Source organism: Micromonospora sp. NPDC049004 (assembly GCF_040649315.1).
In the GTDB taxonomy this organism is placed as follows: domain Bacteria; phylum Actinomycetota; class Actinomycetes; order Mycobacteriales; family Micromonosporaceae; genus Micromonospora.
In genome coordinates this window covers 57672-115342 of the sequence record NZ_JBEZFG010000006.1, presented here as the reverse complement: position 1 = coordinate 115342, position 57671 = coordinate 57672, and the positions used below count along the sequence as shown (strand labels likewise).

The window sequence follows — 57671 nt, the reverse complement described above, 5'->3', positions numbered from 1 at the left end:
GCACCTGCTCGGGCCGCTCATGGGTCGCTGGCTGGACCGGGCGCCGGACGGCCGGGGCCGGTTGGCGGCCGGCTTCGTCACGTACGCCGTAGCGGTCTCGACGGCCGCGCTGCTGCTCGGCCGGGTGCCGGTGGGTGTGCCGGCCGCGTTGCTGGTCGTTGCCGGGGCCTGCGGGCCGCTGCTGACCGGCGGACTGAGCAGCCGGCTCGCCGGACTGCTCGACCCGGACGAGCGCGCGCAACGTCGCGGTCAGGGGTGGGACACGGTGACGTACGGGGTCGGTGGCAGCGCCGGTCCGGCCGCCGTGGCTGCCCTCGCCGCCCTGGCCGGGCCTCGGCCGGCCCTGGTCGGGTTGGGTGCCGCCACCCTGCTCGCGGCAGCCCTGGTGGGGACGCTGCCGGCACGCGCACCCGCCCGGCGGGGGCCGGCGCGGACGACGCCCGCCGCCCGTGGCGCGCTGCGGGCGCTGCTCGGTCCCGGACCGCTGCGCCGGGTCACCGGGGTCACCTCGCTCGCCGCGCTCACCGGCGGAGCGGTGTCGGTGCTCGCCGTCGCGCTCGCGGCGGACCTCGACCGGGAGGCGGTCTCCGGCGCGCTGCTGGCCGCCGCGTACGGCGGTGGAAACCTCGCCGGCGCGCTCCTGGTCACCGCGTTTCCGCTGACCGGTGACCCGGAACGACTCACCGTCCGGTGGGCGGCGCTCGGCGCGGTGGGGATCGGGCTCTGCGCGGCAGTGCCCAGCTTCGGGCTCGCGGTCGTCGCGTTCGCCCTGGCCGGGGCGGCGACCGCGCCGCTCTTCGCGGCAACCCTGGCCGCCCGTTCGGCGTACGCGCCGGACGCCGTGCGGACGCAGGTGTTCGTGTCGACGGCGGCCCTGAAGGTGGCCGCCGGCTCGCTCGGGACCGGGCTGGCCGGTGCGCTCGCCCCACTCGGTCCGCGCCTGCTGCTGGTGGCCGGAGCATCCATCGCGCTCGCGGCGGCGGTGGCGGCGACGGTGTCCGCGCGCCGGAGCGTCGACCGCAAGGACGGCCAGGACGGCTAGGACAGCGGGTGGGCGATGCCGCGGGCGTGGTCGGTGAGGGCCGCGCCGACCACTGTCGCCGCCAGCGGCAGCACCTCCAGGCAGCGACGCACCGCGGCGGCCATCAGCGAGTTCGGCACCCGCATGGACAGCGTGCAGTGCGGCACCCAGCGCCCGGGCTGGTAGTGCTCGACCAGGGTGATGCCGGCGGCGGCGAGCCGGCCGTGCACCAACCGGTGGTGCGCCAGCAGCTCCGGCGTGGGCGCCGGGCCGAGCCAGAGCACCCGCCCGACGAACTGCCCCGCGTGTTGGAAGTCGAGTCGTAGGGGAGCCGCCACGACGGTGCCGCGCAGCGCCTCCGCGACCTGGTCGGGATCGAAGCGGGGCGCGACCGCGAGCGAGACGTGCGGGCGGTGCCGCTGCTCCAGCAGCGAGCGCATGCTCTGCACGCCCTCGGCCTCCAACGCGTCCCACAGCACCCGGATCCGCCGGGTGGCATCCGGGTCCAGATACAGCTCCAGCGCCGCGACCACGTGATCACCGTAGCGGCCGAGGTCCGGCTGTCGGTGTCCGGCGGTACCGTGATCGGAAACCGACCAGGAGGCGTGCCCAGTGGACGTGAGTGACCTGCTGACCGAGACGTACGACCGGCTGCCCGACCTCGTCCGCGCGGCGGTCGACGGCCTCTCCCCGGAGCAGCTGCGCCGGGCGCCCGGCGAGGGCGCCAACCCGGTCGGGTGGCTGGTCTGGCACCTGACCCGCGTCCAGGACCACCACGTCGCCGACCTGCTCGACGCCGAGCAGATCTGGGAGAGCGGGGACTGGGCGGGGCGGTTCGGGCTCGCCGCCGACCCGCACAACACCGGCTACGGCCACACGCCCGCGCAGGTGGCTAAGGTGCGGCCGGAGAGCGCCCAGGCGCTGATCGACTACTACGGGGCGGTTGCGGCGCGTACCGGAACGTTCCTGGCCGGGCTGCGCCCGGCGGACCTGGACCGCGTCGTCGACGAGTCGTGGGACCCGCCGGTCACTCTCGGCGTGCGGCTGGTCAGCATCGCCGACGACGACCTGCAACACGCCGGGCAGGCCGCCTACGTCCGCGGCCTCGTCGAGGCCGACTGACCCGCGTCCCCCGGTTCACCCGCTTCGGGTGACTCCCGCTCACCCCGCGCCGGGTGATCCTGACCGGATGCGAGAGGTGACCTGATGGACACGACGGCGGCGCGGTTCCTGCAGGACCTGGACGGCAGCCGGCGCCCCGACCTGGCCGAGACCACCGCCGGGACGCTGCGGCTCGACATGCGCGGCGAGGGCTGCACCGATCACTGGTACCTGACCGTCGCCGACCAGCACGTCCAGGTGACCCGGTCGGCCGACGACGCCGACCTGCTGGTCCGCGCCGACCGGGCGGTCTTCGACCAGCTGGCCAGCGGTCAGCTGCACCTCGCCGAGGCGCTGCTGCGCAACGAGCTGACCGTGCGCGGCGACATGGCGCTGCTGATGCTGCTGCGGCGGATCTTCCCCGGCCCGGCCGACGCGCGGCATCCCCGTGCGCTGGGCCGGGCGGCCCTCGCGGGACAGGACAAGGCGCGATGAGGCAGGAGCAGGTTCATGTGATCGCCGGCAACGTGTTCGCCATCAGCGACGCCCAGGGCGACATGGAGGTCGATCCGCAGGCGCCGGTCGGGCTCTTCTCGTTCGACACCCGTTTCCTGTCCCGCTGGGTGCTCACGGTCGACGGGGAACGCCTCAACGCGCTCTCCCGCGACGACATGACGTACTTCGAGACCCGGTTCTTCCTGGTGCCCGGCGCGGCGAGCCACTACGTGGACGCCGACGTGTCGATCATCCGGCACCGCTCGGTGCACGACTGCTTCCACGAGCAGATCACCGTGCTCAACCACTCGCCGAAGCCCGCCGACTTCACCGTGCGGATGGAGGTCGGCGCCGACTTCACCGACATCGCCGAGATCGCCGACGTCGCACAGCCCCGACCGCGCGCCGTCCGGATCGCGGCCGACACCGACCGTGCGGCGCTCGTGCTGCGCTACGAGCGGGAGCGGTTCGGCCGCGTCACCACCGTGCGCAGCACCGCCCCCGCCGAGGTCGACGAGGGGGGATTCACCTTCCGGATCAGCGTCCCGCCCGAGGGGGCGTGGGAGACCACCCTGCACGCCAGCATGACGATGCAGGGCGAGGGCGACCGGGACATGCGCGCCGACCTGGAGTCGCACCAGCAGGTCCTGCGGCGGGGAATGGGTGACGACCTGACCGCGTGGCTGGCCCGGGCCCCGCAGTTGGTGGCCGAACGGGCCGGCCTGGAGGAGACGTACCAGGGCGCCCTGGCCGCCCTGGCGGCGCTGCGGTACGAGCCGCTCGCGTACACCGACCCGGTGCCGGTCGGCGGCCTGCCGTGGGCGATGGGACTGTGCGGGCGGGACAGCATCATCACCTGCCTGCAGAGCCTGGCGTTCACCCCCGAGCTGGCCCGCGCGACGCTGCGAATGCTGGCGCTGTTGCAGGGTGGCCAACTCGACGACGACCACGACGAGGAGCCGGGCAAGATCCTGGTCCAGCTGCGCTACGGCGAGTTGGCCGCGTTCGGCGAGCGGCGCAGCGCGCTGGACTACGGCGCGGCCGACACCACCCCGCTGTTCGTGGTCCTGCTCGACGAGTACGAGCGCTGGTCCGGCGACGCGGAGCTGGTGCGCGAGCTGCGCCACCCGGCCCGGCGGGCGTTGGACTGGATCGACGAGTACGGCGACATGACAGGTGACGGCTACGTGCGCTACCAGAGCCGTAACGAGCGGCACGGCGTGGTGAACCAGTCCTGGAAGGACTCCCCGGACGCGATCGCCGACGCGCACGGGCGGTTGCCCGCCTTTCCCCGCGCCACCTGTGAGGTGCAGGGCTACGCGTACGACGCGAAGCGGCGCGGCGCCCGGCTGGCCCGCACGTTCTGGGGCGACCCCGAGTACGCCGACCGGCTCGATCGGGAGGCGACGGCGCTCAAGGAGCGGTTCAACAGGGACTTCTGGCTGCCGCACCGGGAGTACTACGCGTTGGCGCTGGACCCGTACGGCGAGCAGGTCGACGCGCTGGCGTCCAACATGGGGCACCTGCTGTGGAGCGGGATCGTCGCGGACGATCGCGCCGAGGCTATCGCCGAGCACCTGCTCGGGCCTCGGCTGTTCAACGGCTGGGGGGTGCGGACGTTCGCCACCGGCCAGCGGCCGTACAACCCGGTGGGCTCGCACCTGGGGGCGGTCTGGCCGTCGGACAACGCCCTGATCGCCGCCGGCCTGCGGCACTACCGCTTCGACACGCACGCGGCCCGCATCGCGGCCGGCATCTTCGACATGGCGCAGACGCTGGGCGGAGCGGTGCCGGAGCTGATCGCCGGTTACGAGCGGAGCCTGACGAAGTATCCGGTCCAGTTGCCCTCGGCCGGTCGTCCCCAGTCGTGGTCCTCCGGCGCGCTGCTGATGTTGCTGGGCACCCTGTTGGGCCTGCGGCCCACCGGGGAGGACCTGCTGGTGAATCCCGCCCTGCCCACCGGCTTCGGCGGTGTCGAGCTGCTCGACATTCCCGGCCGGTGGGGGCACACCGACGCGTACGCCGGTGACCGTTCCACCCACCCGGGGGCCCGCCCGCGGACCCGACGGCGATCGTGACTCAGCGACCGTCGCTCCGGCCTGTCGCACCGTCGGCGTCCTGATCGGGCGACGGGGACACATGGGCCGGGGCGGGGCGCCGGTGGTGTGCCTGGGCGTTGCGGAAAGCCTGCACGGCGAGGCTCAGTCCGGCCAGCTCGTCGGGACGCGGCGCGGCGCGCACCGCCGTCAGGAGCAGCACGACCGGACGCGTGCCGGTCGACGGGTCGACGGGGAAACCGCCGAGCAGCCGCTCGGCGGTTTCCTGGTCCATCCGGTCCGCGTTCATCTCGTGTCCCTCAGCGCCGACCCCGCGGGCGATGTCACATCCGCGCCCGGAGCAGGGGACCGGTGGTGACGGCACGAGGCGAGGCGCCGAGGGCCGGGGCGGGGCTCAGCCCATGGTCTTCGACCCGTCGATCGCCTCACGCAGGATGTCGGCGTGACCCGCGTGCTGCGACGTCTCGGCGATGAGGTGCAGCAGCACCCGCCGGACCGTCCAGCTCGCACCCGGCTCGAACCAGGGCGCCTGCGGCAGCGGGTGGGCCGCGTCCAGATCGAGGGTGGCGATCAGCTCGTCGGTGTGGGCGGCCACCGCCTGGAACCGCTCGACCAGCCCGGCCAGGGTCTCGCCCGGCGCCATCCGGAACTGGCCGACCCAGTCGATCTCCTCGCGCTGCATGGCCTCCGCGCCACCCACGGCGAACCGCATCCACCGCTCCTCGGTGCCGGCGACGTGCTTGATGAGCCCGCCCGGGCAGAGCTCGCTCACGGTGCTGCGCGCGGCGGCCTGCTCGTCGGTCAGACCGTCGACGGTGTGCAGGAGGAAGCCCCGGTGCCGGCGCAGCGTCTGCAGCAGGTCGGCCCGTTCCCCGGTGAGCTGCGCGGTGCTGGTCATGGTGTGCCCTTTCCGTCGAGGTCGGTCGGGCGCCAGCCTAGGAGCGGGTACCGACACTTCGGGGTCGGACACGACGAGAGCGCCGGCCGTCAGCGGTTGCCGATCGGGCCGCGGGACTGTCCACTGAACGACATGGGTGTGATCAAGGTGGGCACGTCGTCCTGGGCGGACCAGACGTTGCTGCGCTCCGGCTGGTATCCGCGCTCGGCCAACACGCCGGCCAGCCGGCTGGCCTTCTACGCGGGGCGGTTCCCGCTGGTCGAAGTGGACACGTCCTACTACGCCGTTCCGGCGCCGGAGACGACACAGGGCTGGGTCGACGCGACGCCCGACGACTTCACCTTCAACGTCAAGGCGTTCAGCCTCTTCACCGGCCACCCGACGCCGGTCGCCGTACTGCCCCGGGATCTGCGGCCGGCCGCCGGCCCGAGCCGGGTCCGCCGTCGCGATCTGCCCGAGCAGACGTACGACGAGCTGTGGGCCCGTTTCCGGGCGGCGCTGGACCCGATCGCGGCGGCCGGCAAGCTGGGCGTGGTGTTGCTGCAGTTCCCGCCGTGGTTGGCGCGCGGGGCGGCCGCCGAGCGTCGCATCGTGGAGCTGGCGCAGCGGTGCCGGCCGTGGCGGGTGGCGGTGGAGCTGCGGCACGCCTCCTGGTTCGACGGCGACGCCGCCGCCGCGACCCTGGACCTGCTGCGCGCGTACGACCTGTCCCTGGTCTGCGTCGACATGCCGCAGGGGCATCCGTCGTCGGTGCCGCCGATCCTGACGCGCACGGCGGAGCCCGCGATCGTCCGCTTCCACGGCCACAGCGACGCGTGGGGCGACGGTGACAAGCAGGACAAGTTCCGCTACGCGTACGACGAGTCGGAGCTGCGGGACTGGGCCGTGCGGCTGGCCGAGCTGGCCAGCGACGTCGACGACCTGCACGTGCTGTTCAACAACTGCTGCGCCGGGCAGGCCCAGCGCGACGCCACCCGGCTGGCGCAGCTGCTCGCCGAGACCATGCTGGCCGATCCGCGGGTGCCGCCCGGGCCCCGTGGACCGGCCGACGGTCACCCCGTCGCGGCACGGGCCACGTCGACCGGCTGACGCCACTGCTGCCCGCGTGCACCCCGTTCGGAGCGGGCACGCGGGCAGCGTCGGTTGATCAGGAGCGTCGGCCCCGGCTGCGCAGCGCGTCCTCGGACCGCTCGTTGATGTCCGCGTCGTCGGGGAAGCTCCGACCGCTGGGCGCCGGATCCGGCGGCGCACCCGGCCCGGCCATCGTCGTACGGGTGGGTTCGACCGAACCGAAGCCGTGCCGACCGGCCGGACCGCTACGGCCAGCCGGGGCGCCCGCGCGCCGCTCACCGCGCCGTCCCTCGGGCACCGCTGTCTCCTCGCTGCCCTCGTCCATCGGCGAGTCGTCGTCGGTGCCCCACGGCGCGTCGGCGTCGAAGCCGTCGCCGGTGCCCCACGGGTTGACCGCCTCCGGTTCCGGCCGATCGCCACCGCCACTGCTGCGTCCCTCGTGTGCCGTCATGGCCACCTCGCTCGTCGGTCCGCCGCTACTACCGACGGACGGAATGCCCGTCTCCGGGCCGGTCCTGCCCGCTCGGCACGCCGTGGAGCGTGGCGGGCGCGCAGGGCCGGCCGGCGTCCCGCCGTCGACGGTCCGGCGGGAAGCCGGCCGGCCCGACGCTCAGCGTCCGGACATGGCCATCTGTCGCTTGCCCATGCCCATGCCCATCTTGGCCATGCTCATCGGCGCACTGCGGATCCCGCCGGTGCGGTTGAGGATCCCGCGCAGCACCTGACCGGGCTTCTGCTGCTCACCCATGTACGCGGTGACGACGACAAGTGATCCCGTCAGCGCCGGAATCGCCCACTGGAGCAGCTTCATCTGCCGCTGCGAGGAGGCGACGCTGGCCGGCGTCTGGTGGTTGGGCTCCGTGGCGCCGCTCACCGGCGGACCGCCCGCCTTCTCCAACCGCATGCCGACCAACCGGCTGTAGCCGGTGACCGCGAGCGCGCCGATCGTCAGCGCCGTCTTGATGGCGCTGGCCCGGCCGACCCCGCGTTGGGCCGCCACCCGTGGGCTCTCCGTGACCAGTTCGCCGACCGCGCCGGCCAGGTGCGCGCCGATCGCGGCCGCGTTGACCGGCGTCCACTTCGACCAGCCGGCCGAGGCGACCGGCAGTCGCTGGGTCGAGTCGTTGATTTTCGCCGCTGCGCCGTTGACGCCGAAGGCACCCATGAGGGAGCCGCCGAACCAGGCCGCCAGACCCAGATCGTGCATCGAGCGCAGTGCGGTGTGTCGTTCGGACATGTGATCCCCTTCCGCCGTGTCGGGCGATGCGGCTTACCCGCCGCCCGGGCGGCTAACCCCGTCGCCTGTCGGCCGATCCCCGTCGCCTCGACACGACGGGGACGTACGGGCGTCGCGGTCGGAGATCGCCTCCGGGAGGAGTCGTCCGCGTGGTGGCGGGTAGATCCGTCCGACGCCGACGAAGGAGGGGAACGCGATGTCGCAGCCGGATGAGGTCCGCGAGAAGACCCCCAAGACCGACGCGGTGCTCATGCACCCGGACAACGATCCGCACCGGAACACCGCGGAGGTCGCGCCGCGCAAGGACCACGCGCAGATCCAGGTGGAACGCGACGACGAGCTGGTGCCGCTGGACCCGCAGGAGTGAGCGGGGCGGGCCGCCCCGAGCAGCCGGTACGGCTCAGCGGGGCGGCAGGTCCGCGGCGAAACGGGCGATCCGCCCGGCCAGTGGTGTGCCGGCGCGGACCCAGGTGAAGTGGTCCAGCGGCGCCCCGGCGTCCGCCACCGTGTACCGCTCGCGGGTCACCGGTGCGGCCGTGAGCTTCGCGCAGAGGTGGTCCATCGTCTCGTGCGGGGTGTACTGGTCGTCGTCCACGCTGATCGCCAGCACGGGTGTGCGTACCGCGCGTACCGCCGCTTCGGTGTCCGTGCCGTCGAGGCGGGGAAAAAGGCCGGTTCGCGCGGTGTGTGCCCAGTCGCGGATCACGCCGCGCGCCTGCCGACCGCCGAAGCCCCACCCGGGCCAGACGCCGAGCAGCGCCGCGGTGGCGGCGATGCCCTGCGTGTACGGCAGAACGCCGAGCCCTCGGCGACCCGGATAGGTGCGCCAGTACGGGATGCCCACCGCGACCAGGGCCAGAGCGTCCACCGCGTCGCCGCCGTGGCGGGCGAGGTGCAGCAGGGCGGCCTGCCCGCCGAGGGAGTGGCCGAGCAGCACCCGGGTACGCCCGTCGAGCCGCGGCTTGAGGGCGGCCAGGACGGCGCCGATGTCGCTGGCCAGCTCGGTGTAGCCGTGCCGGTCGGCGCGGCTCGGCGCGGGCGTGCTCGCTCCGGTGCCCCGCAGATCCGCGACGATCACGGCCAGGCCGGCGGAGCGCAGCGCGGCGGCGAACGGCCGGTAGTAGCGGGCGCGGACCCCCATCGCGGGCCAGATCACCACCACGGGAGCGCCGGGCGGGCCGGCCGGCTCGGGATAGACCTGCACACCGAGCCGAGCGCCGTCGACGTCGACGAACTCCTGCACGTACTCCGGGTCCCCGTTCACCGGCTCAGCGTACGGCCCGGCGTTACCGGCGGGTAGCCGAGGCGGTTCGGACGCGACGGAGGCCCCGCCGGGTGGCGGGGCCTCCGGTGGCGCGACAGGTCAGGAGACGGAGATCGTCCCGTCTCCGGCGCGGACACACGACACCGCGCGGGCGGCGGTGACGGCCGCGCCGGCGAGGCACCGGCCGAGCACCTGGTGCCCGGTGGCGTTCGGGTGCCACGACTCCTGGCAGGTCTGGAAGTAGCTGACGCAGGTGTTGGCGATCCGCTGAATGGCGATCTTGTCCTTGCCGGCGAGGCTGGTCACGAACGTGCCGGTCGCGCCGTCCTGGAGCCGGATGGGCGTGGCCAGCGCGCCGGTCGGGCTGGACGCCGACTCGCACAGCCGCGCGCCGTCGAAGGCCCGCTGCACGTTGAGGTAGACCAGGTCGTCGCCCGGGAACTCGGCGGCCAGGGTGTCCCGGGTGGACTTCACGATGCCGCCCAGGCCCTGCGAGAAGCGGTGCCCGGGGGCGAGGCTGGCCCGGTGGATCGGGCAGCCGGCCGCGTACCGCTCGGCGCCGAGGTCACGGAACTTGTCCCGGGTGTCGTCCCGGCCGTCCTCCTCGTAGTACACCGGGTTCAGGTCCAGCGGCAGCGGGTTGGTGTAGTCCTGGAACACCACCCGGTGCTGGCCGTCCGCGTCCACCTGGTCGAGGGTGGTCAGGATCTGGCGTACGGCTGCTGTCGTCTCCGCGGTCGCGGCGCTGAGCTGCGCGGCGGTGGCCAGGTCGGCGTCGCTGCACGGCTTCTGCTCCACCGGCCCGTTCAGGTAGGCCCAGAACTCCCACCAGCCGGTCCAGGCGTCGGCGATGAACCGGTTGGCGCACGTCTCGGCGACGCTGCCGAAGGTGAACGAGCTGTTGTTGGAACCCAGACCGATCAGCACGAGGTCGATGTCCTGGGTCTGCGCGACGGCGCGCAGCTGGTCGAGCTGGGCGGCCACGGTCCGGCCGTTGGCCCGCGCGCCGGAGGCGGTGGCGATGTCGTGTGGCTGGCCGCCGGAGCAGGCCAGGTTGAACCGGTTCTGGATGCCCGGCAGGTTCGCCTGGTGGAGCGAGGCGTTCGCCGACCGGTGGCAGAAGTACGCGTTGTTGTTGGGCGCGGTCCAGCCGGGGAAGCCCTGCGCGACCCCGTTGGCGTCGACCACCGGGGTGTACGCCCCCGCGCCCTCGCCGCTGATGAAGCTGTCGCCGAGCGCCACGGCGGCGGTGGGCAGCGCGGCGGTCGCGGGGGCGGGCAGCGCGACAGCGGTCGACAGTGCGGCCGTGACGATCGTGAGTGCCGCGGCGAGCGCGGTACGGCGGAATCTGGGCATGGGGCTCCCATCCATCGAAAGATGAAAGATTCTCTGAGAGCGCGATCAGATCACCCATGTGCAACGGGCGTCAATGGCCCGTAACGGAACCGTTCGATGAAAGACACACACGCCCGGTACGCGCGGGGCTGCGCCGGGCCCAACCCGGTGTCCACGTAGTCCCGTGATCACCGCCGTGCCGGGCCGTTCGCGGTGAGGGCTGACCTCGGCTGGTTCGTCGCGCTGTCACCGACAGTCCCGGTCGGGGCCCGCGCCGTTCGCGTATACGGCACCTCGTTCCTTTTGTGCTCACCGGATGTGACAGACGTGGACAGTGCCCGATACCGCTCTCTAAAGTTCCCCCCGTCTGGCTGTCTTACATCCACGGGGGTTGCGGTGGCCACTGGCCGCTCCATGCATGCTGTCCACATTCAGAACCCGTCCACTCATCACCGACCGTCCACGCGTCGCCTGCTCGCCGCCGGGATCGCGGCGTCCATCGGCGTCACCCTGCTCGCCGCACCCTCGTCGGCCGCGCCGGCGACGGTGACGACGGGCGTCGCCCCGGCCGGCCGGGAGGCCGCCCAGGCGACCACCACTGCCACGCGTACGGGCCAGCGGGTGGAGGTCCTCTCCGCTCGCACCGAGCTGACCCAGGTCTTCGCCAAGCCGGGCGGGGGCTTCGTGGCCGAGACCGCCGCCGTTCCACAGCGGGTCCGCCAGAGCGACGGATCCTGGTCCGACGTCGACCTGTCGCTGCAGCGTGCTGCCACGGGTCTCCGGCCGGCGGTCTCTCCGGCCGACCTGGTGTTCTCATCCGGCGGGCACGGTCCCGCGGCCACCCTGACCAACGGCGCGAAGTCCATGACGCTGGGCTGGCCGGGCGGGCTGCCCGCGCCGACCGTCTCCGGGGACGCCGCGACCTACGCCGAGGTGCTGCCCGGTGTGGACCTGGTGCTCACGGCCACCCACACCGGCTTCACCCACGTCCTGGTGGTGAAGACGCCGCAGGCCGCGGCGAACCCGGCGCTGCGGGAGATCCGTTTCGACCTCGGCGGTGACGCGCGGGTCCGGCGGGAGGCCGACGGCTCGCTGCGGGCCCTCGCCGGAGGTGCCGAGGTGGCCCGCGCCGCCACCGCCGAGATGTGGGACTCCTCCGGCTCCGCCGGTGCGGCTCGTGCGGCGGCCTCGTCTCCGGCCGGTCCCGGTGTGGCCGCCCGTACCGCCCCGGTAGCGACCGACGTCGACGCGGCGGGTGACCTCGTGCTGCGCCCGTCAGCGGGCCTGCTGGACCCGGCGAAGGTGACCTTCCCCGTGTTCATCGACCCTTCGTGGTCCGCCACCGCCTCCCGCTGGGCGTACGCGACGAGCAACAACTCGACCAACAGCGACACCACGTCCGCCCGGGTCGGGAAGGACTCCGCGTCCGGGGTCACCTACCGCTCCTACTTCGAGTTTCCGATCGGGAATCTCAGCGGCAAGATCATCCAATCGGCGTACGTGCAAATGAAACTGGACCACTCCTGGTCCTGCACCAACACTCCGACCTACCTCTACCAGTCGGGCGCGATCGCCAGCACCCCCCGCACCGCCTGGGCGCCGGCCCTGACCACGCTGCGGGCCTCTGCCAGCTCACATGCCAACGGGGGAACAGGCTGCGCCGACTCGCCGCAGCCGGACATGACCGTGAACTTCGCCGGCAGCGTCGCCGCCGGTCTCAGCAGCGCGGCGGCCGCCCACCAGACGTCGATCACCTATGGCCTCTGCGCGTGCAGCGACTCGTCCGGGACCGGCGAGAGCACGCTGGACCGGTGGAAGAAGTTCTACCCGAGCACGGCACGCCTGCTTGTCGACTACGACACGGCGCCCACCCAGCCCACCGCCCTCCAGGCGGGTGGCGCGGCCTGCGTCACGGGCGACCGGGTCACCCTGGCCACCCCGCCGGCCCTCTCCGCCGTCTTCCCCGACGCGGACTCCGGCCAGGTCCTCCAGACGGCGTACGAGCTGCTGGAGATTCCCGCCTCGGGCGTCTACGACAGCGCCACGCCCCGGATGACGCCGCCGACGGGCTCGACCGTCACGGCCGGCGGCCGGTCCACCACGGCAGCGGTGACCGGCACGGCCGATGGAAAGTCGTACGCCTTCCGGACCCGCAGCGACGACGGCTACGTGCTCAGCCCGTGGTCGGCGTGGTGCGAGTTCACCATCGACAACCAGCCGCCCACGGTGAGCGTCGACGCGGTCACCAACCCGGCCCCGCCCGGGCAGCTCTACACCTACAAGCTGCGCTCGCCGGACCTGGACGTGGTCAGTTTCCGCTACGGCTGGAGCGGTCCGCCCACCGAGGAGGCGGAGGCCGGCACCAGCCTCGGCTGGACGGGCAAGACCGTCTCGGTGACCCTGGCCACGCCGGCCTACGGCACCAACACGCTGTACGTCGCCGCGGTCGACAGCGTCGGGAACGTCGGCTACAGCTCGCTTGTTATCCAGGTGCCGGCGCCGTAGGGCGGCCGATCACCAACCGGTCACGGCGCGACTGAGGCGTCGAAACCGGACAACACCACACCGTGTCGAGGCCCGCATCCGGAACGAGGATGCGGGCCTCGACTGCGGGGTGCCGTCGTCGTGTCGCATCTGCCGGTTAGGCTCGCTGCGGCGCGCGCCGGCCGACTGACAGTTCGGACGCGGCACCACACCGCCGAGACCGGGGAGTACGACCAGTTGACCGCAGAGCCTGACACCCTGTACGGGGCCGATGACCTCACCCACCTTGAGGGGCTGGACGCCGTCCGCAAGCGGCCCGGCATGTACATCGGTTCCACCGACAGCCGTGGCGTGGGTCACCTCGTCAACGAGATCCTCGACAACTCCACCGACGAGGGTGTCGCCGGCCACGCCACCACCGTCGAGGTGATCCTGCACGCCGACGGCTCGGTGCAGGTCGACGACGACGGTCGCGGCATCCCCACCGACGTGCACGCGAAGTCCGGCATCTCCGGCGTCGAGCTGGTGCTGACCCGCCTGCACGCCGGCGGCAAGTTCGGCGGCTCCGGCTACAAGACCTCCGGCGGCCTGCACGGCGTCGGCGCCTCGGCGGTCAACGCGCTGTCCCGCCGCTTCGACGTGACCGTCCGCCGAGCCGGCAAGGTCCACGCGATGTCGTTCCGGCACGGCGTTCCGGGGATCTTCGACGGTGACGGGCCGGAGGCGCCCTTCACCGCCGGCCCCGGCCTGCAGGTGATCGGCGCGATGAAGCGTGGCCAGCGCACCGGCACCTCGATCCGCTGGTGGCACGACGCCCGCTACTTCGAGACCGGTGCGGCGCTCGACGTCGACGCCGTACGGATGAAGTTGCGCAACACCGCGTTCCTGGTCCCGGGCGTGACCTACCTGCTGCGTGACCTGACCGGGGAGGCTCCCGCCGAGGAGCGGTTCCACTACCCCAACGGGCTCAGCGACATGGTCGAGTTCCTCGCACCGGCCGGCGACCGGCCGGTGTCCGGCATGCTCCTGGTCAACGGCGAGGGGACGTACCGGGAGAACGCCGCCGACGCCAACGGCGTCATGCAGTCCAACGTGCAGCGTCGCGCCGAGGTCGAGGTGGCGTTCCGGTGGGGCACCGGCTACGAGCGCACCGTCGAGTGCTTCACCAACACCATCCGCAACGCCCACGGCGGCACCCACCGCAAGGGTTTCGAGCGGGCGCTCGTCCGCACCCTCGCCGACGCCGTCCGCAGCACCCGCGGCCTGCTCAAGGCCAAGGAGGAGCCGCCCACCCTGGACGACGTCCTGGAGGGGATGACCGCAGTGGTGCACGTGCGGATCCCCGAGCCGCAGTTCACCTCGCAGACCAAGGACGAGCTGTCCACCACCGGCATCACCAAGGTCATCCAGACCCTGGTCGACGCGCACATCAAGGCTTGGCTGGAGGACCGGCGCACCAAGGCCGAGGCGCGCGTCGTCCTGCAGAAGATCGTCGACGCGGCGCGGGTGCGGCTGACCCAGAAGCAGCAGAAGGACGCCGCCCGGCGCAAGACCGCCCTGGAGGGCGCGTCCATGCCGCCGAAGCTTGTCGACTGCCGCGCCACCGGGATCGACCGCAGCGAGTTGTTCATCGTGGAGGGTGACAGCGCCCTCGGCACGAGCCGCATGGCCCGCTCGTCGGAGTATCAGGCGCTGCTGCCGATCCGGGGCAAGATCCTCAACGTGCAGAAGGCCAACCTCCAGCAGGTTCTGGACAATGCCGAGTGCGCCGCCATCGTCCAGGTGCTCGGTGCCGGCTCGGGGCGGACGTTCGACCTCGCCGCGCTGCGCTACGGCCGGGTGCTGATCATGGCCGACGCCGACGTGGACGGCGCTCACATCCGGACGCTGCTGATCACCCTCTTCGCCCGGTACATGCGGCCGTTGATCGAGGCCGGTCGGCTCTACGCCGCCATGCCGCCCCTGCACAAGATCACTACCAAGGGGCGCAGTCCGCAGACGGTCTACACCTACACGCAGGCCGAGATGGAGGCGACGGTCCGCAAGCTGGAGAAGGCCGGCAAGCAGATCGTCACGCCCATCCCGCGTTTCAAGGGCCTCGGTGAGATGGACGCCGACGAGCTGTGGGACACCACGATGAACCCCGCCACCCGCGCCGTCCGCCGGATCACCCTGGACGACGTGGACGCCGCCGAGCGCATCCTCGAACTGCTGATGGGGGAGAAGGTCGAGCCGCGCCGAAACTGGCTCATCGACTCGGCCGACCGCGTCGACCGCGATGCGATCGACGCATGAGCGAGCGGCAGCGAGCGAATAATCGGAACAGCGCGATGGTGCCTCAGGGCGTCGCGCAGCGGAGCGGAGCGACGGCATGAGCACCGCTGCCGTCCGAGGGGAAAGCTGAGTCATGGCACGCCGTAAGGAAAACAAGGTCGACCTCTCCTCGTTCGACCAGGCCGGCGCACGGGTCTTCGACAACCCGCTGGTCACCGAGGTCTCCGACTCCTACCTGGAGTACGCGTTCTCGGTCATCCACTCCCGCGCCCTGCCGGACGCGCGCGACGGCCTCAAGCCCGTGCACCGGCGCATCCTCTGGTCGATGTACGAGCAGGGCTACCGCCCGGACCGCGGGCACGTGAAGTCTGCCCGAATTGTGGGCGACTGCTTCGTTGCCGGCACCCTTGTCTCTACGCCTGACGGATTGCGGGCCATCGAGGAGATCGAGGTCGGGGACCTCGTGCTGGACGGCGACGGAGCCTCCGTGCCGGTGACTGCCGTTTATCGGAACCCGACCTCCGAACTCGTGCGCGTGACCTGGAGCAACGGGCACACGATGCTCGTCACGCCGGGCCAGCGCTTCCGCGTGGTCGCCGATGACCTTTCGGTTCAATGGGCGGAGGCCCGGGATCTCCCGGGGCGACTGGCATTGGCGTACGGCAGTCGCCGCAATGCGGTGTCGACGCCTGCCGGTGACGTCTACGACTATGTGCGCGGGCTGCTGGTGGCTGAGGGCTTCCCTGCTCATCGGTCTCGTGAAGCGGACGGCCGGGTCCGCATCCACATGTGCGACGTCGAGCCGCTGGATGTCGCTCACGGCTGGGCGATCGCCAGTGGAGTGAACGTTTCCCGAGGTAAGCGCGAGGCGCGCAACCCTCTCCATCGCGACCAGCACATTCTGACCTTCAGCCGGCACGAGGGGCTGCTGGAGGCCACACGTCCGCTCAGCCGTGACAAGCACGTGCCGGGCGACATTATCGCGAGCCGGTCGGCGTGGGTGCCGTTCCTCGCCGGCTTCTTCGACGGGGACGGCTACGTCCGTAAGCGGTTCAGGGAGATCGTCTTCGTCAGCACGAGCGAGGTGCTGGTGCGGCAGATCTACGCCATGCTCGCCGACTTGGGGCTGCACGGACACCACTGGACGAGCGGTCGCTCCTCAGCGGGTAACCCGCTCTTTGGTCTCTCGGTCAGCGGTCGGGACGCCACTGACCTTGCCCGGTTGTTGCTGCCATGGGTGCGGACCGGATACAAGCACGACGGCTTGCAGCGGGTTGCCGAGATCGGCTACGGGTACAGCGGCAAGCAGGGCAACGACCGGTTGCCGTACGGTCCGGTCATCGCGGAGTTCACGGCAGCGCACCAGGGCGGCGGGTGGTTCCGGGACCAGGACGGGCAGGCGTTCCGTGACTCGCTCTCGGCGCGCGGTGGCCCGAAAGTGCGGTATGGCAAGGACCGCAATCGCGTTCCGCTCGCGGATCGGTCGTTCCAGTTGGAGCGTGCGGTACGAGACGGTTGGATCCACAAACTCCACCGCCTTGGCTCACCGCTCGCTGCTCGGCTCGACGCGTTGGTCGGCAGTTCGTTCCTGCGGGTCACGTCGGTTGAGGCGGTTTCGCCTGACGTCACGTACGACATCCAGGTCGACAGTGATGAGCACGCGTTCGTCGCCGAGGGCTATGTCGTTCACAACTGCATGGGTAAGTACCACCCGCACGGCGACACGGCGATCTACGACGCGATGGTCCGCCTCGCGCAGGACTTCTCGCTCAACGTGCCGCTCATCGACGGGCACGGCAACTTCGGCTCCCCCGACGACGGCCCGGCCGCCGCGCGCTACACCGAGGCCCGGATGTCGCGCGAGGCCATGCTGCTCGTCGGTGAGCTGGGCGAGGACACCGTCGACGTCGAGCCCAACTACGACGGCTCGCTGACCCAGCCGACAGTGCTGCCGGCGGCCTTTCCCAACCTGCTGGTCAACGGCGCGTCCGGGATCGCGGTCGGGATGGCCACCAACATGATCCCGCACAACCTGGCCGAGGTGGTCTCGGCGGCCCGCTGGCTGATCAACCACCCGGACGCCACCCTGGACAAGCTCATGGAGTTCGTTCCCGGCCCCGACCTGCCCACCGGTGGCGTGCTGCTCGGCCTCGACGAGGTGCGCCGGGCGTACGAGACGGGGCGCGGCGTGGTGCGCATGCGCGGCCGGGTGGAGATCGGCCCGCTCGAGGGCAGCCGGGGCCGCCAGGCGATCACCGTCGTCGAGCTGCCGTACGGCGTCGGCGCGGAAAAGGTCATCGCGGCGATCACCAACGAGGTGACCAAGACCAAGCGGCTGACCGGCATCGCGGACGTCAAGGACCTCACCGACCGGGAGAGCGGCACCCGGTTGGTCGTCGAGTGCAAGGTGGGGGTCAACCCGCAGGCGCTGCTCGCCGACCTCTACCGGTTGACCCCGCTGGAGCAGTCCTTCGGTGTCAACAACCTGGTGCTGGTCGACGGCCAGCCTCGTACCCTCGGGTTGAAGGCGCTGCTGGAGGTCTTCCTGGCCCACCGGTACGACGTGGTCACCCGGCGCAGCTCGTACCGCCGCCGTAAGCGCCAGGAGCGGCTGCACCTGGTCGACGGCCTGCTGATCGCTCTGTTGGACATCGACCGGGTGGTCCGGTTGATCCGGGGCAGCGACGACGCGCAGGCGGCCAAGGACGCTCTGATGAGTCAGTTCGGCCTCTCCGACATCCAGGCGACCTACATCCTGGACACTCCGCTGCGCCGCCTGACCAAGTTCGACCGGATCGAGCTGGAGGCCGAGCAGGAGCGGCTGCGAGCCGAGATCACCGAGCTGTCCACGATCCTCGACGACGAGCGGGTGCTCAAGAAGCTGGTCTCCGACGAGCTGGCGGCCGTGGTCAAGCAGTTCGGCACCGAACGGCGGACGACGCTCGTCGACGGTGACCTCAAGGAGGTGCTGGCCGCGTCCGCGCCGGCCGGTCCGCTGGAGGTCGCCGACGACCCGTGCCAGGTCATCCTCTCCGCGACCGGGCTGGTCGCCCGGACCGCGGCCGAGTCGGAGGAGAGCGCCGAGGGGCGCCGGCGCAACGGCCGGGTCAAGCACGACACGGTACGCGCGATCGTGCACTCCACCGCCCGTGGTCGGGTGCTGCTGGTCACCAGCGCGGGTCGCGCGTTCAAGATCGACGTACTGCCGCTGCCGGTGCTGCCCGAGCAGGCCGGCACCGTGTCGCTGCGGGGCGGCATGTCCGCCGCCGAGCTGGTGCCGCTGGAGGCGGGGGAGACCGTGGTCGGTCTGGCGCCGCTCGGCGGTGCGGCGGACACGTCACCCGGGCTGGCGCTGGGCACCCGCCACGGCGTGGTGAAGGTGTGCGCGCCGGAGTGGCCGGTGCGCTCCGACGAGTTCGACGTGATCGGCCTGCGCGACGGTGACGAGGTGGTCGGGGCGACCTGGCTGACCGACGGCGCCGAGACGCTGACCTTCGTCACCTCGGAGGCGTCGTTGCTGCGTTTCGCCGCCGGGCTGGTGCGCCCGCAGGGCCTCAAGGGCGGCGGGATGGCAGGCATCAACCTGCCGGCCGGGGCCCGGGTGGTGTTCTTCGGCGCGGTCCGCACCGACGACGCGGGGCACGGCGAGCCGATGGTCGTCACGTCCACCGGGGCGACGGTCAAGGTGACGCCGTTCAAGGCGTACCCCGCGAAGGGCCGGGCGACCGGCGGCGTCCGCGCGCACCGCTTCCTCAAGGACGAGACCGACGTGGCGGTCGCCTGGGTCGGACCGCGCCCGGTCGGCGCGACCGGCACCGGCGAACCGGTGGAACTGCCCGCAGCGGACCCACGCCGTGACGGCAGCGGCTTCGCGGTAATGCTCGGCCCAACGGTGGTGGGCCACCTCATCGAACGCGACTGATACTCCAACGTCACTTGGCTTCGGCGTTGGGCGTGGCGCGGGCATGAGTGCAGCAGACCGACCCCGACCCGGAGATCATCGCGTTGACCGTCGCCGAGATCCGCCGACTCCTCAACGCCTTCGTCCTCGGCCTGCCGCTACCCCCAGCGCACACCCTGCACTGGTCAACCTGGCGACGAACATCCCACGCCCGAGCCCGGCGATCCCACTACCAGCGCAGGCTCGGCCACTTAGCTTGAGACTTACTCGTCTAGGGCTCGAGCGTGGCGGGCATGCTGAAGGCGGCGACGTGACGGGCACCGATGAAGGCGTTGCTCTCTACGATCTTCCCGTTCTCGATCCGGAGTACGTCGACGACCAGCGCCTCGTAGTGCGGGCTGCCGGGCCGGCGGAGATAGTTGATCAGTGCCGGGCGCCCGTTGGCCGAGGTGGGGAAGGTGCGCCAGTCGAGCGGTCGGCCGAGGAACTCCGCGGCCGCGTCGATCCCGACGACCGGCGGCTCGGGCGGCATCGTGATCCGTACGTCCTCGGCGAGCAGTGCCCGGACCGTCTCCGGGTCCTTCGCGTCGGCGTAGCGGCGCAGGATCTCTTCGTCCTCGCTGGTGAGCTGCGGGCGGCGCCAGTCCTGTGGGTCCGACGGAGCGCGCCGCCGGAGGGTGTGGCGGGCCCGCTGGAGGAGGCTGTTGACGGCCGCTACGGCGGTGTCGAGCGCGCCGGCGATCTCCTGCGGCGTCCAGCCGTAGACGTCGCGCAGCACGAAGGCCGCCCGCTGCCGCGGCGGCAGGTACATGAGCGCTGCGATCAGGGCCAGCTCGACGGTCTCCCGGGCGGCGAGACCGGTCTGCGGATCGTCGGCCAACAGGGCGTCTGGATAGGGACCGAGCTCGGTGGACCACTCCAGCGGGTCACCATACGGAACGGTCCGGTGACCGGCCGCCTTGCGGCTGTCGAGGAAGACGTTCGTGGCGATCCGGTAGAACCAGGTGCGCGCCGACGCCCGACCCTCGAAGCGGTCGCGAGCCCGCCAGGCACGCAGGAAGGCCTCCTGCACCAGGTCGTCCGCGTCGGTGACGTTCCCTGCGAGGCGGTAGCAGTGCACGTGTAGCTCGCGCCGGTGCTCGTCGAAGGCGCGCTGCAGCCAGACCGCCTGCTCGTCAGGCGAGTCGGACATGTGATCTCCCCGGGGCTGATTGGTCCGCACAACCGTACTGACGACCGCGGACCCCATCCGTCATCGGTCACCGATGACGATCGCCGACTCGGTCGTCTGTACCTGTGACCAATCCCCACCCGCGAAGGAGACAGCCATGACGCCAACCCCCGCGTCCAGCGCAGCCACGCCCCCGGTCGTCGACCGGGAGACCTGGCTGCGCGAGCGCAACGAACTGCTGGTCCGGGAGAAGGCCCATACCCGCGAAGGAGACGCGATCGCAGCCGCTCGTCGTCAGCTGCCGATGACCTTGATGCCGACGGTGACGGTCCAGGGCCCCGGCGGGGACACCCCGCTGGTGGAGGTTTTCGAGGGCCGCCGGATGCTCATCGCCTACTTCCACATGTGGCACGACGGCAAACCGCACGGGGAGCAGTGTGAGGGGTGCACCTTCTCGACCTGTCACATGCAGACGCTGGACTACCTGCATGCCCGGGACGTCACCTACGCCGTGTTCTGCCAGGGCCCCTACGACGAAAGTGCCCCGTTCGCGGAGTTCATGGGCTACCCGTTCCCCTGGTATTCGGCGAAAGACTCCGACCCGGCTCTGGCCGACGGTCGCGAATTCGGGTTCATCGCCTGCTACCTGCGCGACGGCGACCAGGTCTACGAAACCTACTGGACCACCGGGCGGGGCGTGGAGGCGTTGACGACCAGCTACCACGCCTTGGACCTCACCGTCTACGGCCGGCAAGAGAACTGGGAAAACTCACCCCAAGGTTGGCCGCGGGTCAGTGGTCACCCGTGGCGGCTCGACGGCCGCCCCACCGCCCAATGGTCACGCCCCGGCGTTACGCCGGCGGTGACGTCCTGACGCTCGAGATGATCATGCTCGGGTCGGCCGCGGTATCGGCCTGCTGCTGCGTCGTGCCGCGGGCGGGCGCGTCCCGCAGGGCCCGGATGCTCGCGGGTGCGATGGTGGCTGTCATGGTCGCGGTGACCCTCGACGCCGCACCGGTTGTGCAGTACGCGGGCGCGCTGCTGCTCCTCGCCTTCGCGGTGGCACTCGTCACCAGCGGTCCGACCGAGCGCGGCCTGGAGGTGGAGTGGCACCGTACGGCCGGGGCCGTGCTCATGGCGCTCGCCGTGCTGATGCATCAACACGGCGGGTCGATGGCTATCCACCACATGGCCGCCGGGCCCCGGATGGACCACGGCATCGTCACCGGCCATGACGCGGCGCTCGTGTTGCTACGCGCCGCCACGGCGGCTTACCTCTGCTGGATGGCGGCCGCACTCGTCCGGCTGCGCAATCGACCGATCACGGACCTGCTCCGTTGGGAGCACCTGGCCATGGGGGCAAGCCTCGCGGCCATGATCTTCTTCATGAGCTAGCCGAGTAAGCCAGCCGGCAGATCAAGTGACGTTGGAGTGCTAACCCCAACCCCACCCACCTGCGCTCGTCGATCATGAAGTTATTGCCGCGACACGCCGATGCCGGCGGCAATAATTTCATGATCAACCGGGTGGGGTGGGGGTGGGGGTTAGGCGACGTTGAACGGGCGGAACTGGACGCTTACCCGGGGGCCTACCGGGCGGGTGGTCTTGGGAATGGCGTGTTCCCAGGTGCGTTGGCAGGAGCCGCCCATGACGATGAGGTCGCCGTGGCCCACCGGGAAACGCAGGCTGTCGCCACCACCTCCGCGCGGGCGCAGCAGCAGCGGCCGGGGTGACCCGAACGAGACGATCGCGACAATGGTGTCGCTGTGCGCGGAACGGCCGATGGTGTCACCGTGCCAGGCGACGCTGTCCCGGCCGGAGCGGTAGAGGCACATGCCGGCGGTGACGAACGGCTCACCCAACTCGGGGGCGTAGTGCCGGGTCAGCTCGGCTCGTGCCGTGGTGAGCACGGGGTGCGGCAGTTGCCGGTCGCCGCCGTACCAGCAGAGCAGGCGGGGCACGTCGACCTCGCTGTCGTACATGGTGCGTCGCTCGGCCCGCCATGGCACCTCGGTGAGCAGGGTGTCGAGGACCGCGTCGGAACCGTGCACCCAGCCGGGGAGATGGTCGACCCAGGCGCCCCGACTCAGGTGATGCCGCCGGAGCGGGCCGGGCAGTGGCCCCAGGGTCGGCTCCGCGTCGGTCAGATCGAGCATCGACGGCTGGTAGGCGGCCTGCGTCATGCGGCCACCCTAGCAGCACTTTCGTACACCCGTGCTAGCTACAACCTGCTGCCGCCCGCGCGGCCGCGGTCGCCGGAGGAGGGGGTTGCGTGGCTCGCGTTGTGCTTCGCCACCAGAGCCGGAAGGGCGTCCAGCGAGTCGATGCGGAACAGGCACCGCTCGGCGACGGCTGGCAGGTCGAGGATGTGCCCCCAGGGGCCGCGTCGGATCAGGCAGGTCTTCATGCCCGCCTCCGCAGCCGGGCGTACGTCGTTGTCGGGCCGGTCGCCGACGTAGAGGATCGACGACGGGTCGCCGCCGGCGGCGTGGATGACGCGTTCGAAGAAGGCCGGTGACGGTTTCGCCACGCCCCAACCGGTCGATGTGCCGATCATGTCCACGGGAAGGTCGAGGGCGTGCAGGAGCGCTTCGGCGTGGGCTGGTTGGTTGCCGGCCAGCCCCACGAACAAGCCCTGCTCCTTGAGTGCGGCGAGGCACCCACGCGCATCGGCGTAGAGGTCCTCTTCGCCGAACCACTCCGGTTTGCCGGCGGCGGCTCGGCGTTCCAGCTCGACCGCGAGGTCGAAATCGGGCCGGAAGGCCCGGAACGTCTCCTGCCAGTCCAGGCCGCGAGCGATTACGGCACCGAGGACCGCCGAGAGCGTGTGCCGTGGAACGCCGAACCAGTCCGCCCAGCTCGCGAACTCGCGGGACTCGTCAAGAATGGTTCCGCCGACGTCAAAGACAACCGCGTCGATCATGAGTAGAGCATAGGCGAGAGTCGCTGGACGGCGTGGCGCAGGCGGCGGCGCCAGCCGTTGGTCGCGGGCGGCCGTACGGCGTCGGACACCCCGGCCGTCGACTGTGGACCAGGCCCCGCGCGGCCAGCGACGCGCGGCGCTCGGCTAGCTGAGCAGCCCGTGCAGGGTCCGCGCCGCGGTCGCCCGGGCGGCCCGTCCGCCACCAGGGCGGCCCGGGCCCATCCTCTGCGCGTTGCAGGGGCAGAACGCGTCCGGTTCACCGGGAGTGCCCCGGGTAGGGTACCCCGGGTACGGGCCCCTGCCGGGCCGTCGCGGGCGTCGCCGTCCGATGTCGCACCGAGGAGGACACGCACGTGCTGGTGACCCTGCCGAGCCTCGGGATCCCGGCATGACGAGTGCCGCCGCGGCGACGGCTGCCCGGCCCACCCCCGCGCCGGCCCGGCTGCCCTCGCTGACCGGGCTGCGCTGGATCGCCGCGTTGCTGGTCTTCGGCTTCCACGTCGGGACCATGCGGATCATCGCGGAGCCGGACTACAAGGCCGTGGTCGACGCGCTGTTCACCCTGGGCCTGTCCGGGGTGCAGTTCTTCTTCATCCTGAGCGGTTTCGTGCTGGTCTGGTCGGCCCGCGAGGGCGAGTCCCGGCGGACCTTCTGGCGGCGACGGGTTGCCAAGATCTACCCGAACCACCTTGTGCTGTGGGGGGCGGCGCTGCTGGTCGCCTGGTGGTTCGCCGACGCGGTCCTGCCGGCGGCAGCGCTGGAGAACCTGCTGCTGTTGCAGGCCTGGGACCCCCGGCCGGGCTGGTTCTACAGCATCAACACCGTGAGCTGGTCGCTGTCCTGCGAGTTCTTCTTCTACCTGTGTCTGCCGCTGGTGCTGCCACTGCTGCGCCGTGCCCGGCCGAAGCTGCTCTGGGCGCTGATCGTCGCGCTGGCGTTGCTGATCCTCGCGCTCTGGCCGGCGCAGCAGTTGGTGCCGGAGGTGAGCCGGTGGTGGTTCACCCAGGTCTTCCCGCCCGTACGGTCGCTGGAGTTCTGGATGGGCGCGTTGGCGGCCGAGCTGATGCGCCGTGGCCTCTGGCGGGGCCCGGGGCTGACCGCAGCCAGCGTGATCTTCCTGGCCACCTGGGTGGCAGCGGCAGAGTGGATTCGCGCCGAGCTGTGGACCACGCTGCTCGCGGTGGCGTACCTGCTGGTGATCACTGCCGCCGCGGACGCGGACGTCCGGGGTAAGCGTTCCCCGTGGCGGTCTCGGCCGCTGGTCTGGCTCGGCGAGGTCTCGTTCGCCTTCTACCTGGTGCATGTGCTGGTGATGACGAGCGTGCTGCGCTTCAGCGGTGACTGGGGGACCGGCTTCCAGGGCTGGCGTGGCCCCGTCGCGGTGCTGGGCTTCCTGCTCGCGAACCTGGTCCTCGCCGGGGTGCTGCACCGCTTCGTCGAGACGCCGATGATGCGCCGACTCGCGCCGCGTCGTACGGCCCGCCCGCGCGTGCCCGGACAACGCACGGCCGTCACCCCGGCTGCCGGGGACGACGCCCACCACCCCGATGCTGTCGGGACTCAGGCCGGGCCCGGCGGGACCGACCAGACCGACAGCCGATCACCGTACGTCGACTCGCGCTGACACCGTCCACCCTGGTCAGCAGGGTCGGCGCGGCGTGCGCCGACACGCCCGTGGTCGGTGCGTCAGGGCCGGCCCGGCAGTAGCGTTGGGGACGTGCTTCCGGTCGCGCTCACCTGTCCGCTGTGGTGGGTGGCGCGCTGGGCTACGCGGGTGCTGACCAGCCTCGCCGCGGTCGCGACCCTGGCGGTCGGCGCGAGCCCGTCCTCGGCCGCCGTGCCACCGGTGAGCGCCGTGCCACCCCTGAGCGCCGTGCCAGAGGCTGCCGTGCACCCGGCCTCGGCGCTCGGTGCGAGTGCCGCCGAGGAGTTCGTCCCGGCCGGGTCGTTCGACGCGCAACCGGCACCGCCCGTCGACCAGGGCACCGCCGCGACCGGCGTGCTGCCGGTGTCCGCGGCCGGGTCCGACCGGCTGCCTCTCGTCGACGCTTCGCGGAGCTGGGCTCCCCGGGGTCCGCCCCGGCGCTGAGTCACCGGGACACGCGTCCCGTCGTCGCGCCCTGTCGATCCGCCTGCTCCGACCCCGCCGATCCGTGGCCCGCCGTGGCCACGTCGCCGGGGCTCCCCCGCTTTGCTCTCCCCGAGGAGCCGACCGTGGAGACTGCCGTCTTCTACCAGTTCGTGACCGAGGTGCCGCAGGCCGCCGCCATCTGGTCGACCCTGTTCCTGCTGGCACTGGGCGTACTCGCCGTGCTGGTCGCCCGCCTGGGGGACCGCCCCGCGGACGACCCGGTCCCGGCCGCGCCGACCGCCCGCGAGGTGGCCGCGGCCGAAGCCGACGACCTGCGCCGGTACGCCGAGGAGGTGGCCGTCGCCGCGACCGGCGCCGCCAGGACGGCCCGGCGGCGACGCGATGCCTGGCTCACCGCTCAGGAACACGTGGAGCGGGCCTGGCTGAGGTACGACGAGGCGGACACCGCCGCCCGCCGCTTCGTCGGCTCTGGCGCGCTGCCCACTCCGCGCACCCCGCGGACACCCGCCGAGTACGCCTGCCGGGAGCGCTACCTGCACCGTGCGGCGATGGCGGCGTACTGGCGGGGCGATCTGACCATGGCGCAGCTCAGTGACGTGTTCGCCCACCGGCGCGGCTGGGATTCCCGGCGGCACCCGGCCGAGCAGGAGGTGCTGCTCAGCCGGGCGATCCGGGACGCGAGACTGGCCGACTACCGGGCCGCCGCCACCGCGGAGCGGGCCGCCTGGCGGGACGCGGAACTGGCCGCCGAGTCGGCGCGCACCCTTGCCGAGGAGGCGTACGCGGCAACGGCGCGGCTGCGGCCCAGCCCGGCCCTCGCCCGACCCGGGGCGAGCGGGGCGTCCCGTCCCGCCCCCGTGGCACGGTGGCGCCCGGCTAGCGCGAGTTGAGCCTGATCCGTTACGTGAGCCCGGTCACGTCGTTCGGAATTCGGGCGTCCGACGCGTTGTGCTCGATATTTCCCGTGATTGTGGCGCGTTATCGGCGGCCTGTCCGGTTGTCGCCCGTAGGCGTCTCCGTAACCGGTTGTCCCATCGAGTCACATCATCGGCAATACGCGCAGAAATTGCTGCACCGAATCGGGTTTACGCAGGCGAACCTGGCTTGGCAGGCTGCGAACAGGCCAGTAGTGTCGTCCCGTCCGGTGCGGTAACCGATCGCAACAGGCGACGCCGCGCCGACCCGCTCAATCGTGATTAACGAACCGGGGACCCATCAGTAAGTCTGGGGTGAATCCGCGAGCCACGGCCCGCGGTAGGGCGATCTTCCCGCCCGAATCCGTCAGCTAACCCGGTAGGCGGTGTCGGAAGGAGTTCCAAACCCGTGCAGCACCTTTCCACCCCTCGGTTGTTCCCACGCCTCCACGGCGCAGCGGTGCCCCCGCTCATCCGTCCAGTGACGGTGAGCTGACCCCCGGGTCATCGCCTTTCCCGCCCGGTCCCGCCGGGCGTTTCCCTGAGCGGTTCACCATCCGCGGACCACTGTCCGCGCGCTGGCGCCTGCCCGGATACCGGTCCGGCCCGTGGGTGTGCCGCTCTCCCCCGATCCGTGGAGGACCCCGTGAAGCACACCATGCAGCGTCAGCTCCGTCGCCTGGCGACCGAGCGCCGGTACCAGATCGTCGCCACCTCCGCCGCGGCCCTCGTGATCGCCACGACCACCGGCGCCCTGCTCACCGGCGCCGACGACGCGCCGGCCAACCACCGCACCGCGACCACTGTCGCCGAGATGCGCAGTGACACCGCCGTTCCCCTCGGCGACGCGCGCGACGCGTCCCCCAGCGCCGCGCCGACGACCGCCGCCCCGGCCACCAGCGCCGCGTCGCCCGCCGCCAAGGCCAGCGCCAACCCGGATCTGACCCGTAAGCCGCAGCCGCCGAAGCCGCCCGCGACCAAGGTGCTCGACTACGACTACGAGGCGCAGAACACGTACTACAACTGCGGCCCCGCGGCCACCCGCAACGCGCTCAGCGCCACCGGCATCGACCGCACCCAGGAGGAACTCGGTGCCGAGCTGGGCACCACCGAGATGGGCACCAACTCGGCTGAGGACACCACCCGAGCGCTCAACGCCGAGGTGAAGGGCTCCCCGTACCGGACCCGGATGTTCGCCGGCACGCCCAGCCCGGCCCAGATGGACCGGCTCCAGGCCGATGTGGTCAAGGCCATCACCGACGGCCGGGGCGTGGTGGCCAACGTCGTCGGCGACGCCACCGACACCGACGGCGGCTGGCACTCCTACGGCGGCGGTCACTACGTCGCTGTCGTGGGGTACAAGGACAACGGCCGGACCGTGCGGATCGCCGACTCGGCGAACCCGGCCGACCCGTCCTACTGGATCACCACGATCGACCTTGCCAACTGGATGGCCACCCGGGGGTACTCCGCCTGACCCAGGCACGTAGACCGCCGCGGGCGTCGTCCCCCACAAGGGGCCGGCGCCCGCGGCCGCATTCCGGCAGCCGCCATCGACGACTCTCGTACCCGGCCGCGAACCGTGGCAGACTGCGGCCGTGGTGGATGAATCGGGTGGCCGCACCGGTCGCCGGCCCGTCCTGCTGCTGCTGCACGGGATGGGGGCAACCGGAGACGTCTGGCTGCCGTGGGCGCCGTTGCTGGAGCAGCACTGGCCGGGGCGGTGGCTCGCACCGGACCTCGCCGGCCACGGCTGGTCGGCCCCGTTGCCGTCGTACTCCTTTGCTGGTTTCGCCGCCCGGATCGCCGCCGGCCTCGCCCCCGACGACCGGCTCGTCGTGCTCGGGCACTCGCTGGGTGGGGTGGTCGGCCTGGCGCTGGCCGCCCGCGCCGCAGGGACACCTGTGGACGCGGTGGTCGGGCTCGGCATCAAGGCGCTCTGGTCGCCCGCTGAGCTGGCCCGCGCCGCTGAGCTCGCCGCATACCCGGTGAGCTGGTTCGCCAGCCGCACCGAGGCGGCCCGCCGCTACCTGCGCGTCTCCGGGTTGGGCGGCCTGGTCCCGCCGGATCATCCGATGGTGGACGCCGGGTTGCGTCAGGTCGACGGCCGGTGGCGCCTCGCCATGGACCCGACAGCCTTCGGCGTCGGCGAGCCCGACCTGGCCGCGTTGCTGGCGGCGACCGACGTGCCGGTGGTGCTGGCCCGCGGGGAACACGACCCGATGGTCACCGACGAGCAGCTCAAGGCGTACGGCGTACCTGTCGCCACGCTGCCCGGTCTCGGCCACAACGCACACGTGCAGGACCCGGCGGCCGTGCTGGCGCTGCTCGACCCGTACCAACGTGGGTGAGCTGGATGCGGTGGCTGGTCACCTGGCTCCGAGCGTCCGACGGACCCGGCCGGCGACGGCCTGCTTGATCCGCTCGCGCAGCGACTTCGCGTGGAGGGTCCTGACCTTTTCCTGGAGCGTCCGGGTTTCGTCCCGCAGCCACTGGATGCGCGTCAGCAACTCCTCGGGAGAGTAGGCGGAGACCGGCCGGACCGCAGGGGGGTAGACGGTCTGACGGACCTGCTCGTCGAAGCGGATCGCGCTGTCTCCGTCGGCGAACGAGAGGCCGAGGTCGTGCTTGGCGAGGAACGCGGTGATCCGCTCGAAGCGCTCCTTGTGGCCGTCGTTCAGGGCCGTGTAGTCGGCTTCCGCATAGAGCTGGGCAGCGTCGACGTCGGCCGGCACATCGCGCAACAACCGGTGCGGGATGTCGAAGTATCGGGCCAGCTCCAGGGTGCGCGAGTCGTGCGCCAGCAGATAGCCGGGGATGCCCGAGATCAGCGCCGTGATGGTGCCGTGGATCCGGGTGCCGAAGGCGAAGTCGAACCCGGAGAGATACTCCATCCAGGGCCACGGGTCCATGAACATCCGCACCTTGTCCTCGACGAAGAGCGGGTGCGAGGTGTGGATCGGCATGTCGGCGGTCATTCCCCGCAGCTGCGGCGCGTCGCCGTAGAGCAGGGTGCCGAGGGTGTAGAGGTCCTGTGCCACGTAGCGCAGGTTCGGGTAGCGCCGGTGGTGGTGCAGGACGAGGGGGGCCAGCGCCTTGACGTACGGCGAGATGACGAACGCGAGCCGGTCGTCGACGCCCAGGGTCGCCTTCGTCTTCTCGATGCGCAGGCTGTCGCCGTGCAGGAACATCGACGGGCAGCCGATCTGCTCGACAGCCGAAAAACCCAGCTTGCGGAGGTAGTTCTCGGTGATCTCGCCGCGTACGCCGATGCTGTGCGAGCGGTCGAGCACCGCCCGGCAGAATGCGCTGACCGGCTCGTCGATCGGGCGGAGCTGCTCCAGGTCGCCGTCCACGTCGGTCTGCGCCCCGACTCCGAGCACCACCACCGGGATCTTCAGCCGTTCGATCAGCCGAGTCATCGACGTCAGCTGCTTTGCGTAGTCATGGCGGAACGCGTTGGCCAGTGGTATCACGAAGACGTCGTACTTCTCGTTGATCTCGTCGGCATCGCGTGGGTCCGCCCGGAAGCGCGACGGGGTGATCTCAGCCGCGGAGGTGGCCAGGAGCTTGTGCGCGGCGTGGCTGAAGACCAGATTGCCGGTGTTCTTACCGATCCAGTCCCGCTCGTACGTCTCCTCGGCGCTGAGGACGTGGAACGGGCCCTTGCGGGCGCGCAGCAGGATCCGCTGATGCATCGGTGGCTCCACCTCTCGTCCGGCGGCGGTGGCGTCCGACCCCGGAGATCGTCCGGCAATGTTCCGGGAGGCGGCACATCTTCACCTCCAGGCCTCGCGATACTAGGCCACCGTCCGGCCGACGCCCGCACGCGGCGAGCGTGCCGCCGTCGCTGCGGAGCAGCGTGTGGGAGGCGAGCCGGCCCGGCGGCTCAGGTGGTGGGGGAGACCGGCACCAGGTCCGGCTCGACCGGCCGTCCGGGAGGCGGCGGGCTCCAGTCCGGCTCCAGCTCGCGCCGGGCGGCGTCCAGGAACGCGTCGGCGTACGACTCGGCCGGGAAGTCACCGAGGTAGCGCCGCCGGGTCGCCCAGCGCCCCGGTGCCATCGGATCGGCGCCGAGCAGCTGGCCCAGCACCTCGTCCAGGTTCGTCATGTCCCGGTGCAGCACGTAGCCCGCGCCGGCCAGCGGGAACCGCTCGGTGAACCGGTCACCCTCGCCGCTCATGTCGGTCACCGCGAAGGGCTTGCCGGAGTAGAGGTAGTCCGAGATCACCCCGGAGACATCGGAGATCAGCGCGTCGGAGCGGTTCACGCAGTCCACCAGGCTCAGGTCGCGGCCGGCGGCGCCCCAGACGTGCGGCCGGCCGGTCCGCGCCCGGTCCGCCGCGAGCAGCTCGGTGAGCCGACCCAGCTGCCGCGCCGATGCCGGGTTCTGCGTGGTGTACGGGTGAGCGCGCAGGATGACCGTCGCGCCCCGGTCGAGCAGCTTGCGCAGCATCGGTTCGGCCACCGGCAGCGAGCAGTAGTCCGCGTCCGCGTGGTGTCCCGTCCAGGTCGGGGTGTAGAGCACCGTGCGGGGTGCCTCGGCAGCCAGGGGCTCCGGGCGTACGCTGATCGACTCGACCTGCGGGCGGCCCACTATCACGAACTTCTCCGCCGGGATCTGCACCCCGGCCCGGGCGTACCTGTCGATTGCGGCCGGGCCGGCCACGAAGATCCGGTCGAAGATTCCCGACACCGGGTTGGCGCTCGGCGCCTTGTCGCTGTCGCCGTGGTGGAGCTGAATGTGGGTGAGCTGGGTGAAGCGGATGCAGTGGCTGTTCTTCGCACCGTGGTTGACGTAGAACGCCACCCGCAGGCTCGGCGCCAGCGCCTCGTCCATCGCCCTCAGGGTGGGGCAGTAGACCACTGGCGCATCGGTGGCTGCGGCGATCGGGGCCAGGAACTCCGGCTCCCTCAGCACGACCATGAACGGCCGGCCGATCCGCTCCAGGTACGGCAGCCACATGGTGACCTGGTACTCCGAGCCGGGAGGCGCGGAGAAGTAGAGCAGGAACTCCGGCTGGTGCCGGCGCAACGCCCGGCCCACCGCCCCGCCGCCTGCCGGCGGCCGGAACCGGCGCCGGGCCAGACCCAGCGCGATCGTGCCGGCGCCGGCGCCGACCAGCAGGGCCGCCGCGAGAGCGACCAGGGCCGGCATGGTCGCCGCGGCGGCCAGCGCCACCACGGCGAGGAGCGCGAGCAGCGCGTCGCCGAGGTGCGTGGCGATCAGCGTCGTCCAGGACCGCACCGGCAGGTTGGCCGCCTGGATCTCCTGGTTGCCGGCGTGCCGCAGCGGGCCCACCAGCAGCACCAGCCCGAGCAGCACCAGCGCGGCGGCGGCCAGCGCGGGGTCGAACCCACCGTCCAGCCGTCGGGCGTAGCCGACCAGGACGGCGGCGGCGATCAGTGTCGTCTCGGCGGCGGTGTCCGCGCCCTTGCGGATCCGTCGCTCGGCGGCGGTGGCGACGAGGGCGGCGACCGCCAGCGCCAGCCCCCAACCGGTCGCCCCGGTCAGCGCCACGACCAGGAAGGCCAGCACGGCCAGCCCGATGCTCAGGCACCGTGCGATCAGTTTTCGGACCAGGTCACCACGCATGTCGCTCCGTTCACCATCGTCCCGGTCAGCAGTGCTCGGCCGTCAGCCGACAGTCGCCGAGGCGGCGTTGGTCTCGTCGGCCAGCCGCGGCCTCTGGGCCGGCACAGCCTGTGCCGCTTCGCCCGGCGCCCGGCGCACGTCGATGACCTGCCCGGTGAGCGCCGAGATCAGCACGTCCAGTGACGACTGGGCGACGGCCTCCGCGGCGAGCAGGGTGTGCTCCGGCTCCTCGCCGAAGGCCCGCGTCCGCATCGGGGTGGCGGTCCGCTCCGGGTTGATGCAGTTGACGCGTACGCCAAGGTCGGCCCATTCGTCGGCGAGCGCCTGGGTGAGGTTGACCAGGGCGGCCTTGGTGGACGAGTAGAGCGCGTAGCGGGCCCGTCCCCGGGTGTAGGAGCTGGACGTGTAGAGCAGCAGCTGGCCCTTGGTCTGCTGCAGGTACGGCAGGGCCTGGCGGGCGATGGTCACCGGGCCGACGAAGTTGACCTGCAACAGCCGGTCCATCGTCTCCTCGTCCATGTCGGCGAGGGCGCCCTTCTCCAGGATGCCGGCGGTCACCACCACGTGGTCGATCCGGCCGGTGGCCTCGAAGGCGGTCGTCAGCGCGGCCTCGACGTCCCCGGCCCGCTCCACGTGGGTGCCGGTGGTGGAACGGCTGAACGGGAAGACCTGGGCGCCGTAGCGACGGGCCAGCTCGGTCAGCTCGTGGCCGATGCCGTAGCTGCCGCCGAACACGACGATGGTGCGGCCGGTCAGCTCCTCGCTGTAGCTGCGGTGGTCGGTCAGCCGGGGCGCCTGCGCCGCGGCGAGCTGGAAGAGCTTGTCCGCCAGGTGCACGTCGACCGGGTGGGTGACCTTGATGTTCTCGTCCGAACCGTCGATCACCTTGATCGGCGTGCCGGGCAGGTAGCGCAGCACCACACCGCAGTCGTCGGTGGCGGCGAAGTTCGGGTCGCCCTCGGCGATCCGGTACGCCTCGCGGATGGTGGGGGAGCGGAACGCCTGCGGGGTCTGGCCGCGGCGCAGTGCGGAGCGGACCGGGATGTCGGTGATGCAGTCGTTCTCGTCGACCTGGATGATCGTGTCCGCCGACGGGATGGCCACGTCGACCGCGGAGTAGCTCCAGAGCGCGTTCACGCACTCGCGGACGATCCGGCCGCTGACCAGGGGCCGCACCGCGTCGTGGAAGAGGATGTTGACGCCGCCGTCGCCGACCGCGTCGAGGGCGATGCGGGTGGTGGCGTTGCGGGTGTCGCCGCCCTCGATCACCTTGGTCACCTTGCGGAAGCCGGCCTTGTCGACGATCTGCTGGGCGTCGGGGACGTGCCCGGTCGCCATCAGCACGATGATCTCGTCGATCTCCGGCGCGGCCTCGAAGATGGCCAGCGTGTGCTCGATGATCGGCTTACCGGCGATCTTCAGCAGCTGCTTGGGGATGCCGAGTCCGAGTCGTGTCCCCGTACCCCCGGCGAGGATCACCGCCACTGTCCGCGAGGGGCGCCAGAGTGCCGGGCTCGCCGGCGTGGCACCCGGTGCGGGGCTGTGATCCTGAGTCATTCTGCCGGTCCTCACTTCCACCGAAAGGGTGTTTTGTGCGTCGATGACGAGATATGAGCTGTGGGCGACGCTCCGGAAACCTTAGCGCCTACGACTGACCGCACCGACCGGGCGAGTGTGCGCCCGACCGATGCGGTCGTCGACCTGTCTACTTCGCTTCGTACGCGTTGCAGACCTCGTCGGTCGGGCCGTCCATCTTCAGGACGCCACCCTCCAGCCAGATGGTCCGCTCGCAGGTGTCCCGGATCGAGCCGATCGAGTGGCTCACCAGGAAGACGGTGCCGGCGCTGTCGCGCAGTTCGCGGACCCGCTCTTCGCTGCGGCCCCGGAACTTGCGGTCGCCGGTAGCGAGCGCCTCGTCGATGAGCAGCACGTCGTGCTTCTTGGCCGAGGAGATGGCGAAGCGCAGCCGGGCGCCCATGCCGGAGGAGTAGGTGCGCATCGGCAACGAGGCGAAGTCGCCCCGTTCGTTGATCCCGGAGAACTCGATGATCTCCGGGGCCAGCCGCTTCACCTCCTCCGGCGGCATGCCCATGGCCAGGCAGCCGAGCACCACGTTGCGCTCGCCGGAGAGGTCGTTGAGCAGGGCCGCGTTCACGCCCAGCAGCGAGGGCTGGCCGAGCGTGTAGACCGCGCCCCGGGCCGGGGGGAGCAGCCCGGCGATGGCCCGCAGCAGGGTCGATTTGCCCGAGCCGTTGCTGCCGATCAGCCCGATGGCCTCACCCTGGTACGCGGTGAAGCTCACGCCCTTGACCGCGTGCACCTCGCGGATGTTCGGCGCGTTGGTGCGGGACACGATGCGCTTGAGGGCGGAGACCGGGCTGGTGGTGCCGGTGGCGCCCTTGTGGATCTTGTAGATCACGTGCACGTCGTCCACCACGACGGTGGGCACGCGCCCCGTGTCCACCACGGTGGCGTCCACCGCGGGCAGGGTCTGCTCAGCCACGGCCGTACTCCTTCTCTCCGCGCCAGAAGTAAACGAACCCGCCGAAGCCGACGGCGGCTGCCCAGGCCGCGGCGAGGAGCCACAGCCGAGTCGGCGAGGACGCGATGTGAGCGGGGTACGCCGATTCGAGCAGTGAGTACCGGGCCAGCTCGATGTAGACCAGGATCGGGTTGGACTCCAGCGCGGTCGCCGCCCAGCCGGGAAGCCGCTCCGCGAAGAGCGTGACGCTGTAGAGCACGCCGGAGCCGTAGAGCCAGGCCCGCATCACGAAGGGCATGACCTGCTTCAGGTCGGTGACCTTCGAGCCGATCCGGGCCATGATCATGGTCAGCCCGATGTTGAAGATCGCCTGGAGGAGCAGCGTTGGCGCGATCAGCAGCCAGCGGAAGGTGATCGGCTCGCCGGTGGCCAGCACGATCGCGGCCAGCACCAACATCGACATGAGCAGCTGCTGGAACTGCACCAGGGTGACCGTGATCGGCAGGGCGGCGCGCGGGAAGTGCAGCGCGCGGATCAACCCCAGGTTGCCCGTGATCGCGCTGGTGCCCTGCAGCGCCGCGCTCTGGGTGAACGTGAAGATGAAGATGCCGGTGCAGAGGTAGGCGATGAAGTTCGGCACGTGCCGGTCCTGCGCCACGATCACGCCGAAGATCAGGTAGTAGACCGCCGCGTTGGTGAGCGGGGTCAGCACCTGCCACAGCTGGCCAAGTTGCGTGTTGCTGAACGACGACGCGACCTTCGCCCGCGAGTACGCGGACATGAAGTGTCGATACGACCACAGTTGGCGGGCGTACGCGCCCAGGGACGGAGGTTCCCCGGCGACCTTCAGCCCGTACCGCTGCGCGAGTTGGGCGCGGGTCAGCCCGGATTCGAGGTCGGCCACCGCGGTGTTGGCCATGGTGAGGCGCTCCGATCTTTCGTGCTGATGGGGAGCAATGAGGATGTGTCGCGGCGATGAAATCTAGCGTGGCCGGTATCGGGAGGCCGCTCCGCTGCTGCGTGGAAGGTAGTGGAAAACACGTCAGGACGCAACCGTAGCGTCGTTGCGCTACATTGTCCCACGTGACGACCGAGAAGAGGCGTGCTCCCGCCGGTGCGGCCGTTCTTCGCGACGACATCACCACGGCCATCCGCCGAGCCGTCATGCAGGAACTCGCGCAGACCGGCTACGGCCGGTTCTCCGTCGAGGCGGTCGCCCGACGGGCAGGTGTCAGCAAGACGGCGATCTATCGGCGGTGGCGTTCGAAACTGGAGCTGGTGCTCGACATGGTGACCGCGGTCGCCGGGAAAAGGCTGCCGCTGCTCGACACCGGCAGCCTGCAGGGCGACGTCCAGCTGCTGCTCATGGTCGCCTCGGGGGCCCTTGGCCACCCGCTGGCCTCGCAGATCATTCCGGACCTGCTGGCCGAGGCGGCGCGCAACCCGCAGATCGCGGAGACCCTGCAGCGGGCGCTGCGCGACTACCAGGTCCGGATCGGGGACATGGTCGTCGGCCAGGCGGTCGACCGGGGAGAGTTGCCGGCCGGCACCGACCCGTCGGCGGCGATCGATCTGATCATCGGCCCGATCTACTGGCGGCTCGCGATCTCCCGCTCGCCGCTGGACACCACCGAGCTGACGAACATGGCTAACGCGATCGTGGCCGCGTTGCGGATAACATGTGCTGGTTTGGTGGAGAGTGGGCCCCCCGCAATGCCCGCCCAGTGACCGAGCCCACCCGAGCAGGCCGGCACGTGAAGCTCGCGCCCGTACGAGTCGCCGCATACCTCGACGGGCTAGTATCGCCAACCGAACCCCCGCCTGCACCGTCTAGACCCAGGAGGACCCCCCATGGCTGGGCAGAACCCAGACTTCATCCCACCGGCACGTCCGATCATCGGTGAAGCTGAGATCGAGGCGGCTGTGCGGGTGCTGCGCAGCGGAAAGGTGGTGCAGGGGCCCGAGGTGGCGGCGTTCGAGGAGGAGTTCGGCGAGCTCGTCGACGGTCGGCACTGCGTCGCCGTCAACTCCGGCACCTCGGCGCTCCAGCTGACCCTGATGGCGCTCGGGTTCGGCCCCGGCGACGAGGTCATCGTGCCCTCGTTCTCCTTCGCGGCCAGCGGCAACGCCGTCCGACTGGTGGGTGCTGAGCCGGTCTTCGTCGACATCGAGGCGGGCAGCTTCTGCGTCGACCCGGAGGCGGTCGCCGCGGCGATCACCCCGCGCACCGTCGCGATCATGCCGGTGCACCTCTACGGCCACCCCGCCGCGATGGACCGGATCATGGCGATCGCCGAGCAGCACGGCCTCGCCGTCGTCGAGGATGCCGCCCAGGCGCACGGGGCAAGCCTGCACGGCACCCCGGTCGGCGCCTTCGGCACCGCCGGCTGCTTCAGCTTCTACCCCACCAAGAACATGCACTCCCTGGAGGGCGGCATGATCAGCACCGGGGACGCCGGGCTCGCCCGCACCCTGCGGCTGCTGCGCAACCAGGGCATGGAGCAGCGCTACGCCAACGAGATCGTGGGCGCCAACATGCGGATGACCGACGTGGCGGCGGCCATCGGTCGCGTGCAACTGACCCAGCTCGGCGAGTGGACCGAGCAGCGTCGCGCGAACGCGAAGTTCCTCGACTCCACCATCACCGGCCTGGTCACCCCGCCGGTGGCCGACGGCGCCCGGCACGTCTACCACCAGTACACGGTGCGCGCGCGGGGCGACCGGGACGCCACCCAGCAGCGCCTGACCGAGCTGGGTATCGGCAACGCCGTCTACTACCCGACGCCGATCCACCGGCTCAAGCCCTACCTCAACGAGGACGGCAAGCCCGGCCCGTGGGAGCTGCCGGAGACCGAGCGGGCCGCCGCCGAGGTGATCTCACTGCCGGTGCACCCGTCGCTGACCCAGGTCGAGCTCGACCGGATCGCCGAAGGCGCGAACCTCGCCGGGGGTGCCCGATGAAGGAGCGGAGCAAGCTGCGCGCCGGCCTGATCGGTCTCGGTGCGATGGGTCGCAACCACGCCCGGGTGCTCTCCAACCTGGACGGTGTCGAGCTGGTCGGTGTCGTCGATCCCGCCGGCGACGTCACCGGTACGCTCCGGGCCCCGGTGGTCCCCGAGCTCGGTGACCTGCTGGCGATGGGCGTCGACTACGCGGTGGTCGCCTGTCCGACCGCGCTGCACGAACGGGTCGGCCTGGAGCTGGCAGCCAACGGGGTGTGCGCGCTGATCGAGAAGCCGCTGGCCCAGTCGGTCGAGACGGCCACCCGGCTGGTCGAGGCGTTCGAGTCCGCAGGTCTGGTCGCCGGCGTCGGTCACATCGAGCGCTACAACCCGGCGCTGCAGAGCCTGCGTACCCGGCTGGAGGCCGGTGAGCTGGGCGAGGTCTTCCAGGTCGTCACCCGGCGCCAGGGCCCGTTCCCGCACCGGATCGCCGACGTCGGCGTGGTGATGGACCTGGCCACCCACGACATTGATCTGACCGCGTGGGTGACCGCTCAGGAGTACGCATCGGTCTCGGCGCGAACGGTCTCCCGTAGTGGCCGGCTGCACGAGGACATGGTCGCCGTTGTCGGCCAGCTCTCCGACGGCACGATGGTCAACCACCTGGTCAACTGGCTGAGCCCGCTCAAGGAGCGGTCCACAGTGATCACCGGTGACAAGGGCTGCTTCGTCGCCGACACGCTCACCGCCGACCTCACCTTCTACGCCAACGCCGCCATCGACACCGAGTGGGAGGCGCTGCGCGCCTTCCGTGGCGTGGCCGAGGGCGACATGGTCCGCTTCGCCATCCCGAAGCGGGAGCCGCTGCTCGTCGAGCACGAGCGGTTCCGGGACGCGGTCGAGGGCAAGGAGAGCGACATCGTCACCCTGCGGCAGGGTCTGCGTACCGTGCAGGTAGCGGCGGCGCTGCTGGAGTCGGCCGCCGACGGCAAGGTCGTGTCGGTCGTGCCCGGCGGCAGCGACGCGGAGCCTGCACTGCGATGAGCCCGGCGCCGGCTCGGCGGGTGGTCTCGGCGGTGCGGCGGCGGGTTCCCCGACGATTGCGTATCGCGCTCCGCCGTGCCGCCGAAGGCACGCGGCCCTTCCAGACCCCTTCGGTACGCGAGCTCTGTGAGCTTCCCGCTGGTACGCCGCTGCTGGTGCACGCGGGCGGGGTCGCCGGTGACCGGGCGCTGGCCGGCGTGGTACGCGCCATGGCCCGGTTGCCCGAGTTCCACCTGGCGCTGGTCCGCGGCGAGGCCGAGCGGGCGGCCACCGAGGACCTGATCCGCCAGGCCGGCAAGGCCCGGCGGCGGATCCACGAGGTGCCGCGCCCGAGCACGATGACGGCGGCGTTCCTCGCGTCGGCGGACGTGGCCGTGTTCGGGTTCGAGCCGGACGCCGGTCTCGCGCTGCTCGACACCTACCTCGCCGCCGGGCTGCGCGTCGTCGCCGCGGACAGCCGGGCGGCCCGCGAGCACCTGGCCCGGCACCGGGCCGGCGACTTCTTCGCGCCCGGCTCGCTGCCCTCCTTCACGAAGGCGGTGGAGCGGGCCCGGCAGCGCGGCGACGAGCCGCCGGCACCGGACGAGCCGCCGGTCGCGCCGATCGAGGCTGGCACCCCGGGCCCCTGGCGGGCGCTCGGCGCCGGTCCGGTCCGGTTGGGACTGGGCACTGCCAACTACGCCGGGCAACTTTCCGCCCTGGCGGTGGCGATCACCGCCGCGCGGGCGGACGTCGGCATCGAACTGGTGATGGCCAAGCCGCCGGCCACCTATCGCTATCCGGCCGACCGCTACCTGAACTACCCGGGCGAGCACCGGCTCGACGTGCAGACGGAGCAGGCACGCCGGGTGCTCGGCTGGTACACGCACCTGATCGTGGACGCGTTCCGCCCGGTGCTCGGCCGGGGCAACGGCGACGACATCTCCGCTGACCTGCCCGCGCTGCGCCGGGCCCGGCTCAAGGTCGCGTTGCTGGCGCACGGCAGCGAGATCCGCCATCCGGGCGCGCACCTTAAGCGGCATGCCGAGTCCGCGTTCCGGGACGCGGACTCCGAACTGCGCGAGCGGCTCACCACGGTGGCCGAGCGAAACCGGCGCACCGCCGAGGAGAGCGGCCTGCCGATCTTCGTGACCACCCCCGACCTGCTGGACGACGTGCCGTTCGCGACCTGGGCGCCGCTGGTAGTGGACGTCGACGCGTGGGCCTGTGACCGCACGGTGCTCGAACGGCCCCGCCCGGTGGTGCTGCACGCGCCGTCGAGTCGCTGGACCAAGGGCACTGACCGGCTGCTGCCCCGCTTGCAGGAGCTGCATGACCAGGGACGGATCGAGCTACGGCTGGTGGAGGGACTGCCCTACAGCGAGATGCGCCGGCAGGTGCACGACGCCGACATCATCGTCGACCAACTCGTGATGGGCAGCTACTGCACGTTCTCCTGCGAGGGGATGGCCGCCGGCAAGGTGGTGGTGGCGTATCTCAGCGAGAGCGCGCACCGCGCGGCCGGCGTCCAGCCGCCGATCGCAAACTCCACGCCCACCACGCTCGTCAAGACGATCGAGTCGCTGCTCGACGACCGTGCCGGGGCGGCGGCCCTCGCTGCGGAGGGTCTCCGTTATGTCCGCGAACACCACGACGGCCGGCGCACCGCGCAGGTCTTCGACTCTTTCCTCCGGTGATCGACGCCGGTCGTCACCGCGGCGACCGGCGACCGCTGATCCGCGCCCGTGCAGGACTTTGAACAAGGAGAAGGCACCCGATGCAAGCTGTCCCGGATACCGATGCCCGGCCGACCCGCGGGCGGGTGGTGATGCTTGTCGACAACGGGGTCCACGGTGACTCCCGCGTGCAGAAGGCCGCCCGGTCGGCCGCCGAGGCCGGCTGGGAGGTGATCCTCGTCGGCATCCTCAAGGGCAGCAACACCGAGGAGACCTGGCGGATCGGCGAGGCCGAGGTCCGGCTGATCCGGGTGGCGCGGCGGATTCCACATCCGATCACCCACCGCCGCGCGCTGCTGCGCCGCCCGCTGGCGTACAAGCCGGGACTTGTCGCGAAGCGGCACCTGAACGTGCTCAAGGCACGCCGCAACGACCTCAACTTCCGGCTGGCCGAGATCAAGGTCGCCCGTCGTGCGGGAGGGCCGCGCTGGGTGGAGCTGGCCGGCAAGGCCCGCCTGGCCGTGCCGTACTTCCTCAACAAGGCGAAGTTCCGGTGGGTCAAGCTTCGGACCCGCGAGTCGCAGCGCCTCCAGGAGCGCCAGCAGGACCCGAACGCCCTGCTGGACCGGGCCGCGCTGCGGCTCTGGCAGCGCCTGCACGGTGACCGGGCGTGGCGCCGCCTGGACCCGGAGCTGTGGGACTTCGAACTGGCCTTCGGGCCGGTTGTGGACAAGCTGCAGCCCGATCTGATCCACGCGCACGACTTCCGGATGCTCGGCGTGGGCGCGCGCGCGACGATGCGCGCCCGCGCCGCCGGGCGGGACGTCAAGCTGGTCTGGGACGCGCACGAGTTCGTGCCCGGCATCATCGGTCGGCCCACAAATCTCCGCTGGCTGCCGGCTCAGATTGCCTACGTCCGCGAGCACGCCCCGTACGCCGACAGCGTCATGACCGTCTCCTCGACCCTGGCCGATCTGCTTCGGGAGACGCACGACCTGCCCGAGCAGCCGGCGGTGGTGCTGAACGCTCCGCCCGCCGAGCTCACCCCGGAGCAGCGGGCGTCGCCGGTTCCCGACATCCGGGCGCTGTGCGGGATCGACGCGGGTACGCCATTGTTGGTCTACTGCGGTGGCATCAACCCATCCCGCGGCGTCGACATCATGATCCGAGGCCTGACCCGGATGCCCGACGCGCACGTCGCGCTCGTGTCGGTGCCCCTCAACGGCAAGCACCCGATCATGTACGAGCTGGAGGAACTCGCCGCCGAGTTGGGGGTGGCCGACCGGGTGCATCTGCTGCCGTACGTGCCGCACTGGCAGGTCTCCGCGTTCGTGGCCCCGGCCGACCTCGGCGTCATCCCGATCCACCACAAGCCCAACCACGAGTTGGCGCTGATCACCAAGTTCTTCGAGTACGCGCACGGCCGGATACCGATGGTTATCAGCGACGTCAAGGCCATGGCCGAAGCGACGCGGGCCATCGGCCAGGGCGAGGTCTTCCGGGCCGAGGATCTGGACGACTACCTGCGTGCCGTGCGGGAGGTGCTGGCCGACCCGCAGCGGTACCGGGCGGCGTACGACCGGCCGGGCGTGCTCGACCAGTGGACCTGGGAGGCGCAGGCGCGGGTGATGGACGAGGTCTACACCCGTCTGCTGCCGGACCGCCCGAAGGCCCCGGCGCAGCGCACGACCGCCCCGTCGACCGTGGCGCAGCGCTCCTCACTGCCCGTGAGTTGACCGAAAGGGGGGCTTGGCCAGTCGGCCAAGCCCCCCCCCTTTCGGTACCTGCTGTTCCGCCTCGCCGGCGGCTCAGTCGTCGAGCAGCAGCCGGTCGAAGCCGGACTGGGTGACGCTCCAGTCCCAGGTCTTCAGCGCGTGTTCCGCCGCAGCCTGGCCGATCTCCCGCCACTGCTCCTCGGTGGCGGTGGCGGCGAATATCCGTTCCGCCGCCTCAGCCGGGCTCTCGGCCACCCAGTCGGCCGGAAAGAGGGTTCGGGCGCCGTGTGGCTTGCCGGCGAAGAACGGCCAGTCACGCACCACCGGCACCGCCCCGCTCGCGGCGCCCTCCACCAGGCCGCAGTGGAAACTCTCGCGCACCGAGGAACTCACGATGACGCCGACCTCCTGCAGTGCGGCCGGGACGTCGTCGGTCTGCCCGTAGCGCCGCACCGCCCCCAGCGGCTCCAACTCCGCCAGGTCCTGGGTGAGCAGCTTGCCGTAGTCCTTGGCGGGCTTGCTGGTCCGGTCGTTGAAGTTGCTGCCGATCAGCGTCAGCCGGTACCGCTCGTCCCGCTCGCGCAGCTTCCGCAGCACCTCGATCGTCCACCGCGGGTCCTTGGCCACCGAGCTGAACCCGACCATGCCGAGGTTGAACCGGGCGTCGGCCGGCTTCGACCGTGGGTAGCGCTGCAGGTCCATCGCATTGTCGATGACCCGGAGGCGGGGCCCATCGGTGAGCTGCGGCAGCACGGCGGTGGCGAGGTCGCGCAGATGGTCGGAGACGAAGACGACGTCGTCGACCCGGGAGAAGTCCACCAGGTGTGGCCAGAAGTTGAACGCCTCGAAGCTGTGCAGCCGGACGATGATCCGGGTGCTGCCCGGGTCGTGCAGGGTGAAGAGCACCGCGGCGGCTTGGCACCAGTCGACGAAGACGGTGTCCGCCCAGTCGAGGTGCGGCCGGAGCCACTCCTCGATCTTGGCGCCGTAGGACGAGTCACCGGCCAGCAGGTGTTCCATGACGGTGCTGCCGCTGAGCGCGAGCGGGCGGGTCACCTCATCCTCGTGGAGGTCCAGGAATCGGACCTCCACGTTCGGCATGGCCCGGTAGCGCTCCAGAATCTCCGACAGGAAGTTGTCGTTGATCAACGTCGTCACGAGCAGTCGCAGCGGGCGGTCGGTCGGCGCCGGGGCGGCCGGGGTGCGTCGCCCGCGCGGTTGGGACAGCTTTCGCGCTGCGGTGCTGGCCCGAAAGGGTGCCATGAAGGCTCCCGGGTCCGTGCTCATCGGCGAGGTGAGTCGATCGAAGTGCAGCACCCGGTTGGACGACAGGCTCCAGGCCATGGAGATGGCCGCCGCGGCCCGCTTGGTGTCGCGCGGCAGCAGGTCGTCCGCCAACGCGAGCTGGGCCCGGATCGCGTCGTGCAGGCCGCTCGGCTGGTGGCCGAGCGCCAGCTCCGCCTTCGCTGCCTTGGTCAGCACGTCCGCGCGGGTGGCGAGGCTGCTGATCCGCTGTACGGCTGCCGACGCGGCCCGGCCGCCGGCGGCTGGGCGACCGGCCCGGACCGCGCTGTCGTGCAGGCGGACGGCGAGCTTGCTGCGGAGCCGGTCCGGGATGCGGGGCGCCGCCACGGCCCGGGTCCAGAGCCAGGCCCCTGCCGGGTTGCTCATCACCCGCCTACCGGTGGCCTTGTTGAGGGCGGTCCGGATGGTCTGCTCCGCGGCGCTGCGGGCCCCGCGCGCACCGATGCCGGCAGCGGCGGAGACACGGCGCTCCAGCCGCTTCCCGACCGGCTCGCTGCGGTTGGCGGCGAGGGCCTTCTGCGCGGGCACGAGCCCGTGGTACGCGCCGGCCCGGGTGTTGCGCTGCGCCATCTGCCAGACCGTGTGCACCGCGCGGGCGTCGAGAGCGACCAGCAGGTCGGCTCGGCGGTATTGCTGCCGCAGCCAGGTGCTGCGTCGAGCGTGCAGCCAGATCTTCCGGTTGGCCGCTGCCCGCCCGAGAGCCTTGCGGAACCGGACGTCCCACTTCTCGGCCGGTACGACGAACGTGCGAACCTCTGCCAGCGTCGGGTCGATCCCCAACTCCTCGCCGTCGAAGAAGCAGGCCACCGTGACGGTGGCACCCTTGCTCCGGAAGCGCTCCAGCGCCTCGACGAGGACGGCCGGCTGCATCGGCGCGGCGGTGGCCACGATGAGCACGGCGGTCACGGTTGGACATCTCCGGTCGAAGCGGTCGCGGCCGGGGTGGGAACGCGAACGCCGGCCGGCGTCGGCCGGACGAGTTCGGTGAGGTGTCGCACGGCCGGAGCGAGCACGGCGGGCCGGGCGAACCGGCGAGCGAGCTGGCGTGCCGCGGCCCGATCCTCGTCAGTGGCCTTCAGGGCCATTCGCGCCGCCTCCGAGAACAGGTCCGCCAGCCGGTGCGGGTCCAGACCCACCGCGCCCGTCCAGAGTGGATGTCCGGCCAGGATGTTCGTCGCGTCGTGGTCGACGTCGTGGGCGGAGAGCACCGGCAGCCCGGTGGCCATGAACTCGTACACCTTGCCGGAGGTGACGAAGCGCCCACCGACCAGCATCAGCACCAGGGCGTCCCAGGAGCCGTACGTCGCTGCCAGGTCCGACTTCGGTACCGGGCCGCCGAAGCTGACATTGTCGACGGCAGCCTCTTTGAGCAGGTCCATGTGCCGGTTGGCCTCGCGTATCGGGCCGGCGCCGATGTGGCCGCGCACCTCGAATCGGGAGCGGGCCAGGACCGGATCGTTGCGCCGGGCGATCCGCCACCCGTCGAGCACCGACTCCAAAAAGGCCGGGGTGAAGTTGACCGAGCCGAGGTAGCCGAAGGTCAGCCCCGCGTTCGGATCCGGTGACCGGCCGCTGACATCGGGGAGGCTGTCCTCGTCGTAGCCGTTGCGCACGACGTGCACCCGGTCGGCCAGGTGCGGGTAACGCTCACGGTAGAAGCCGGCGATGGGGTCGTTCACGCACCAGACCGCGAGGGCGTGCTCGAGGACCTTGGACTCCCAACGCCCGGAGACCGAGTCGCGGGTGAAGGCCTCGCCGCCACCGATCACGTCCAGCGACCAGCCGTCGCGGAAGTCGACCGCGTAGGGAACCCGGTACTCCTCCCACAGCTTCCAGGTCGCCGCGAGGTTCACGTACGGGGCGCAGGAGGAGATGAGCAGGTCCGCGGGGTGCTGGCGGTGCTGCTGGACCACCGCCTTCTCCAACTCGTAGCGCCAGCCGCCGAAGTCCCGCTCAGGGAAGATCTTCTGCTCGCGCTTGCGGAGCCGGCTGATCCACCCCACCGGGTCGATCGACCGTTCTTCGGAGAAGGCGCGGATGTCGGTCTCCAGGTCCTCCCGCATCAGCGGCAGCTCGATCACCTTGACCCGGGGATCGACCTTCTCGGAAAGGGTGTGGTCCAGGCCGTACTCGCGTTCCCAGGCTTCCTGGCAGATGGTGATGACGGTGATGTCCCAGCCCATGGCGACGAACTGGTTCGCCGTCTCGCGCAGTCGGTATGCGCTGCTCTTCGCCGCGGGCGGGAACCCGATCGCCAGGTAGATGGCGTGCGGTCGCTGCCCGCCGCCGGACCGGGGAAGGGGTGCAACTCGATTGCTCATCGCTGGTACCCGATCGTGAGGAGGAGATGCGCCATCATGCCAGGTGACGCCGCAGCGTCTCGGCGACCCGGTGGGCGGCCCGGCCGTCGCCGTACGGGGTTCCCCGCCGGGCTTGCGGGGCCGGGCGGGTCGCGGTGGTCGCCCACTGCGCACCCAGTTCGCGCGGGTCGGGGACCAGCGCGTTCCAGCCGCCTTCGAGGGTCTCCACCCACTCCGTCTCGGTGCGCAGCGTCGTGCAGGGGCGGTCCAGCAGGTAGGCCTCCTTCTGCAGACCGCCCGAGTCGGTGACCACCCCGACGGAGCCGAGCACCGCGGCGACCATGGCGCCGTACGGCAGTGGCCGGCCGGCGTGCAGGGAGCCCCGGGAGAGCTTCAGGCCGTGCTCCTCGGCGCGTGCCACCAGCCGCGGGTGGGCGAGCAGCGCCACCGGCACCGGCAGGTCGGCCAGCGCGTCGAGCAGTGCGGCGAGCCGCTGCGGGTCGTCGGTGTTCTCGGCGCGGTGCAGGGTGGCCAGCAGGTACGGCTGCTCCGGGTCGATTCCCTCGGGCAACGGCGGCCGGGGCTGGCTCGCGCGCGTCACGTCCTCCCGGACCCGCAGGCAGACGTCCACCATCACGTCCCCGACCAGGACCGATCGGGGAGCCAGACCCTCCGACGCCAGGTGCCGCATCGCCTCCTCGGTGGGGGCGAGCAGCAGGTCCGCGGCGTGGTCGGTCAGTACCCGGTTGTGTTCCTCGGGCATCCGGCGGTTGAACGAGCGCAGTCCGGCCTCGAGGTGGGCGACCGGTAGGTGCTGCTTGACCGCCGACAGGGTGCCGGCCAGGGTCGAGTTGGTGTCGCCGTAGACCAGGACCCAGTCCGGCCGCTCGGCGGCCAGCACCGGGTCGAGCGCGGCCAGCGTCCGGCCCGTCTGCACGCCGTGGCTGCCGGAGCCGATGCCCAGGTGCACGTCCGGGTCGGGGATGCCGAGGCCGGAGAAGAACACGTCGGACAGATCCGCGTTGTAGTGCTGGCCGGTGTGCACGATCACGTGCTCACAGCCCTCCGCCGCGAACGCCGCGGCGATCGGTGCCAGCTTCACCAACTGCGGACGGGCGCCGACGATGCTGACGACCTTCACTACCTGACTCCTCGAGGGTCTGCGACGGTAACGACGAACGGAGGGTGCCACCCGAGACGCGGGTTGGCGCCGTTCAAGCGGCTCCCCGCCGGGGCTGACGGCCGAATCATTCTTCCTGATCCGCCGGTCAGTCGGCCGTGGCCGGCGGCTCCAGCAGCAGCCGGTCGAAGTCCTTCTGCGTGACCGACCAGTCCCAGGTGCTCAGCACGTGCGCCGAGGCCGCCCGGCCCGCCTCGCGCCAGACCTCCTCGGACGCGGTGAGGGCCAGGATCCGCTCGGCCGCCTCTTCCGGCGTACCGACCACCCAGTCGCTGGGGAAGAGGGTCCGGGCGCTGTGCCGGCGGCCGGCGAAGAACGGCCAGTCGCGTACCACCGGCACAGCGCCGCTGGCCGCGCCCTCGACGAGCGCGCAGTGGAAGCTCTCCCGCAGCGAGGTGCTGAGGATGACCCCGACGTCGGTGAGCGCGCCGGGGACGTCGTCGGTGCGGCCGGTCCGCACGACGGCGCCGGACGACTCCAGCTCGGCCAGTTCGGCGTCGAGTTCCCGGACGTACGCCTTGATCGCCGGGCTGAGCTCCGGGTTGAGGGCGTCGCCGATCAGCTTGAGGCGGTACCGCTCGTCCCGTCGGCGCAGCTCCCGTAGCACCGCCAGGGCCCAGCGCGGGTCCTTGGCCAGCGAACTCAAACCGACCAGCCCGAGAGTGAACCGGCTGTCGGCAGAGATTTTGGGCGTCACGTACCGGTGCAGCTCCATCGCATTGTTGATCATGTGGGTCCGGGGCCCCTGCGGGGCGCCCAGCCGCGGCACCGCGGCCAGCGCCAGGTCGCGGAGGTGCTCGGAGACGAAGACCAGGTCGTCCACCCGGGACCAGTCGGTCAGGTGCGGCCACCAGCTGAACGCCTCGAAGCTGTGCAGGCGGACCACCACCCGGGTCGTGCCCGGGTCGATCATCGTCAGCGTCGCGGCCCCGAGGTTGCACCAGTCCACAAAGACCGTGTCCGCCCACTCGAGGTGGGGACCCCAGGCTTCCTGGACCTCCTCGGCCCGCTTGGAGCTGCCGGCGAGCAGGTGCTGCACCACGTTCGTGCGCCCATCGCTGAGCACCGGGAGGATCGACTCCTCCCGCAGGTTCAGCCGGCGGACCTCAACCCCGGGCATCGCCTCGTAGCGGTCGAGGATCGGCCCGAGAAAGTTGTCGTTCAACCCGGTGAAGAAGAGCATCCGGTGCGGCCGGCCGGCCGGCGGAAAAGCCGCCGGGCTCTGCCGGCCGCGCGGAGTCGCCATCGCTCGGCCGGCCTCGCTGTTGTGCAGCGGGGCGAGGAACTTCGCCGGGTCCTCGGCCAGTGGAGAGCTGGTGCCGTCGAACTGCACGATCCGGTGGAACATCAGGTTGAAGGCGCGCAGCACGTGCGGCGCGGCCTTGCCCGGGTTCCGCGTCTTGAGGAAGCCGTCCGCGAGCTTGAGCTCGCCCCGCACCACGGTCATCAGGTCTTCGGGCACCTTGCCCTGGCTCAGCTCCGCGTCGACGATCGGGCCGAGGAACTGCCCCCTGGTCGTCGGGCTCTTCACTCGACCCTTGGCCGCCAATGCCAGCCGCTTCGCGCTGGCGGCGTGCCCGGACTTGAGCATGGTGCCGGTGACTCGCCCGGCGATCTTGCCCCGGTGCCGTTCCGGCAGACCGGGCGCCGTGACGGCCCCCTGCCAGAACCAGCGCACCGGGCCGAGCTTCATGGCCCTCTTGCCGGTGCTCATCTCGAACACCCGCATCGCCAGGTCGACTGTCTGGCTGCGGGTGGCGCTCGCCAGCACGGCCGGGGCGGGGCCGGCGGTGCTGAGCCGGGCACGGCGGTAACGTGCCGGGTCGGCGGACCGCTTTTCCACGGCCCGCAGCGCCGGGGCGATGCCGTAGACGGCGTCGGTCCGTCGGTGCCGCTGGGCGAGCTGCCAGACGGTGTGCAGGGCTCGCGGGTCCAGGGCAACCAGGACGTCGGCCCGCTTGGCGTGTCGGCGGACCCACGGGTCGCGCTGGGCGCGCAGCCACGGGCGCCGGGCCGGGTTCGCCCGTTTGGCCATCCGGGCGAACCGCGGACCCAGCTCCGCCGAGGTGGGCAGCTGGTGCACCTCGGCCAGCTCGGTGGCTGCCGGGATGTTCTCCACCGGGTCAAAGGTCGTGGCCACCCGCACGGTGACGCCCTTGGCGCGGAACTGCTCGAGCGCGTCGGTCAGGACCGCCACCCGTCCGGGGACGGTGCCCATAACCATCAGGACCTCGATCATGACCTACCTTCTCGGGCCAGGACGCGTGCGCCGGCGGGGGAGGATTGCGGGACGGTCGGTCCGCCGGCGCCCAGCACCAGCTGGGTGACCTCACGGACGGCGGGGATGAGCTGCTCCTCGCGGGCGTACTGCCGCGCCTCGGCGCGGGCCTTCTCCCGCTCCGCCACGTCGGCGGTACGGGCCATCGCGGCGGCCCGCCGGAAGGCGCTCGCCAACTCGGCCGGGTCCAGCCCGACCGCGCCGGTCCAGAGCGGGTACGTGGACAGCACAGTGGAGGCGTCGTGGTCGGCCTCGTGGGCGGAGACCACCGGTAGGCCGGTCGCCATGTATTCGTACACCTTGCCGGAGGTCATGTAGCGGCCGCCGGTCACCATGAGCACCACCGCGTCCCAGCGTGAGTAGAGGTCGACCACCTCGGCCTTGGGCACCGAGCCGCCGACCAGCACGCCGTCGACGGCGGCGGCCCTGAGTAGTTCGGCGTGCGCGTTGTCACCGCGCGCCCACGCGGAGCCGATGTGGCCCCGCACCTCGAAGCGGGCGTCGGCCAGCGCGGGATCCTCCGCGCGCGCCGTCCGCCAGCCCTGAAGGACGGCGTCCAGCAGCGGCACGGGCAGGGTCAGCGCGCCGAGGTAGCCGAAGGTCAGCGGCCGGTCCGGCGGGGCGGGACGCACCTGGGCCGGGATGCTGGCCGCGTCGTAGCCGTTGCGCACGATCCGCATCTTGTGCGCCAGCTCGGGGTAGCGCTCCCGATACCAGCGGGAGATCGGCTCGTTCACGTTCCAGATGGCCACGGCGTCGGTGAGCAGCTTGAGCTCCCACTGCCCGGAGGTCGACTCCCGGGCGAACGCCTCACCGTTGTTGATCACGTCGACGGACCAACCGTCGCGGAAGTCCACCACGTACGGAACCCTGCGGGTCTCCCACAGCTTCCAGGTCGCGGCCAGGTTGACGTACGGGGCGCAGGTGGTCACCAGCAGGTCGACGTGCCGCTCCCGGTGGATCTGGAGCAGGGCCTTCTCCAGCGTGGGACGCCATCCGCCGAAGACTGCCTCGGGGAAGACCTTGAGGTCCTGCTTGCGCAGTTCGGCAAGGTAGTCCTTGTGAGCCAGGGCACGCTGCTCGGTGAACGAGCGGATGTCGGTCTCCAGGTCGTCCCGGAACAGCGGCAGCTTCACCACCCGGACGCTGGGGTCCACCCCCTGGGAGAGGGTGTGGTCGAGGCCGTGCTCCCGCTCCCACGCCTCGTCCGCGATGGTGACAGCGGTCACGTCCCAACCCGCGGCGGCGAACTGGTTCGCCGTCTCCCGCATCCGGTAGGCGCAGCTCTTGGCCGCCGGCGGGAAACCGATCGCGAGGTAGACCAGGTGCGGTCGGGTTCCGGACCGTCGCGGCCGGGGGAGTTTCAACGAGTCCCAGAGAGTTCGCCCGTTGTTCATCGATTCCGATCCTGGGGAGTGGGAGAGGGCCGCGTCGGGGCCAGGGTGGAAATGGTCAGGTGGCCCGGCCGGCCGGCGACGAGGTCGGACGACCGTCGGACAGAGCGCGGAAACCACAATAACGCCGTCCCATGCGTGAGGCCGCCGACGCCCTCGCGCCGCCTACGGCGAACTGCGCCAGACGATCAGCAGATAGCCGCCGAAGTAAGCGGACATGAGGGCCAGCAGAGTCAGTATGGCGATCGCTCGTGCCCGTGCGGCCTTCGCGAACGCGACCGCCACCGGGATCAGCAGCGGGAATGCCGGCAACAGGAAACGTGCCTTGGAATGGTAGTAGCCCGCGGCACCGAGCGTGGTGACCAGCAGCAGGCCGCTGTAGAGCAGCAATTGCCACGGCTGCCGGTCGAGCAGGCTCAGCACGAAGAGCGTGATCGCCAGCACCGCGACCAGCGTGACGGTGTACAACTCCAGGGGCGATGCCCCCATGAGCACCATCCGGCCCCTCTCCAGGGTGTCGACCCCGAAGTCGAAGGTGGTCCCCCAGCCGGCGTCCTGGATGTGGAACCAGCCGTCGGGCCGGCCGGTCTGCACACCGACCCAGGCCAGGTAGCCAACCCAGCCAGCGGGCGCGAGCACCATGGCGACCCAGGGACGCCAGCCGTCCCGCCGGCGGAAGGCGGCGATGAGCGCGGCGAGCCCGACCACCGCGATCAGTGACGATGCCGTCGGCCGGGTCAACCCCGCGAAGAGGCAGAGCACGCCCGCGGTGAGCCAGCGCTCGCGCAGCAGGGCGTACAGGGTCCAGGCGGCCAGCGCGGTGAACAGGCCCTCGCTGTACGACATCGTCTGCACAATGCTGTGCGGCAGCAGTCCCCAGAGCACCGCGAGCATGATCCCGACCCGCCGACCGTGCAGCAGGTTCCCGATGGCAAACAGCCCCCAGGCGGCGGCGAGCGCCGCGATCCAGGCCAGCGCGAGTGCGGTCTTGCGGAAATCGAGCGGGGTGAGCGGCTCCAGAGCGGCGGTCAGGCCGGGATAGAGCGGAAAGAAGGCCATGTTGCTCTGCAGCCGCTGATAGCCGTCATAACCGTGCTGCGCGATCGCGAGGTACCAGTTGCCGTCGGCTCTGGTGAGCAGGCCCTCGGTGCTGCGGCTGGGGGAGGCCCAGAGGTAGAGGGTCAGCCCGCCGAGAACGCGTACCGCGGCGTAGGCACCGAGCGCGGGCAGCGCGTATCGGGCGCTGGCGAGCAGCCGGCGGGCCCGGCTGTCGGGGGCCGACGGGATCTCGTCAGGGCTCGAGTCCGTCGTCGGCGGCCGGCGCTCGCCGGTCGTCACCACGTCCATGTCTGGTCCTGTCTGCGCCGATCCGGGTCGATCGGGTGGGTTGTCCGGGGAACTGGAGATGACCGGACCCGGGCAGGGCCTCGCCTGGCGCGGCGGTCACCGGTGGTCGATCCAGAGTGCAGGTTAGCAACCGACGCGGCTCGGCGCGGACACCGAGCGCCGCGCGGGCCGGTACCACGCCTGACGTGTCGTAGACTCGCTCGGGTCCCGCGGGCGCGGTGCTGGCTGACACGGAAACGGGCAGGAATGGGATCTGACGGCGCGACCGCAGCGGTGGCCACCCGGGGACGGGTAGTCATGCTGGTGGACAACGGGGTCATCGGCGACTCGCGGGTACAGAAGGCGGCTCGGTCCGCGGCCGACGCCGGCTGGGACGTCGTCCTGCTCGGCCGGGCGCCGGCCGGGGGGCAGTCGCAGAGCTGGCGCCTCGGTGCCGCCGAGGTTCGGCTGATCCCGATGCCGGAGCCGCTGGCCAAGCGCCGACACGAATTCCGACGTGCACTGCTGCGTGCGCCGCTTGCCTACCCGCCGAGCGGGATCGGCGCCCATCGTGCCCAGGCCGTGAAGGCCTGGCGTGCCGACCTGCAGGTCCGCCGCGCGGCTCTGACGCTGGCGGCCCGCGACGGCGGTCGCGTCCCGTCGCTGGCCTGGCCGACGCTGCGGTTCGAGGAGAAGTTCTCCGGCCTGGTCCGTCGCTGGGTGTCGCTGCGCAACCGGGAGCTGACCCGGGCCCGTCGTGGCCGTAAGCTGACCAGCCCCTGGGACCGGGCGTACACGCTCTTCTGGCAGCGGCTGCGCGGCGGCGGCGCGTGGCGCCGCCTGGAGCCGGGCCTGTGGGACTACGAACTGGCCTACGGTCCGGTGGTCGACGAGCTGGCACCGGACCTCATCCACGCCAACGACTTCCGGATGATCGGCGTCGGGGCCCGCGCCAAGATCCGGGCCGCCGCCAAGGGGCGCCGGATCGCACTGCTGTGGGACGCCCACGAATACCTGCCCGGCGTGCAGCCGTGGCGCGACAACGCCCGGTGGCTGCCGGGGAACGTCGCCCACGAGCGGGAGTTCGTGCCGTACGCGGACGCCACCATGACCGTCTCCGGCGGCCTGGCCGACCTGTTGCAGCGCGAGCACGGGCTGGCGGAGCGTCCCGCCGTGGTGCTCAACGCGCCGACGCTGGAGACCCAGCCGGCGGGCTCGGCCGAGCCGGTACCGGACATCCGGGCGCTCTGCGGGATCGGCCCGGGCACGCCGCTGCTGGTCTACAGCGGGGTGGCCGCGGCCAAGCGCGGGCTCGGGGTGATGGTCGAGGCACTGCCGCGGCTGCCCGAGGCGCACGTCGCCTTCGTGGTCAACAAGCCCCAGTCGGCGTACGTCAAGGGCCTCCTGCGCCGCGCCGAGGAACTCGGGGTGGCGCAGCGGGTGCACGTGCTGCCGTACGTGCCGCATCACCAGGTGGTGCCGTTCCTGTCGGGCGCGCAGGTCGGGGTGATCCCGATCCAGCACTGGCCGAACCACGAGATCGCCCTGATCACCAAGTTCTTCGAGTATTCACACGCTCGGCTGCCGCTGGTCGTCTCCGATGTGCGGACGATGGCGGAGACTGTCCGCGAGACCGGGCAGGGCGAGGTGTTCGAGGCCGAGAACGTGGCCGACTTCGTCCGGGCGGTCACCGCGGTGCTCGCCGATCCGGCGAGCTACCGTGCCGCGTACGACCGGCCCGGGTTGCTGGCCGGCTGGACCTGGGAGGCGCAGGCAGAGGTGCTGGACAACGTCTACTCCCGGCTGTTGCCCACCGCGCCCGCGCGCCCGACGTCCGCCCGCGACACCGGTGCCGAGCAGACAGTGGTGGAGGTCGGGGCGTGAGCCAACCCGACGTGACGGTGGTGATCGCCGTCTACAACACCATGCCGTACCTGACGACCTGCCTGGATTCGCTGGTCGGGCAGACCATCGGGCTGGACCGGCTCGAAGTCGTCGCGGTCGACGACGGCTCCACCGACCGCAGCGGCGCCGAGTTGGACCGCTACGCGAAGCGGTACCCGGAGACGGTCCGGGTGCTGCGCCAGGCCAACTCCGGCGGCCCGGCGGTGCCGAGCAACCGCGCCCTGGACCACGCCCGCGGGCGGTACGTCTTCTTCCTCGGCTCCGACGATCACCTCGGCCCGGAGGCCCTGGAACGTCTGGTGGACGCCGCCGACCGGTGGGGCTCCGACGTGGTGCTCGGGCGGATGGTCGGCACCAACAAGCGCTACGTGCACCAGGCCGTCTACGCCGAGACCCGGGAGCAGATCGATCTCGTCGACAGTGCACTGCCCTGGTCGCTGTCGAACACCAAGCTGTTCCGGCGGGATCTGATCGAACGGCACGGGCTGCGCTTTCGCACCGACATGCCGATGGGCAGCGACCAGCCGTTCACACTGGAGGCCTGCGTCCGCGCGAACAAGGTCTCCGTCCTCGGCGACTACGAGTACTACTACGCGGTCAAGCGGCACAACGCGCAGAACATCACCTACGCCAGCCGCTTCGAGGAGCGGCTGCGCTGCGCCGAGGAGCTGGTCGGCTTCGTCGCCGGCCTGCTCGAGCCCGGGCCGCGGCGCGACGCGGTGCTGCTGCGTCACTTCAGCTGGGAGGTGGCGAAGCTCCTCCAGACGGAACTGCTCGACCTCGGCGCCGACCTCCAGGAGCGCGTCCACGACCGGATCCGCAAGTTGGTCGAGGGGTACCTCACCGACGACATCCTGGCCCGGTTGGCCCCCGACCTGCGGCTGCGGCTGGTCGTCGCCCGCGACGCCACGCTGGACCGGTTGCGTGAGCTGATCCGGCAGCAGGCCGAGAAGACGCCACCCGACATCAGCACCGAGGATGGCCGCTGGTACGCCCACTATGTCGGCTTCCGTGACCCGTCGTTCGGCTACCCGGACGAGTGGTACGACATGACCGACGCCTCTGCGAAGGTGCTGGCCACGCTCACCGCGACCCGACTGGCCTGGGGACGGGACGCCGCAGGCGCCCGATCCCTGGTGGTCACCGCGCAGAGCCGCTGGGCGGAGCTGGCCGACCTGCCCGCCGAGGCACTGCGGATCAGTGCCGGGGAGGTGGCCGGCGTGACATCCGTCACCGCCGGTGCGCCCGGTACCGTCGTACGGACGGCCTTCGCGGTGGACCGGCTGCTCGCGGCCGTGCCGCTCAACGGCGGACGGGAGACGGTACGCGCCGAGGTGAGCACCCCGGCGGGGGTCGGCTCCGCGCCGTTGCGGACCGACCGCCGGGTCGCCGCGCCCCGCCTGCTCACCCGCCGCGGCGTCCGGTTGCACCTCGTCACGCCGACCACGAACCACAAGGGCCAGGTGATCGTCGCGATCACGCCGGTGACCACCGGTCGGTTCCTTGCCCGTCTGCGCCGAATCTGGCCCTCTGGAGGAAAGTAGTTTCATGAACATCTGCGTCGTCGCGCTCGGAAAGATCGGCCTTCCGCTCGCCGTGCAGTTCGCCTCGAAGGGGCACCGGGTGATCGGTGCCGACGTTTCCGAGCGGGTCGTCCAGCTCGTCAACGATGGTGCCGTGCCGTTCCCCGGCGAGGCCGACCTGGACGTGAAGCTGAAGGAGGCGGTGGCCGCCGGGCTGCTGTCGGCCACCACCGACACCGCCGCCGCGGTCGCCGACTCCGAGGCAGTCGTCGTGGTGGTGCCGCTCTTCGTGGATGCCGATGGCGTACCGGACTTCGGTTGGATGGACGACGCCACCCGGGCCATCGCCCGCGGCCTCAAGCCGGGCACCCTGGTGAGCTACGAGACCACCCTGCCGGTCGGCACCACCCGCAGCCGTTGGGCGTCGATGCTCCAGGAAGGCTCCGGTCTCACCGTCGGCACGGACTTCCACCTGGTCTTCAGCCCGGAGCGGGTGCTCACCGGGCGGGTCTTCGCCGACCTGCGCCGCTACCCGAAGCTGGTCGGTGGCGTCGACGAGGCGTCCGCCGCGCACGGCGTGCGCTTCTACGAGGCGGTCCTCGACTTCGACGAGCGCCCCGACCTGGAGCGTCCGAACGGGGTGTGGGACCTGGGCTCGGCCGAGGCGTCCGAGCTGGCCAAGCTCGCCGAGACGACCTACCGGGACGTCAACATCGGCCTGGCGAACCAGTTCGCCCGCTTCGCCGACACCGTGGGCGTCGACGTCACCAAGGTCATCGAGGCGTGCAACACCCAGCCGTACAGCCACATCCACTCGCCGGGCATCGCTGTCGGTGGGCACTGCATCCCGATCTACCCGCGGATGTACCTCTGGAACGACCCGGCCGCCACCGTCGTCCGCTCGGCCCGGGAGGCCAACGCGGCCATGCCGGAGTACGCGGTGGACCTGCTCGCCGCCGCGTACGGGGACCTGACCGACGTGGGCGTGCTGGTGCTGGGGGCCGCCTACCGGGGTGGGGTCAAGGAGACCGCCTTCTCCGGCGTCTTCCCGACCGTCGAGGCGCTGCGCCAGCGGGGCGCCAAGCCGTACGTCTCGGACCCGATGTACACCAACGAGGAGTTGGTGGCGCACGGCCTGCCGGCCTACGACGGTGAGCCGCTCGGTGCCGCGGTCATCCAGGCAGACCACGCGGAGTACCGCAGCCTCGCCCCGGCCGACCTGCCGGGCGTGACCGTTCTGGTGGATGGTCGGCGGGTCACCGATCCGGCCCGCTGGGCCGGCGTCCGCCGGGTGGTCATCGGCGGCTGATCCTCACCCGTCCGCTCCGGGCCCCGACCGTTCCGCGGCCGGGGCCCGTTGTGCGTCCGCACCTGACTCGCCGTGCTGAAGTCCGTGCTCAGCGGTGCGGTGCGCCACCCCCGCGCGCACCGCTGTGAGTCGCCTCTCCCGCCCGTTCACCAACGAGACGCCCCGGCGATACTTGTATCACTTGCCCCGTTTAGGGTCGCGGCGGCCGGTATCGAACGCGCCAACACAGGCGAGCAGACAGGGAGTGTGTCGTTGTTCAGCAGAATACGGAGCCAACAGGGTGTCGCCATCGCCGGCGTGACCCTGCTGGGCTACGGGATCATGGTTCTGGCCGGCGCCCTGGGCTGGGTGATTCCGTTCGTGGTCGCCGCGTTGGTCGCGACAGCGGGTGAGTTCGCCCTCGCCAACCGGTTCGCCGCCACAGCCGTGCTGCTGGAGAAGGCAGGTATCGAGCCGGTCGGGCGGTGGCTCGTCCGCGACTTCTCGGTGGTCCTGCTGGTCGTCAGCACCGTCCGCCCCGGGGTGGCCGCCACGATCGGGATCATGCTGCTACCGGCCGCGCTCTGGGCCGTGGCCGTCGGCACCATCGTGGTGAACCGGGTCGTCGACGGCCGGGCCGCGACGCCGGCGTTCACCCGCAACATCGATTTCGGCGCGGTACGCCGGGTGCCGATCCCGCCGGCCTGGGCCGAACGCATCGTGGGCCTGCGGATGCCGGTGCTCAACTTCCTGCTGCTGCCGGCGGCCGTGGCGGCCGCGCTGGTCGACCGGATCACGCCCGTGCTGGTGACCGGTCTGGTCACCCTGGCCATCGGGCTCGTCGCCGCGGCCGTGCTGGCGTCCACCCTGCTGCGGGGGCGCGGCCGTACCCCCGGGGTGCTGCCTGCCGTGCACGACTGGCTGGCCCGGGAGCGTCCGGAGGTGGTGCTCTACTTCGCCGGCCCCGCCAAGGACGTCTACCAGGCCAACATGTGGCTCGCCCCGGTGGAGGCGGTGGGCCGCCGCGCGGTCGTGCTGCTGCGCGCCGAGGACGCGTTCGAGGCGCTGGCCGACACCCGGCTGCCGGTGATCTGCGTGCCCGCCGGGGTCGACTTCATGAACCTCGATTTCAGCCCCGTCCGGGTGGCGCTCTACGCGGCGAACGTGGGCGCCAACATCCACATGATCCGTGAGCCCGGGGTCCGGCACGTGTTCGTCGGGCACGGCGACAGCGACAAGCAGGCCAGCGTCAATCCCTACAGCAAGGTGTACGACGAGGTGTGGGTGGCCGGTCGAGCCGGACGGGAGCGGTACGCGCAGGCCGGTGTGGGCGTGCTCGACCAGAACATCGTCGAGGTGGGCCGGCCGCAGTTGGCCGGGGTGCCGACCTTCGGCTCCGGCGCGACCGACCGTCGGTTCACCGTGCTGTACGCCCCCACCTGGGAGGGGTGGCTGGACGACGATCCGTACCACACGTCGCTGGTGGCGATGGGGGAGCGG

General features: G+C 71.5%; 46 protein-coding genes, 2 pseudogenes and 1 riboswitch (2 of these 49 cut by a window edge). Of the genes and pseudogenes, 27 read left to right on the top strand and 21 right to left on the bottom strand.

Features of this window, described 5'->3' with window-relative positions:
* Positions 1–1042, top strand: partial view of an MFS transporter gene (locus AB0B97_RS19270; protein ID WP_357495135.1) — the 3' portion only. It extends 200 nt beyond the left edge of the window; only the last 1042 of its 1242 coding nucleotides appear in the window; the start codon falls outside the window, past its left edge; its stop codon occupies positions 1040–1042.
* On the opposite strand, the gene AB0B97_RS19265 is transcribed toward AB0B97_RS19270, so the two are convergent.
* Entirely contained in the window at positions 1039–1554 is a 516-nt protein-coding gene (locus AB0B97_RS19265; RefSeq protein WP_234582232.1) for a 2'-5' RNA ligase family protein, read from the bottom strand. The two genes, AB0B97_RS19270 and AB0B97_RS19265, sit on opposite strands and share 4 nt — an antisense overlap.
* Positions 1555–1633: 79 nt before the next feature.
* Between AB0B97_RS19265 and AB0B97_RS19260 the strand changes: the two genes are divergently transcribed.
* The 3 genes from AB0B97_RS19260 (at position 1634) to AB0B97_RS19250 (ending at position 4695) form a co-directional block, all read left to right on the top strand.
* Positions 1634–2143, top strand: coding sequence for a DUF664 domain-containing protein (locus tag AB0B97_RS19260; RefSeq protein WP_357495133.1), 510 nt, complete (start codon positions 1634–1636; stop codon positions 2141–2143).
* An 84-nt stretch (positions 2144–2227) separates the two neighbouring features.
* The gene (locus AB0B97_RS19255; RefSeq protein ID WP_357495131.1) at positions 2228–2617 is read left to right on the top strand and encodes an SCP2 sterol-binding domain-containing protein; all 390 of its coding nucleotides are present in this window, start codon (positions 2228–2230) and stop codon (positions 2615–2617) included.
* Complete coding sequence (locus AB0B97_RS19250) at positions 2614–4695, top strand: glycogen debranching N-terminal domain-containing protein (RefSeq protein ID WP_357495129.1); 2082 nt, start codon at positions 2614–2616, stop codon at positions 4693–4695. Before AB0B97_RS19255 ends, AB0B97_RS19250 begins: the two co-directional genes overlap by 4 nt.
* 1 nt (position 4696) lies before the next feature.
* Here the strand turns inward: AB0B97_RS19250 and AB0B97_RS19245 are convergent, their stop codons facing one another.
* A complete protein-coding gene (locus tag AB0B97_RS19245; protein ID WP_357495127.1) occupies positions 4697–4963 on the bottom strand; it encodes a hypothetical protein in 267 nt (88 codons plus the stop codon).
* A gap of 105 nt (positions 4964–5068) precedes the next feature.
* Positions 5069–5572 (bottom strand): DinB family protein, encoded by a 504-nt coding sequence (locus AB0B97_RS19240; RefSeq protein WP_234582227.1) that lies wholly within the window; start codon positions 5570–5572, stop codon positions 5069–5071.
* Positions 5573–5704: 132 nt separating this feature from the next.
* On the opposite strand from AB0B97_RS19240, the gene AB0B97_RS19235 reads away from it, so the two are divergent.
* Positions 5705–6661, top strand: coding sequence for a DUF72 domain-containing protein (locus AB0B97_RS19235; protein WP_357495125.1), 957 nt, complete (start codon positions 5705–5707; stop codon positions 6659–6661).
* 58 nt (positions 6662–6719) lie between these two features.
* Here the strand turns inward: AB0B97_RS19235 and AB0B97_RS19230 are convergent, their stop codons facing one another.
* Both AB0B97_RS19230 and AB0B97_RS19225 read right to left on the bottom strand, forming a co-directional pair.
* Positions 6720–7094, bottom strand: a complete 375-nt coding sequence (locus AB0B97_RS19230) for a hypothetical protein (protein WP_357495123.1) — start codon at positions 7092–7094, stop codon at positions 6720–6722.
* Positions 7095–7253: 159 nt separating this feature from the next.
* Complete coding sequence (locus AB0B97_RS19225; protein WP_234582224.1) at positions 7254–7880, bottom strand: hypothetical protein; 627 nt, start codon at positions 7878–7880, stop codon at positions 7254–7256.
* A 196-nt stretch (positions 7881–8076) separates the two neighbouring features.
* Here AB0B97_RS19225 and AB0B97_RS19220 point away from each other — a divergent pair, with 196 nt between their 5' ends.
* Complete coding sequence (locus AB0B97_RS19220; RefSeq protein WP_357495121.1) at positions 8077–8247, top strand: hypothetical protein; 171 nt, start codon at positions 8077–8079, stop codon at positions 8245–8247.
* Between the two features lie 33 nt (positions 8248–8280).
* On the opposite strand, the gene AB0B97_RS19215 is transcribed toward AB0B97_RS19220, so the two are convergent.
* Positions 8281–9144: an alpha/beta fold hydrolase gene (locus tag AB0B97_RS19215; RefSeq protein ID WP_357495119.1), complete on the bottom strand. Its 864-nt coding sequence runs from the start codon at positions 9142–9144 to the stop codon at positions 8281–8283.
* Positions 9145–9243: 99 nt separating this feature from the next.
* Complete coding sequence (locus AB0B97_RS19210) at positions 9244–10500, bottom strand: hypothetical protein (RefSeq protein WP_234582222.1); 1257 nt, start codon at positions 10498–10500, stop codon at positions 9244–9246.
* A gap of 393 nt (positions 10501–10893) precedes the next feature.
* Here AB0B97_RS19210 and AB0B97_RS19205 point away from each other — a divergent pair, with 393 nt between their 5' ends.
* The 5 genes and pseudogenes from AB0B97_RS19205 (at position 10894) to AB0B97_RS19185 (ending at position 19159) form a co-directional block, all read left to right on the top strand.
* Positions 10894–12984, top strand: a complete 2091-nt coding sequence (locus tag AB0B97_RS19205; protein ID WP_357495117.1) for a hypothetical protein — start codon at positions 10894–10896, stop codon at positions 12982–12984.
* 216 nt (positions 12985–13200) lie between these two features.
* A complete protein-coding gene (locus AB0B97_RS19200; protein WP_357495115.1) occupies positions 13201–15258 on the top strand; it encodes a DNA topoisomerase IV subunit B in 2058 nt (685 codons plus the stop codon).
* Positions 15259–15370: 112 nt separating this feature from the next.
* Positions 15371–15625: pseudogene (locus AB0B97_RS19195) on the top strand (DNA gyrase subunit A); the annotation flags it as partial.
* Positions 15599–16426, top strand: a pseudogene (locus AB0B97_RS19190) (LAGLIDADG family homing endonuclease); the annotation flags it as partial. The pseudogenes AB0B97_RS19195 and AB0B97_RS19190, both read left to right, overlap by 27 nt.
* A 48-nt stretch (positions 16427–16474) precedes the next feature.
* Positions 16475–19159: a DNA topoisomerase (ATP-hydrolyzing) gene (locus AB0B97_RS19185; protein ID WP_357495690.1), complete on the top strand. Its 2685-nt coding sequence runs from the start codon at positions 16475–16477 to the stop codon at positions 19157–19159.
* Between the two features lie 250 nt (positions 19160–19409).
* Here the strand turns inward: AB0B97_RS19185 and AB0B97_RS19180 are convergent, their stop codons facing one another.
* The gene (locus AB0B97_RS19180; RefSeq protein WP_357495113.1) at positions 19410–20330 is read right to left on the bottom strand and encodes an RNA polymerase subunit sigma-70; all 921 of its coding nucleotides are present in this window, start codon (positions 20328–20330) and stop codon (positions 19410–19412) included.
* Positions 20331–20466: 136 nt separating this feature from the next.
* Here AB0B97_RS19180 and AB0B97_RS19175 point away from each other — a divergent pair, with 136 nt between their 5' ends.
* Both AB0B97_RS19175 and AB0B97_RS19170 read left to right on the top strand, forming a co-directional pair.
* Positions 20467–21183: a DUF899 family protein gene (locus AB0B97_RS19175; RefSeq protein WP_357495111.1), complete on the top strand. Its 717-nt coding sequence runs from the start codon at positions 20467–20469 to the stop codon at positions 21181–21183.
* Between the two features lie 113 nt (positions 21184–21296).
* The gene (locus tag AB0B97_RS19170; RefSeq protein ID WP_357495109.1) at positions 21297–21704 is read left to right on the top strand and encodes a hypothetical protein; all 408 of its coding nucleotides are present in this window, start codon (positions 21297–21299) and stop codon (positions 21702–21704) included.
* Between the two features lie 149 nt (positions 21705–21853).
* Here the strand turns inward: AB0B97_RS19170 and AB0B97_RS19165 are convergent, their stop codons facing one another.
* Complete coding sequence (locus AB0B97_RS19165) at positions 21854–22492, bottom strand: alpha-ketoglutarate-dependent dioxygenase AlkB (RefSeq protein WP_357495107.1); 639 nt, start codon at positions 22490–22492, stop codon at positions 21854–21856.
* A gap of 38 nt (positions 22493–22530) precedes the next feature.
* A complete protein-coding gene (locus AB0B97_RS19160; protein WP_357495105.1) occupies positions 22531–23232 on the bottom strand; it encodes an HAD family hydrolase in 702 nt (233 codons plus the stop codon).
* A gap of 388 nt (positions 23233–23620) precedes the next feature.
* Between AB0B97_RS19160 and AB0B97_RS19155 the strand changes: the two genes are divergently transcribed.
* From AB0B97_RS19155 to AB0B97_RS19135, 5 genes are all read left to right on the top strand, one after another.
* Positions 23621–24856, top strand: a complete 1236-nt coding sequence (locus AB0B97_RS19155) for an acyltransferase (protein WP_357495103.1) — start codon at positions 23621–23623, stop codon at positions 24854–24856.
* A gap of 93 nt (positions 24857–24949) precedes the next feature.
* Positions 24950–25321, top strand: coding sequence for a hypothetical protein (locus tag AB0B97_RS19150; RefSeq protein WP_357495101.1), 372 nt, complete (start codon positions 24950–24952; stop codon positions 25319–25321).
* 125 nt (positions 25322–25446) lie between these two features.
* Complete coding sequence (locus tag AB0B97_RS19145; RefSeq protein WP_357495099.1) at positions 25447–26214, top strand: hypothetical protein; 768 nt, start codon at positions 25447–25449, stop codon at positions 26212–26214.
* Between the two features lie 283 nt (positions 26215–26497).
* Positions 26498–26639: riboswitch (cyclic di-AMP (ydaO/yuaA leader) on the top strand.
* 233 nt (positions 26640–26872) lie between these two features.
* Complete coding sequence (locus tag AB0B97_RS19140; protein WP_357495097.1) at positions 26873–27715, top strand: C39 family peptidase; 843 nt, start codon at positions 26873–26875, stop codon at positions 27713–27715.
* A 121-nt stretch (positions 27716–27836) separates the two neighbouring features.
* The gene (locus AB0B97_RS19135) at positions 27837–28589 is read left to right on the top strand and encodes an alpha/beta hydrolase (RefSeq protein WP_357495095.1); all 753 of its coding nucleotides are present in this window, start codon (positions 27837–27839) and stop codon (positions 28587–28589) included.
* Between the two features lie 18 nt (positions 28590–28607).
* Here AB0B97_RS19135 and AB0B97_RS19130 read toward each other — a convergent pair whose 3' ends face one another.
* The 5 genes from AB0B97_RS19130 to AB0B97_RS19110 form a co-directional block, all read right to left on the bottom strand.
* On the bottom strand, positions 28608–29936 hold the full coding sequence (locus AB0B97_RS19130) for a polysaccharide pyruvyl transferase family protein (RefSeq protein ID WP_357495093.1): 1329 nt from the start codon (positions 29934–29936) through the stop codon (positions 28608–28610).
* A 191-nt stretch (positions 29937–30127) separates the two neighbouring features.
* Complete coding sequence (locus AB0B97_RS19125; protein ID WP_357495091.1) at positions 30128–31834, bottom strand: CDP-glycerol glycerophosphotransferase family protein; 1707 nt, start codon at positions 31832–31834, stop codon at positions 30128–30130.
* 42 nt (positions 31835–31876) lie between these two features.
* Positions 31877–33391, bottom strand: coding sequence for a bifunctional cytidylyltransferase/SDR family oxidoreductase (locus AB0B97_RS19120; protein WP_357495089.1), 1515 nt, complete (start codon positions 33389–33391; stop codon positions 31877–31879).
* 148 nt (positions 33392–33539) lie between these two features.
* Complete coding sequence (locus AB0B97_RS19115; RefSeq protein ID WP_357495087.1) at positions 33540–34337, bottom strand: ABC transporter ATP-binding protein; 798 nt, start codon at positions 34335–34337, stop codon at positions 33540–33542.
* Positions 34330–35235 carry an ABC transporter permease gene (locus AB0B97_RS19110; RefSeq protein WP_357495085.1) on the bottom strand — a complete coding sequence of 302 codons (906 nt, stop codon included), beginning with the start codon at positions 35233–35235 and terminating at the stop codon, positions 34330–34332. Before AB0B97_RS19110 ends, AB0B97_RS19115 begins: the two co-directional genes overlap by 8 nt.
* A gap of 164 nt (positions 35236–35399) precedes the next feature.
* On the opposite strand from AB0B97_RS19110, the gene AB0B97_RS19105 reads away from it, so the two are divergent.
* The 5 genes from AB0B97_RS19105 to AB0B97_RS19085 all read left to right on the top strand — a co-directional run bounded on the left by AB0B97_RS19105 (position 35400) and on the right by AB0B97_RS19085 (position 41693).
* The gene (locus AB0B97_RS19105; RefSeq protein WP_357495083.1) at positions 35400–36044 is read left to right on the top strand and encodes a TetR/AcrR family transcriptional regulator; all 645 of its coding nucleotides are present in this window, start codon (positions 35400–35402) and stop codon (positions 36042–36044) included.
* A 123-nt stretch (positions 36045–36167) separates the two neighbouring features.
* A complete protein-coding gene (locus tag AB0B97_RS19100; RefSeq protein ID WP_357495081.1) occupies positions 36168–37277 on the top strand; it encodes a DegT/DnrJ/EryC1/StrS family aminotransferase in 1110 nt (369 codons plus the stop codon).
* On the top strand, positions 37274–38302 hold the full coding sequence (locus AB0B97_RS19095; RefSeq protein ID WP_234582199.1) for a Gfo/Idh/MocA family oxidoreductase: 1029 nt from the start codon (positions 37274–37276) through the stop codon (positions 38300–38302). Before AB0B97_RS19100 ends, AB0B97_RS19095 begins: the two co-directional genes overlap by 4 nt.
* Entirely contained in the window at positions 38299–39978 is a 1680-nt protein-coding gene (locus tag AB0B97_RS19090) for a glycosyl transferase family 1 (protein ID WP_357495079.1), read from the top strand. The genes AB0B97_RS19095 and AB0B97_RS19090 overlap by 4 nt, the downstream gene beginning before the upstream one ends.
* An 80-nt stretch (positions 39979–40058) precedes the next feature.
* Complete coding sequence (locus AB0B97_RS19085; protein WP_357495077.1) at positions 40059–41693, top strand: glycosyltransferase family 4 protein; 1635 nt, start codon at positions 40059–40061, stop codon at positions 41691–41693.
* 72 nt (positions 41694–41765) lie between these two features.
* Here AB0B97_RS19085 and AB0B97_RS19080 read toward each other — a convergent pair whose 3' ends face one another.
* The 6 genes from AB0B97_RS19080 to AB0B97_RS19055 form a co-directional block, all read right to left on the bottom strand.
* Positions 41766–43883, bottom strand: a complete 2118-nt coding sequence (locus tag AB0B97_RS19080) for a glycosyltransferase family 1 protein (protein ID WP_357495075.1) — start codon at positions 43881–43883, stop codon at positions 41766–41768.
* Positions 43880–45298, bottom strand: a complete 1419-nt coding sequence (locus AB0B97_RS19075; protein ID WP_357495073.1) for a glycosyl transferase — start codon at positions 45296–45298, stop codon at positions 43880–43882. The genes AB0B97_RS19080 and AB0B97_RS19075 overlap by 4 nt, the downstream gene beginning before the upstream one ends.
* 34 nt (positions 45299–45332) lie before the next feature.
* On the bottom strand, positions 45333–46418 hold the full coding sequence (gene wecB / locus AB0B97_RS19070) for a UDP-N-acetylglucosamine 2-epimerase (non-hydrolyzing) (RefSeq protein ID WP_357495072.1): 1086 nt from the start codon (positions 46416–46418) through the stop codon (positions 45333–45335).
* 127 nt (positions 46419–46545) lie between these two features.
* Entirely contained in the window at positions 46546–48696 is a 2151-nt protein-coding gene (locus tag AB0B97_RS19065; protein ID WP_357495070.1) for a glycosyltransferase family 1 protein, read from the bottom strand.
* Complete coding sequence (locus tag AB0B97_RS19060) at positions 48693–50132, bottom strand: glycosyltransferase (protein WP_357495068.1); 1440 nt, start codon at positions 50130–50132, stop codon at positions 48693–48695. The genes AB0B97_RS19065 and AB0B97_RS19060 overlap by 4 nt, the downstream gene beginning before the upstream one ends.
* A gap of 162 nt (positions 50133–50294) precedes the next feature.
* Positions 50295–51476: a hypothetical protein gene (locus AB0B97_RS19055; RefSeq protein ID WP_357495066.1), complete on the bottom strand. Its 1182-nt coding sequence runs from the start codon at positions 51474–51476 to the stop codon at positions 50295–50297.
* Positions 51477–51773: 297 nt separating this feature from the next.
* Between AB0B97_RS19055 and AB0B97_RS19050 the strand changes: the two genes are divergently transcribed.
* The 4 genes from AB0B97_RS19050 to AB0B97_RS19035 all read left to right on the top strand — a co-directional run.
* The gene (locus tag AB0B97_RS19050; RefSeq protein WP_357495688.1) at positions 51774–53339 is read left to right on the top strand and encodes a glycosyltransferase family 4 protein; all 1566 of its coding nucleotides are present in this window, start codon (positions 51774–51776) and stop codon (positions 53337–53339) included.
* Complete coding sequence (locus tag AB0B97_RS19045; protein WP_357495064.1) at positions 53336–54904, top strand: glycosyltransferase; 1569 nt, start codon at positions 53336–53338, stop codon at positions 54902–54904. Before AB0B97_RS19050 ends, AB0B97_RS19045 begins: the two co-directional genes overlap by 4 nt.
* 4 nt (positions 54905–54908) lie before the next feature.
* Entirely contained in the window at positions 54909–56192 is a 1284-nt protein-coding gene (locus AB0B97_RS19040) for a nucleotide sugar dehydrogenase (RefSeq protein WP_357495062.1), read from the top strand.
* A gap of 252 nt (positions 56193–56444) precedes the next feature.
* Positions 56445–57671, top strand: partial view of a CDP-glycerol glycerophosphotransferase family protein gene (locus AB0B97_RS19035; RefSeq protein ID WP_357495060.1) — the 5' portion only. It continues 519 nt past the right edge of the window; only the first 1227 of its 1746 coding nucleotides appear in the window; it begins with the start codon at positions 56445–56447; its stop codon lies beyond the right edge, outside the window.

What these genes read in the sequence shown, in the direction of transcription:
- AB0B97_RS19065 (WP_357495070.1), bottom strand. Translation starts at nt 48,696, where the DNA reads ATGATCGAGGTCCTGATGGTTATGGGCACCGTCCCCGGACGGGTGGCG.
- AB0B97_RS19225 (WP_234582224.1), bottom strand. Translation starts at nt 7,880, where the DNA reads ATGTCCGAACGACACACCGCACTGCGCTCGATGCACGATCTGGGTCTG.
- AB0B97_RS19120 (WP_357495089.1), bottom strand. Translation starts at nt 33,391, where the DNA reads ATGACTCAGGATCACAGCCCCGCACCGGGTGCCACGCCGGCGAGCCCG.
- AB0B97_RS19210 (WP_234582222.1), bottom strand. Translation starts at nt 10,500, where the DNA reads ATGCCCAGATTCCGCCGTACCGCGCTCGCCGCGGCACTCACGATCGTC.
- AB0B97_RS19250 (WP_357495129.1), top strand. Translation starts at nt 2,614, where the DNA reads ATGAGGCAGGAGCAGGTTCATGTGATCGCCGGCAACGTGTTCGCCATC.
- AB0B97_RS19125 (WP_357495091.1), bottom strand. Translation starts at nt 31,834, where the DNA reads ATGCGTGGTGACCTGGTCCGAAAACTGATCGCACGGTGCCTGAGCATC.
- AB0B97_RS19050 (WP_357495688.1), top strand. Translation starts at nt 51,774, where the DNA reads ATGCTGGTGGACAACGGGGTCATCGGCGACTCGCGGGTACAGAAGGCG.
- AB0B97_RS19205 (WP_357495117.1), top strand. Translation starts at nt 10,894, where the DNA reads ATGCATGCTGTCCACATTCAGAACCCGTCCACTCATCACCGACCGTCC.
- AB0B97_RS19095 (WP_234582199.1), top strand. Translation starts at nt 37,274, where the DNA reads ATGAAGGAGCGGAGCAAGCTGCGCGCCGGCCTGATCGGTCTCGGTGCG.
- AB0B97_RS19100 (WP_357495081.1), top strand. Translation starts at nt 36,168, where the DNA reads ATGGCTGGGCAGAACCCAGACTTCATCCCACCGGCACGTCCGATCATC.
- AB0B97_RS19240 (WP_234582227.1), bottom strand. Translation starts at nt 5,572, where the DNA reads ATGACCAGCACCGCGCAGCTCACCGGGGAACGGGCCGACCTGCTGCAG.
- AB0B97_RS19180 (WP_357495113.1), bottom strand. Translation starts at nt 20,330, where the DNA reads ATGTCCGACTCGCCTGACGAGCAGGCGGTCTGGCTGCAGCGCGCCTTC.
- AB0B97_RS19245 (WP_357495127.1), bottom strand. Translation starts at nt 4,963, where the DNA reads ATGAACGCGGACCGGATGGACCAGGAAACCGCCGAGCGGCTGCTCGGC.
- AB0B97_RS19255 (WP_357495131.1), top strand. Translation starts at nt 2,228, where the DNA reads ATGGACACGACGGCGGCGCGGTTCCTGCAGGACCTGGACGGCAGCCGG.
- AB0B97_RS19075 (WP_357495073.1), bottom strand. Translation starts at nt 45,298, where the DNA reads ATGAGCAATCGAGTTGCACCCCTTCCCCGGTCCGGCGGCGGGCAGCGA.
- AB0B97_RS19110 (WP_357495085.1), bottom strand. Translation starts at nt 35,235, where the DNA reads ATGGCCAACACCGCGGTGGCCGACCTCGAATCCGGGCTGACCCGCGCC.
- AB0B97_RS19040 (WP_357495062.1), top strand. Translation starts at nt 54,909, where the DNA reads ATGAACATCTGCGTCGTCGCGCTCGGAAAGATCGGCCTTCCGCTCGCC.
- AB0B97_RS19085 (WP_357495077.1), top strand. Translation starts at nt 40,059, where the DNA reads ATGCAAGCTGTCCCGGATACCGATGCCCGGCCGACCCGCGGGCGGGTG.
- AB0B97_RS19160 (WP_357495105.1), bottom strand. Translation starts at nt 23,232, where the DNA reads ATGATCGACGCGGTTGTCTTTGACGTCGGCGGAACCATTCTTGACGAG.
- AB0B97_RS19220 (WP_357495121.1), top strand. Translation starts at nt 8,077, where the DNA reads ATGTCGCAGCCGGATGAGGTCCGCGAGAAGACCCCCAAGACCGACGCG.
- AB0B97_RS19155 (WP_357495103.1), top strand. Translation starts at nt 23,621, where the DNA reads ATGACGAGTGCCGCCGCGGCGACGGCTGCCCGGCCCACCCCCGCGCCG.
- AB0B97_RS19090 (WP_357495079.1), top strand. Translation starts at nt 38,299, where the DNA reads ATGAGCCCGGCGCCGGCTCGGCGGGTGGTCTCGGCGGTGCGGCGGCGG.
- AB0B97_RS19170 (WP_357495109.1), top strand. Translation starts at nt 21,297, where the DNA reads ATGGTCGCGGTGACCCTCGACGCCGCACCGGTTGTGCAGTACGCGGGC.
- AB0B97_RS19060 (WP_357495068.1), bottom strand. Translation starts at nt 50,132, where the DNA reads ATGAACAACGGGCGAACTCTCTGGGACTCGTTGAAACTCCCCCGGCCG.
- AB0B97_RS19175 (WP_357495111.1), top strand. Translation starts at nt 20,467, where the DNA reads ATGACGCCAACCCCCGCGTCCAGCGCAGCCACGCCCCCGGTCGTCGAC.
- AB0B97_RS19235 (WP_357495125.1), top strand. Translation starts at nt 5,705, where the DNA reads ATGGGTGTGATCAAGGTGGGCACGTCGTCCTGGGCGGACCAGACGTTG.
- AB0B97_RS19230 (WP_357495123.1), bottom strand. Translation starts at nt 7,094, where the DNA reads ATGACGGCACACGAGGGACGCAGCAGTGGCGGTGGCGATCGGCCGGAA.
- AB0B97_RS19165 (WP_357495107.1), bottom strand. Translation starts at nt 22,492, where the DNA reads ATGACGCAGGCCGCCTACCAGCCGTCGATGCTCGATCTGACCGACGCG.
- AB0B97_RS19130 (WP_357495093.1), bottom strand. Translation starts at nt 29,936, where the DNA reads ATGCATCAGCGGATCCTGCTGCGCGCCCGCAAGGGCCCGTTCCACGTC.
- AB0B97_RS19055 (WP_357495066.1), bottom strand. Translation starts at nt 51,476, where the DNA reads ATGGACGTGGTGACGACCGGCGAGCGCCGGCCGCCGACGACGGACTCG.